Raw genomic sequence first — 54538 nt, 5'->3', positions numbered from 1 at the left:
CCATCATCGCCGTCAGCCCCGGCAGAGGCCGGATCCACATGGTGATCTCCTTGATCAGCCCGTCCTCGCCCACCTCGACCAGCGCCGCCTCGTGGATCTCCTGGCGTCCCAGCCGAGCGGTCGCGGTCAGGGTCCGCGTGCGTTCGTCGCCGATGTCCTTCTGGTAGCGCAGGTCGGACAGCACGTCGAACACGACCGAGAACAGCTCCCGTATCTGCTCCTTGCCCTGGAAGGCGGCATTGGCGCTGAGCGGCGAGCGGAAGACCACATCGTCGGCGAGCGTGGCGAGGAGGGCGTCGACGTCGTGCGCCTCGCCTGCCCGCCGGTAGGCGGCCGCAGGTGAGTCCTGAATGTGAACTGTCATGGGTTCACTTTATCAACCCACTATCCTGGATCCGTGAACAGGTTCGGTGAGATGCACTGCTCCATCGCTCAGGCCGTCGGCGTGGTGGCCGAGCCGTGGACACCGCTGATCCTGCGCGACCTGTTCCTGGGCCTGTGCAGGTTCGACGACCTGGCAGAGGATCTGGGCATTTCGCGCAACCTCCTGACTCGTCGCCTGGAGCATCTGGTGGCGGCCGGTGTGGTCGAGAAGCGGCCGTACCAGGAACGTCCTGTACGCCACGAGTACGTCCTCACCGAGGCGGGCCGCGACATCGTGCCGGCCCTGCTGACGCTGATGGCTTGGGGCGACCGCTGGTCCACGCCGCCGGGCGGCCCGCCCGCGCTCCTGGTGCACTCCTGCGGCGAGCGCTTCACCCCGGTCGTCACCTGCCCCCACTGCGGCGGCGAGGCCACCGCGGACACGGTCTCAGCCGTAGGCGGCCCAGGCGCGGCCCAGGGCCTAGGCACCATGCTCCTCGCAGCACCATCGCGACCAGACAGCCGCCGTCGACCGTAACCGGCCGCACACGGCCGCAACTGGACTGAGCCTGCGAACGTCCCGATGAGGACGCCGGCCGCACCGTCGTGCTTGAGCACATGCCTGGGCGCCGCGACCAGATCACCGGCCGCAAGGTTGCTCCCTGAGCGCACCCCTGGGTGCCGCGACAAGATCACTGGCCGCACCGGTGCGTCCGGAGGGCATGCCTGAGTCCTGCGACCGGATGCCGGCCGCACGGTTGTCCCCGGAGGGCATGCCTGGGCGCCGCGACCAGAACATCGGCCGCAGCATCGTGCCAGCAGTCTGTCCATGGCTGTCGCCATCAGAGGCGCGCGGATGGCCACGATCGAAGTGCCGCCGCTTCCGGGATGGAGGCGGCCGCCTGTTGATGAGAGACCTCTCATCCGCCGCTAACGAAGGCGCCATCGTGGGCCCGCAGGCTGAGACCCGGCAGCGTACGGGACGACCGACGGGAGACGCCGATGAGACGGGGACCACGATGGCTCCTGCTGGCCATCACCGTCGCACTCGTCCTGGTGGGCGCTATGACGGCACTGTCGGGGCGGCGGAATGCCCGGATGGCGATGCCGTTCGGCATGGTCCAGATCGCCGCTGGCTCCGCGGATGACCACGGAGGCGATGACCATGACAGGGAGGGTGACGATGGGGGCGACGGAGTGGCGCACACCGGTCCGGCGAGGGTCCGCCCAGGTGAGGGCTCAAGACCAGGCGAGGGATCGCAGGCTCCCTCCGACGGGGGACGGTCACAGGCCAGCGCGCGGGTACGACCGTCGCCCTCCAACGGTTCTGAGGGTGGCGAGGGACAGGATGCTTCACCCGGCCCCGGGCCTGCGCGCGCCGCTGACGGGACACGCACCTCCCGCGGCGCCACAGGGTCACTCACACCGCAGGCCGGCGGACAGCCGCAGATACGCGACGGAGGCTCACTGGCGCACAGCAGGCCGTATTTACAGCCCCCAGGCGGACCGGATTCACAGGCGTCGGGTGTCGCCGCTTCGCCGGCCCGGAACAACGAAAGCGGACAAGTGCCACTCGGCGACGGAGGCCCACAGACGCCGCCCAACGAGGTCCCGCCCTCCGACGCGGCGTCACAGCCTCGAGACGGTGCCATGCTTACCCGAGAGCCCGGCCATTCCGACGGCTCGACCATGCGGCCTGACAGCCCAGGCTCGCCGCCCGACGCCATGGGCCGGTCGCCTTGTGATGCCGGTTCACCGCTTGGCCCCGCGGGCTGGTCGCCTGGTGAAGCCGGTTCGTCAACTTGCGGTGCGGGTCTGCCGTCTGTTGCGGGAGGCTCGGTGTCCGGCGGTGTGGACCGCTCGCATGGTGGCGGAGGTTCGCTGTCTGGAGGTGCGGGCCGGCCGTCTGGTGGGGGAGGTTCGCTGCCCGGCGGTGTGGACCGCTCGCATGGTGGCGGAAGCTTGCCGCTTGGCGGTGCGGGCTGGTCGGCTGATGGCGCAGGCTCGCCGCCTGCGGGTGTGGGCTGGTCGCCTGACGGTGGGAAGTGGCCGTCAGATGCCGAGGGCTGGGGGGCGCTGGAGGGCCGTGGAGACTGGCCGTCGCCCGAGGGCACCCAGGGGTGGCCGCCCTCGCACGACGTTGACGACGAGGCGGCTCACCCCGGCGACGACGGCTCGTCCGTTCTGCCCGGCACCGACGGCTGGCCGGCGTCACCTGGCGACGGAGACTCGCCGACCCCGGACGGATCCCTGCCGCGCGGTACGGGCACGCCAGGCGAGGCGGGTCCCGATTCCGGGCGCACCACCGGCGACTCGTACGGGAACGGCCATCGGGGGTGGTGGGTGCTGTTCGCCATCGTGGGCACGGCCACCCTCGCAGGGGCGGCGTTCTGGATCGCCCACAAGCTCGGCCCCCGCCCCGACCCTCCGCCCGACCCGAGTTCCGAACCCCTGCCTGACTCCAGCCCCGATCCTCCACATGGCCCGAACGACTGACCCCTGCCCGACCGCCCGCTGGACGTCCGCAGCGGGCTGCTGTGATCGACACGTGCGCTTGGAGCGGCCGCGTGACCTGCTCGTCCTGGCATGAGCGCCTGGACGAGCCGCCTGGCTGCGCGTCCGAGAACGCGATGGGAGTGAAGCCGCCGAGCGCCAGGGACGATCCTGGAACCCCGTCGCCCATGGGGGCAGGAGGGCGCAGGCCGGCCCAGCGTGCGTCCGCGCGTGAGGACGCCTCGTGCTACCGCGCTCCAGGGAACGGCCGCACGGGGGTCGCCCGGCGGCTCAGGTCAGATGCGGTCGGGGACCTCGTTGCCGGCTTGGCGGATCGCCTTGGGGAGGTTGGTCAGGGCGAGGAGTACGAAGCCGATGACGAAGAAGATGATCATGGAGACGATGGCGATCCGGTAGCTGTTGCTCAGCTGGAGCGCGATCGTGACCGTCAGGGAGCCGATGAACGCCGAGCCCTTGTCGCTGATCTGCAGCAGGCTGAAATACTCGGCCTCCCGCCCCTTCGGGATCACCTGCGAGAACAGCGAGCGCGACAGCGCCTGCGTGCCCCCCAGCACGATCGCGATCGCGAACGCCATCAGGTAGAACTGCAGCGCCTGCCCCTCCCCGACGAACAGCGCCGCCGCCACGATCGCCGTCCACAGCACCAGGCTGGCCAGCACCGTGCGCTTGGTGCCGATGCTGCGAGCCAGCCGGCCCAGCAGCAGCGCGCCGAAGAACGCCACGAACTGCACCATCAGGATGGCCGTGATCTGCACCGTCTTGTCCAGCTTGAGTGCTTCGGAGGCGAAGGCCGCGCTGTTGCCGATCACCGTCTGCACGCCGTCGTTGTAGACCAGGTACGCCACCAGGAACAGCAGCGTCAGCGGATAGCGGCGCAGCTCGGCCAGGGTGCGGCCGAGCTGGCGGAAGCTGCCGCCGACCGAGCGCAGCGCCGTGGTCTCGTGGGTGGGCACGGGACGGTTGCGCAGCCGCAGCAGCGGAATGATCGTGAAGATCGCCCACCACAGACCGGCCGACATCATGCTGATGCGCACCGCCATGCCCTCGGCGACCCCCAGGCCCTCATGCTGCGTGTAGAGGACGAGGTTGAGGGCCAGCAGCAGGCCGCCGCCCAGGTAGCCGATGGCCCAGCCGCGCGAGGACACCCCGTCGCGCTCGGCGGGGGTGGAGATCTGCGGCAGGAACGAGTCGTAGACCACGACCGAGGAGCCGTACGCGAGGTTGGCCAGGATGAACAGCACCCCGCCCAGCATGTAGCGATCGCCCTCGACGAAGTACAGCGCCATCGTGGCCAGCGCGCCGACGTAGGCGAAGCCGCCGAGCATCTCCCGCTTGCGTCCGATGTGGTCGGCCAGCGCGCCCACCACGGGCAGCACCACGATCTGCAGGAACACCGCGATCGTCAGCGTCAGCCCGAAGAACGCGGCCGGCCTGATGTCGGCGCCGAGCACGTCGACGTACCCGAGGCCCGGATTGCTGTCGACCAGCTTGTCGAAGTCGGCCACGCACGTGTCGGAGGCGATGTTCGGGAAGTCCTTGGCGCAGGCCGCGGTCTTGGCGACCGGGATGAGGTACGGGCCGAGGAAGACCGAGATGATCGTGGTGTAGAAGGCGGAGTTGGCCCAGTCGTAGAAGTACCAGCCGCGCTGCTCGCGCCTGCGGGCTGCGGGGGAGTCGTCGAGGGCCGCGGGGGGTGCGGGTACGGGCATGGTGTCGAGTCGCTCCTATGCGGCCAGACTGCCGGGATGCCATTGGCCGCGGCGCTCCAGCACGGTGCGCAGGCCGGAGACGTTGTCGGTCATGATGCCGTCCACGCCCAGGTCGAGCAGGTGTTCCATGCGCACCGGGTCGTTGACGGTCCACACGTGCACCTGCATGCCGATGGCGTGCGCCGTACGTACCAGACTCCGGGTGGTCACCCGCAGCCCGCGGAAGCCCACCGGCACCTGCGCGCACGGGACCCCGGCGCGCGACAGGCGGGCCAGCAGGCGGCCGTAGCCGGAGGTGGACGCGGCGGCGCGCAGCGCGGCGACGCCGCGCGGGCCGAGCGCCGAGCACACTTCCCTGCTCATCGCCGCCCTGGCCAGCGTCAGCCGCTCGTCGGAGAAGGAGGTCAGGCAGATGCGGTCATAGGAGTTGGTACGCCGGATCGCCTCGGCCAGCGGCGCGATGGCGGCGGCCTCCTTGACGTCGATGTTGAAGCGGATCTCGGGCCAGGTGCCCAGCAGGTCCTCCAGCAGCGGGATCTCGTGAACCCCGCCGATACGGGCCTGCTGGACCGCCCGGTAGGGCAGCTCCGAGATGCGGCCCCGTTGGTCGGTCACCCGGTCGAGCGTGTGGTCGTGGAAGGCGAGCAGCACACCGTCGGAGGTGGCGTGCGCGTCGGTCTCCAGATAGGTGTAGCCGAGCCCGACCGCCCGCTCGAAGGCCGCGACGGAGTTTTCCGCGCCCTCGGCGGCGCCTCCGCGGTGCGCGAAGGCCAGCGGGCCCGGATGGTCGAGAAAGGCGAATCGACGGCTCAGCACGTCCTGAGTATGCCTTCCGTGGGTGAACGGTTCGGTTACGGTTCGAGGAGATTCTCCCACTCCTGGCGGCGAGCCTCGGCCAGCGCGATGGCGGCGGCCACCGCCACGTTGAAGGACCCGACCCGCCCGACCTGCGGGATGTAGCAGACGCCGTCCACGGCGTCGAGCAGGGCGGGGGAGCAGCCGTGGTCCTCGCTGCCGACCACCAGGCAGACGTCACGGCCCAGGCCGGCGCGGTGCAGCGGCACGGCCTCGGCGGTCAGCTCGATGGCCTGCACGGTGTAGCCCTGCGCCTTGGCGGCCTTGACCGCCTCTGTGGCCGGGATCGGCTCGTGCCAGGTGACCAGGCGTTCGGTGCCGAGCGCTGTCTTGCCCGCCTTGGGGTTGGTGGGCGGGGTGGCGTTGCCGGCGAGCCAGATCTCGTCCACGCCGAACGCGGCGGCGCTGCGGAAGATCGAGCCGATGTTGAACGGGCCGGTGACCGACTCGATGATCATGGCGAGGCGGTTCTCGGTGTTCCTGCGCCAGGTGCGGTTGAGCCGCTTGACGTCGGTGGGGCGCAGTTGCCTTCTCATCGGGTCACCTTCAGGATCCGGTAGGCGGCCCGGCTGGCCTCGCGGGAGGCCTGCCAGCCCTGCTCGCCGAGCCAGCGCTGCAGGGAGTCCGAGCCGAGGTGTTTCTGGACGACCAGATAGGCGACGCCGTCGGGTGTGAGCCGGGTCAGCCACCTGGTGAGCATTTCGTGCAGGGCCTGCTTCCCGATGCGGATCGCAGGGTTAGACCAGATCGCCCGGAATTTCACGTCATCTGGCACTTCGTCGACATGCACTGACCGTACTTTGTAAAGGCCCGCGGCCTCGGCATTCCTGCCGGTCAGCTCCAGGCTCCGCCGGTTCACATCGACGGCCCACACGGTCGCCTCAGGTGCCCGGGAGGCCATGGTCAGCGCGATCGGCCCGTAACCGCAGCCCAGGTCGAGCAGATCGCCCTCCTGTGGCGGCGACGGGACGGTCTCCAGCAAGATGCGCGTGCCCACATCGACCCGTTCCGGCGAGAACACGCCGCTGTCGGTCTCCAACCGCAGGTGCAGATCGGGCAGGACCAGGTCGACGGAGCCCGGCTTGCTCGCTGCCTTCGGCTGTTCGGAGAAGTAGTGGGCCACGTCGCAAAACGTTACCGGACCGGCCCGGATCCCCGACCCACGCGGCAGACCAGGGGCCCGGGTCATCCCCGCGCCTCGGAGCGCCCGCAGCCCACCGTTTGAGGCAGGTAGGGCAGAGGAGACTCGGGGATGGGTGGAGTGCAGTTCGGGGAGCTGGGTGCTGGTGGGGCCAAGGAGGCGATGGGAGCGGCGCATGGCTCTGAGCGAGGGGTGCCGTGCCCGGTGACGGTTCCTGCGCGGGCTCAGGGTGGAGTGCTGGACCTGGTGAGGTTCGGCGCGGCCCCGGCCCCACCTGAGGGCCAGCCCAGCCGGCCCCGCCCAGGCAAGGAGGCCCAAGGCCAGCCAGCCGAGGCCAGGCCGGCCAAGCCAGGCAGGCCAGGCCTCGCCCCAGCCCTGGTCTCCGGCCTTGACCCCTCTCAGACCCGCCGCCGGGCCCAGGGCCAGGCCCAGCCCTGTCGTCGGGGCCAGGGTCAGGCCCAGGGCTCGGCCCAGGTCGCGGCCCGGTCGCCCGGTCCCATCCAGGGTCCACGCCGCTTTTGGGTCTCGGTTCTTTGGCTGTGGGGGGTGGGGGTTCAGTGGGTGGGGGTCAGGGTGCGTTTTCTGGAGGCGTAGATGTCGTCAACCAGCCTGTACGTGCGGGCCTGCTCCGCCGTGAAGATCCGGTCCCGCTCGATGTCCTTCCTGATCTCCAGGATCCCCCGCCCCGTGTGCCGGGCGAGGATCTCCTCCTGCTGGTCGCGCATGCGCAGGATCTCCCTGGCGTGGATCTCCAGGTCGCTGCCCTGTCCGCGGCCGCCCTCCGCGTGGGGCTGGTGCAGCAGGTCGCGGGCGTGGGGCAGGGCGGCACGCTTGCCGGGCGAGCCCGCCGCCAGCAGGACCGCCGCGGCCGAGGCCGCCTCGCCGATGCAGACGGTCTGGATCTCCGGCCGGATGAACTGCATGGTGTCGTAGATGGCCGTCATGGCGGTGAACGAGCCGCCGGGGGAGTTGATGTAGAGGCTGACGTCCTGGTCCGGATCGAGCGACTCGAGCGTGAGCAACTGCGCCATCACGTCGTTGGCCACGGTGTCGTCGATGGGGGCGCCGATGAAGACGATGCGGTCCTCGAAGAGCTTGTTGTAGGGGTTCATCTCCTTGAGGCCGTACGACGTGCGCTCCGTGAACGAGGGCAGCACATAGCGGCCGCTCATATCAGTTCATCCCTTCTGCGATGTGGTCGACGATCCCGTAGTCCATCGCCTCCTGGGCGCTGAACCAGCGGTCGCGGTCGGAGTCGGCCTGGATGCGCTCCAGCGGCTGACCCGTGTGGTGGGCGATGATCTCGGCCATCCGGCGCTTGGTGTAGAGCATGTTGTCGGCCTGGATCTGGATGTCGCTGGCCGAGCCGCCGATGCCGCCGAGCGGCTGGTGCATGACGATGCGGGAGTTGGGCAGGGCGTAGCGCTTGCCCTTGGCGCCCGCCGTCAGCAGGACCTGCCCCATGGACGCGGCGAACCCCATCGCCACCGTCGCCACATCGCACGGAATGAACTGCATCATGTCGTAGAGCGCCATCCCGGCGGTCACGGACCCGCCCGGCGAATTGATGTAAAGCGTTATGTCGCGGTGTGGGTCTTCGGCCGCCAGCAATAGGAGCTCCCCGCAGAGCCGGTTGCAAATCTCGTCGTCGACCTCCTGGCCGAGGACGACGATCCGCTCTTTCAGCAGGCGCTGGCTGAGCTGGTCTGGCCAGGCCGCACGCTGGGTCTCCGTCATGGCCGGTCGCCTTTCTGCGCTGGGTATTTCCGAGAAAAACGCTAGACCCGGCGGGCGTGAATTCTGGAATTATTTCGCTGGGGGCGCATTTCTCTAAGGGCGCATTCCACCGAGAGCGAATAACCATCGACATACAATCGCGGATGTGAGAAGGAACCTGCCCCGCCGATGGGCGTGCCTCATCCTGGGCGGCGCGCTGCTGATGCCGTACATGATGGCCGGCGTCGTGATCGCGGCCCAGTGGCAGGGCCAGAACGCCAACCTGCTGCTGCCCATCCAGGTCGGCGTCTTCGTGGCGGTGCTGCCGGTGGTGGCGGTTACCGGCCTGTTCCTGCCGATCCGGGCGCTGGAGGTGAACGCGGCGCAGGGGCTGCTCGGGGCGCACGTCGAGACCCCGTCCCGGCAGGCGGGCCGCACCTGGCAGGAGCGGCGCCGGACCGCCGCCTGGTTCACCCTGCACCTGGCGATCGGCGGGCTGGTCAGCGGCTCCACGCTGGCCATCGTGCCGTTCACGCTGGTCACGCTCGCACTGCCGTTCGCGGGGCGGACGACCCCGATCATCGGCGTCATGGTGGAGCCGGGATGGTCCGCGGTGCTGTGGCCGCTGGCCGGGCTGGCGCTGCTGGGGGCGCTGGTGGCGACCGCGGCGGGCGCGGGCGAACTCCTGGCCAGGCTCGCTCCCGTCCTGCTCGGACCCACTCCGGCCGAGCGCCTGGCCGCCGCCGAAGAGCACGCCCGTACGCTCGCCGAACGCAACCGGCTGGCCCGCGAGCTGCACGACTCGGTCGGGCACGCGCTCAGCGTCGTCACCCTGCAGGCCGCCGCCGCGGGGCGGGTCCTCGACCGCGACCCGGAGACCGCCAGAAGAGCCCTGGCCGCCATCGAGCAGTCGGCCCGCACGGCCCTGGAGGACCTCGACCACGTCCTGGGCGTGCTCCGCGAAGACGGCCGAGCCGAAGACGGCCGAGCCGAAGACGGCCGAGCCGAAGACGGCCGAGCCGAAGGCGGGCGAGCTGAGGGCGGCCGAGCCGAAGGCGGGCGAGCTGTGGGCGGGCGAGCTGAGGACGGTCGAGCTGAAGGCCGAGTCGGTGTCTCTCGGGGTGGTGTCGACCGCCGTGGCGTCTACGGGAGCGGTGATGATGCGGTCGATGGCCGGGGTGGTGGTGATCGTGCCGATGCCGCGTCGTCCGGCCGGGTTCCGGGGGTGGCGCGCCTTCGTTCCGGCTCCGAAGGGGCGGCTGGTGGGAGGCGCTTCGATCGGGGCGGGCGGGTCAGGGCGCCGCAGGCCACGCTGGCCGACCTCGACGAGCTTGTCGCCGCCTCGGGTGCTCAGGTGCGGCAGGAGGTGGGCGATATGTCCGCCGTGCCCGCCGTGGTCTCCCGGGAGGCGTACCGCATCCTGCAGGAGGCGCTCACCAACGCCATCAAGCACGGCCACGGCCCCGTACGCCTGGCCGCCGCCGTACGGGACGACGACCTGAGACTCGAGGTCACCAACCAGGGACGGGGGAACGGCGGCGGCGGTTCCGGAGGCAGGGGCGTGACGGGGATGCGCGAGCGTGTCCGGCTGCTGCGCGGCGAACTGGACGCGGGGCCCACGGAGGCCGGATGGAGGGTCACGGTACGTCTGCCGCTACGGTCGAGCCCATGACGCTCAGAGTCGTGATCGCCGACGACGAGGACCTCATCCGCGCCGGACTGCGGATCATCATCGACGCCGAGCCGGACCTGACCGTGGTCGGCGAGGCCGCGGACGGTGCCGCCGTCCTGCCCGTGGTCCGCCGTGAGCGGCCCGACGTCGTCCTCATGGACGTACGCATGCCCGCGCTCGACGGCATCCAGGCCACCGAGCTCCTGCTGGCCCTGGACGCGCCGCCGAAGGTGCTCGTGGTGACCACGTTCGAGAACGACGACCACGTCTACGACGCGCTGCGGGCCGGGGCCAGCGGGTTCCTGCTCAAGCGCACCCGGCCGGACGATCTGATCAACGCGGTCAAGCTGGTGGCGGCGGGGGAGTCGCTGCTGTTCCCGGCCGCGATCCGGGCGCTGGCCGGGCGGCGGCCTCAGGGGCCGGGTCGGGTGGCCGGGATCGACCGGCTGACCGGCCGCGAGGGTGATGTGCTGCGGCTGATGACCAAGGGGCTGTCCAACAACGAGATCGCGGCCGAGCTGGTCGTCAGCCAGGAGACGGTCAAGACGCACGTGGGGAACGTGCTGGCCAAGCTGGGTGCCCGGGATAGGACGCAGGCCGTGATCGCCGCCTACGAGTCGGGCTTCGTCTCGCCGCGCTGAGACGGCGTCCCCGAAGGGCCCGGGCACCGGTCGGTGGGTGAGTGACTCTCCCACCGTGCGGGGCTGGGGTCCTTCGGGGTGAGGGGGTGCGGGGTGGGTTGGTGGCTACCTCCCGCCGTGCGGGGCTGGGGTCTTTCGGGGTGAGGGGGCGTGGGGCTGGGGTTCCTTGGGGTGGAGGTGGTGGGTCAGGGGTGGATGGCGGCGCGGAGCAGGAGCTCGGACGCCGGCAGCAGAGTCGCCTCCGTGGCCGTGAGGCCCGTGGCGGTCAGGGCCTGGTCGACCAGGTGCAGTCCCACCGCGTACCCCGCCATGTCGGGGATGCCGCGCGGCTCCTGCCCGAAGGCGCGCGCCACGCTGTCCCCCAGCACGTACGCCGGCGTGTTCCGCATCCCGGCCAGCGAGAAGTCCGCCATGATCCGCTCGTACGCCCGCTCGAACGCCTCCCCCCTCACCATGGACGACCACGGCCCCATGGCCTCGGCCCCCGACAGTTCCCGTACGAACGCCTCGGCCAGCCCCTCGGCCACCACGTGCTCGCCCACGGTCACGGTCATCGGGTTCCACTCGACGTTGGTGTAGCGGACGTTGTGGTGGAACTCGTGCACCGCCAGGTGCCCGATCCGGCCGATCACCTCGTCCGACGGCCAGGCCAGCAGGTAGAGCCAGCCGGGCGAGCCGCCCATGCCGTAGTAGCCGCCGCTCACCTTCATCAGGTGCTCGTTGTCCGGATTCCCCATCACGAACATGACCTGCAGCGACTCCCGCTGCTTGGCGTCGCGCAGCCGGTCGGAGGCGCGCTCCAGCTCCCGCCGCACCTGCCCGAGCACGTCGGCGTCGATCATGCGCTGGACGGCGGGCAGGTAGCGCGGGTCGTCGGCGTCGACGCGGAAGCCGCCGCCCTGGTGGTGGAGGTCGACGATGTCGCCGGGCGCCGGGATCGCCGAGCGCATCGGCGCCAGGAGGTCCCGCAGGGCGTCGGGCCGCCGGTCGAGGGGCTCCCGCAGCAGGGCGGCCATCGCCGTGAGGGTGTCGTGAACGATGAATTCCATGCCGCGGAAGCTAAAGCCTCCTGTTACGTCAGGCTCAAGCTAATTGAAGAGCGGGGACTCGTCGCCCATCTCGTCGCCGGGTGTCTGCCCGGGCGTGACCTGCCCGCTCTCCGACGGGGAGGGCGAGGTCGACGGCGAGGGCCGCGGTTCGGGGGTGGCCGGCGTCGGCGGCGGCGTCGGCACGAACACCGTCGGCGGCAGCTGCCGGGGCTGCGGCTCGCTGTCGCGCCGGCCCAGCAACAGCAGCAGCAGGATCGCCGTCACCAGCATCAGCAGCAGCACCAGCGCCAGGGCGGCCATCAGGACCCGCTTGCGGGTCTCGGTGAGCGGCCTGCGCTGCCGCGTCGGCCCGGGCAGCGCCGGCGCTCGGTCGGTCAGCCAGTACGGCACGAAGTCGGGCCCGTGCGCCTCGCCGATGAACGTCCCGCCCACCATGACGGGATCGAGGAAACGCTCGGCCCCGGGCCGGCCGGGCACGTACGGGACCGCCACCCAGGGCGCGTGCCCGCCGTCGAAGGCGAGCACGTCGGGCGTGTCGTCCAGCACCGCGCCCCGCGAGCGCCCGGAACGTCCGAGCCAGCCGCGCAATCCGGACCGTTCGCCCCTGGCCTCCCTGACCGCGGTCACGAACCGGTCGCGGGCGGCGGCGTCGAGCGCGGCCCCTCGGGTGAGCACGGCGAGGGACACCGCGCGCCCGTCGGGTCCCTGGCCCAGGTACACGAAGCCGGCCGGGGCAGTGTGCAGGCGGGCCTGGACCACGTAGGGTCCCAGCCGGGGTGGATCGCCGTACTGCAGGGGACTTGCCACGTTTGCCATGAAAGCACAGACGTGGCGTCGTGCACGTTTGCGGCGCGTTTGGTGGAATGGCGTCATGAGCGTCGCCGAAGAGTTGCCAGGCGGAAACGACGCGGCACTGCTGCGTCAAAGTCTCGACGAGGTCCGGCGTGTCATCGTCGGCCAGGACCACATGGTCGAAAGGCTCATCGTGGCCCTGCTGGCCCGCGGGCACTGCCTGCTCGAAGGAGTCCCAGGCGTCGCCAAGACCCTCGCCGCCTCCACCCTGGCCACTGTCGTGGGCGGCACGTTCGCCCGGATCCAGTTCACCCCCGACCTCGTGCCGAGCGACATCATCGGCACCCGCGTCTTCCACCCCTCCAACGAGAAGTTCGATGTCGAGCTCGGCCCCGTGTTCGTCAACTTCCTGCTGGCCGACGAGATCAACCGCGCCCCCGCCAAGGTCCAGTCCGCGCTGCTGGAGGTGATGGCCGAGCGGCAGGTCACCCTCGCCGGCGTCACCCACCCGCTGCCCAAGCCGTTCATCGTGCTCGCCACCCAGAACCCGATCGAGTCCGAGGGCGTCTATCCGCTGCCGGAGGTGCAGCGCGACCGGTTCCTGTTCCGGGTACGGGTGCCGCACCCCAGCGCGCACGAGGAGCTGGAGATCCTCCACCGGATGAGCGTCACGCCGCCGGTCCCCGAGCGGGTGCTCGACCCCGACAAGCTGCTGGCCCTGCAGGAGGCGGCCGAGCAGGTCTCGGTCCACCAGCTCGTCGCCGACTACGTGGTGCGGCTGGTCATGTCCACCCGCAGCCCCGCCGATTACGGCCTGCCCGACCTCATCGACACCATCGAGATCGGCGTCAGCCCCCGGGCCACGCTGGGCCTGGTCTCGGCCGGGCGGGCCCTCGCCCTGCTGCGCGGCCGCGACTACCTGCTGCCCGACGACGTACGCGACGTGGCGGTGGACGTCATGTCGCACCGGCTCATGCTCACCTTCGACGCCCTGGCCGACGGCGTCGACCCCGAGCAGGTCGTCAAGCAGATCCTGCAAGCCGTGCCCCCGCCCCTCGTCGTCTGGAACCAGAACCGGTGAGCGGCCTGTGAACACGGCCGAACAGGCGCTCAGGCGGCTGGAGCTGACGGTCACCCGGCGGCTGGACGGGCTGCTGCACGGCGCCCACCAGGGGCTGCTGCCGGGGCCGGGCAGCGAGGCCGGCGACAGCCGCGTGTACGTGCCCGGCGAGGACGACGTGCGCCGCATGGACTGGGCGGTCACCGCGCGCACGACCGTCCCGCACGTACGCGACCTGATCGCCGACCGCGAACTGGAGACCTGGGCGCTGGCCGATCTGTCGCCCAGCATGGACTTCGGCACCGCCGACACCGACAAGCGCGACCTGGTGGTGGCGGCGGTCGGCGCGATCGGGTTCCTGTCGAGCAGGATGGGCGACCGGTTCGGCGCGCTGGTGCTGCACGACGAGTACGTGCACCGCATGCCCGCGCGCACGGGCCGCCCGGCCCTCTACGGGCTGCTGCACTCGCTCATGGACGCCCCGCGCGGCAAGATCGTGCCCGACGCGCCCGACCTGGCCGAGGGCATCGAGGTGCTTTCGGCCAGCCGCAGGCGGCGCGGCGTGCGGCTGATCGTCTCCGACTTCCTCGACGCCCGCCCCAGCCTCGACCCCGACGCCGAACGCCCCTGGGAGCGCCCCATCAGGCGGCTGGCCGCCCGTCATCAGGTGCTGGCGGTGGAGGTGATCGACCCGCGCGAGCTGGAGTTGCCCGACGTGGGGCGGGTCGCGTTCACCGACCCCGAGAGCGGGAAAGTACGCGAAGTGCATCTTTCACCCAAGGTTCGGCAAGCGTACGCGGAGGCGGCCGCCCTGCAGCGCGAGGGCACCCGCGTGGCGCTGCGGCGCGCCGGCATCGCGCACCTCGTGCTGCGTACCGACCGCGACTGGGTGTTCGACATCGCGCAGTTCGTCCTCCGCCAGCGCCGCATGAGCCACCTCGCCCACAGGAGACCTAAGTGACCGAGCGAAGCGAGGGAACAATCAGACGCAGCACTTTGGTCGCAAGGCCGACAAAGGAGGCCTTGTGACTTTTCTGGCCCCCGGCTGGCTCTGGCTGTTCCTGCTGGTGGGGCTGCTGGTGGCCGGGTACATCGTCTCGATGTTCGCCCGGCGCCGCTACACCGTGCGCTTCACGAACCTGGCCCTGCTCGACCTCGTCGCCCCCGCCGGCCCCGGCTGGCGCCGCCACGTCGCCCCCGCGCTGTTCCTCCTCATGATGGCGCTCCTGGTCGTCGGCGCCGCCAAACCCGCCGACCAGGTACGCGTGCCGCGCGACCGCGCCACCATCATGATCGCGTTGGACGTGTCGCTGTCCATGGACGCCGACGACGTCCAGCCCGACCGGATCAACGCCGCCAAGGCCGCGGCGCAGGCGTTCGTCAGGGAGCTGCCGGACCGCTTCAACGTCGGCGTGGTGTCCTTCGCCCGCTCCGCCAACGTCGTCATCTCGCCCACCACCGACCACCAGGCCGTGGTCACCTCCATCGGCACCCTCACCACCCGCCCGGGCACCGCGATCGGCGAGGCCGTCTTCAACTCGCTCGACTCGCTGCGCTCGTTCGACCAGCAGGCCGCCACCGACCCGCCGCCGGCCGCGATCGTGCTGCTGTCCGACGGCGACAACACCTCGGGCAGGTCCGTGAACGAGGCCATCGACGCCGCCCAGCAGGCCCGCGTGCCGGTCTCCACGATCGCGTACGGCACCCAGGAGGGCACCGTCAACATCGACGGCCGGCCGGTGAACGTGCCGGTCAACAAGCAGACCCTGCAGTCGTTGTCCGACGGGACCAGCGGGCGGGCCTACACGGCCGAGTCCGGCAGCGAGCTGCGCGAGGTCTACGAGCAGATTGGCACCTCGCTCGGCTACAAGCTGGTCAACCAGGAGATCACCCAGTGGTTCATCGTGGCCGCGATGCTGGCCGGGCTGCTGGTGGCGGGCGCGGCGGTGCTGTTCGGCTCCCGGATCCCCTGACGCCACCCCTGCCCCAAGGCGGGTCACTGTACGACTTGTACACTCTTGGGGTTTCTTGGGGGAAATCGGGGGAGTGGCGTGCCGCTGGAGCAGGTCCTGGTGTTGCTGGTCGCGGCGGCAGGGGCGGGATGGGTCGACGCCGTCGTGGGCGGGGGCGGGCTGGTGCAGCTCCCCGCGATCTTGATGACAGGGCTGCCCACGGTCGAGGCGATGGCCACCAACAAGCTGTCGTCGGTCTTCGGCACCACCTCCGCGGCCGTCGCGTACGCCCGCTCCACCAAGATCGACCGGCAGGTGGCACTCCCCGGCGCGGGGCTGGCCGTGCTGAGCGCCGGGCTCGGGGCCTCGGCGGCGGCGGCGATCTCGGCCGAGGTGCTGCGGCCCGTCGTCATGGTGGTGCTGCTCGGGGTGGCCGCGTTCGTGACGCTGCGGCCCGCGCTCGGGGCCGTGCCGGTGCCGCATCTGCGGACCAACGGCCGGGTGCTGGCCGCGGTGGCGGTGGCCGGGGTGGGGATCGCCTTCTATGACGGCATCATGGGGCCGGGCACGGGGACGTTCCTCATCATCGCCTTCACCGCCATCCTCGGCCTGGACTTCGTCTCGGCCTCCGCGTCCGCCAAGATCATCAACGTGGGGACGAACCTCGGGGCGCTGGTCGTCTTCGGGGTCCAGGGACACCTGAACTGGGGGCTAGGGCTCGGCATGGCCGTGTGCAACGTGGCCGGCGCCCAGCTCGGCGCGCGGATGGCGCTCAAGCGGGGCACCGGCTTCGTGCGGATCGTGCTGCTGTGCGTCGTGGTGGCCCTGGTGGCCAGGCTGGCGTGGCAGCAGTTCGCCGCCTGACGGCGCCCGAGAGACACCGTCGTCCGTCCTCGCCGCAACCTGGATGAACCGCCGCACTCCGGCTGCGGTCCCTCTGGATTCCCCAAGGGGACCGTGAGGGGAAGGCGTGGCGCTGCCGGGAGGGGTCAGGCCAGGAGGGAGCGGACGTACTCGCCGATCGGCTGGGTGGGGCGGCCGATGAGCTCGCGCAGCGTGCCGGGGGTGCGGGAGAGCCAGCCGCGGGCGATGTTGACGTCCACGTCCGCCATCATCTCCGCGAACGGCGCCGGCAGGCCGGCGCCGGCCAGCACGCCCGTGTACTCGTCCTTCGGCAGGTCCTGGTAGACGACCTCCTTGCCGGTGACCGCGGCGATCTCGGCGGCCAGGTCGGCCCGGGTCCAGGTCGTGTCGCCGGACAGCTCGTACACCTTGCCGTCGTGGCCCTCGCCGGTCAGCACGGCGGCCGCGGCGGCGGCGTAGTCGGCGCGGGAGGCCGAGGCGACCCGGCCGTCACCGGCGGCGCCGTGCACGGCGCCGAGCTGCGGCGCGGCCATGATCGACGGGGCGTAGACCTCGTTGTACCAGTTGTTGCGCAGGATCGTGTACGTCACCCCGGACGCCTTGATGTACTCCTCGGTCGCCCGGTGGTCGGCGGCCAGGAGGGCCTCGGTGGTGTCGGCGCCGGGCGCGCTGGTGTAGACGAGCGTGGCCCCGGCCTCCTTGGCGGCGTCCACGACGGTGGAGTGCTGCTGCAGGCGGTTGGGGTCCACGCCGGAGATGAGCAGCACCTTGGTGGCGCCCCGCAGCGCGCTCCGGACGGTCTCGGGCCGGTCGTAGTCGGCCTGGCGCACCTCGACACCGAGGTCGGCGCCCTTCTCCGGGGTCCGCGCGGCGGCGACGATCTGCTCGGCGGGGACGCGCTTCCTGAGGTCCTCGATCACCAGCCGGCCCAGCTGTCCGGTGGCTCCGGTCACCACGATCATGATTACTCCCATTCAGTACCAGCGCTTTGGTTAGTACTTTCTATCAGAAAGTACCCACGAACGCGTACGCTGGTTTCCATGGAGGAGTTCGAAGAGCTGGTGGCCGATGTCTTCTCGCGCCGGTGCACCTCGCGCTCGGTGCTGGAGACGATCACCGGTCGCTGGGCGATCCTGGCGCTGGTGGCCCTGTACGAGGGGACCTACCGCTTCAACGCGCTGCGCCGCCGGGTCGACGGGGTGAGCGAGAAGATGTTGTCCCAGACCCTCCACGCGCTCGAACGCGACGGCATGGTGCTGCGCGTGGCCGAGCCCTCGATCCCGCCCAAGGTCGAGTACAGCCTCACCGAGCTGGGCCGGGAGGCCGCCGAGCGCCTCATCCCCCTGCTGGAGTGGGTGGAGGAGCGCATGCCCCAGGTGGTGACCTCCCGGGAGGAGTACGCCGCCCGCTGAACGGCCGCTTTCCCGCAGGCCGCTTTCCTACAATGGGGCCATGCGTGCCAGCCGCCTGCTCTCGCTGCTCCTGCTCCTGCAGTCGCGCGGCCGCATGACCGCGCCGGAGCTGGCCGAGGAGCTGGAGGTGTCGGTCCGCACGGTCTACCGCGACGTGGAGGCGCTGTCGGCGGCCGGCGTGCCGGTCTACGCCGACCGGGGGCCCGCGGGCGGCTACCAGCTGCTCGACGGCTACCGCACCAGGCTCACCGGGCTGACCGCCGAGGAGGCCTCCTCGCTGTTCCTGGCGGGGCTGCCCGGCCCGGCGGCCGAGCTGGGGCTTGCCGACGTGGCCGCCACCGCGGAGCTGAAGCTGCTGGCCGCGCTGCCGCCCGAGCCGCGCTCGCACGCCTCGCGGATGCGCGAGCGATTCCTGCTCGACGTGCCGGGCTGGTATCGCTCGGCCGACGACGTGCCGCATCTGAGCGAGGTGGCCGACGCGGTCTGGGACCAGCGGCCGCTGCACATGACCTACCGGCGCTGGGGGCAGCAGGAGGTCGATCGGGTGATCCACCCGTACGGGCTGGTGCTCAAGGGCGGCTCGTGGTACATGGTGGCCGCGCCGCCGGGCGGCAGCCCGCGCACCTACCGGGTGGCGCGGATCCTGACCGTGGAGACGCTGCCCGGCCGCTTCCCCTGGCCCGAGGGGTTCGATCTGGGCGGGTTCTGGCAGGGCTACGCCAAGGAGTTCCGCGAGCGGATGTACACCGCGGAGGCCGTCATCAGGCTCGCCCCCGGCCGGGACGATCTGCTGGCGTACACGATGGGTGCCGACGTGGTCGGCGCGGCGCTGGCCGCGGCCGGCAAGCCCGATCCGGAGGGCTGGCTGACGCTGACGGTGCCGATCGAGTCGATCACGCACGCGCGCTGGCTGCTGCTGCGGATGGGGGCCGACGTCGAGGTGCTGGGGCCGCCGGAGCTGCGGGCGCTGATGCGCGAGGCGGTCGCCGAGCTGCGCAAGGTCTACGAGTAGGCCGATAATCAGGCGACTTCCGGGCGCGGCTTCTGCGAACATGCCGCGCATGTATCTTCTCGCTTTCGTGGGCGCGTGCGTTCTGGTGGCCATGGCGCCCGGGGTCAGCACGGCCATCATCCTGCGCCAGACGCTGCGCGCGGGCCGCGGCTCCGGCATGGCCGCCACGCTGGGTAACGAGACCGGCATCCTGCTGTGGGGGCTGGCGGCCGCCTTCGGCCTGTCGGCGCTGCTGGTGGCCTCGCAGCTGGCCTATGACGTGATGCGCGTGGTCGGCGCCGTGGTGCTGGTCGTGATGGGCGCGCAGGCGCTGTGGCAGGCCCGCAAGGGCGCTGCCGCCACCGATGTGGAGGCCGGGGTGGCGGTGGTGCCGGGCCTGCGCGGGCCGTACCTGGCGGGCCTCGGGACGTGCCTGGCCAACCCGAAGGCGGCGGTGTTCGCGATGTCGTTCCTGCCGCAGTTCGTGGCGCCCGGGCAGAACGTGCCGGTCACGCTCGCGACGCTGGCCGTCGTGTGGGTGCTGGTCGACCTGGCCTGGTACGGCCTGCTCATCTGGACGGTGGCCAAGGCCAAGGCGGTGCTGGGGCGGCCCGCGGTGCGCCGGCGGCTGGAGCAGATCTCCGGCGTGGTGCTGATCGGGCTGGGCGTGCGGCTGGCGGTGGAGTCGCGATGACGATCTGGCACGCCGAGCGGGGCGCGGGCGAGCCCGTCGTGCTGCTGCATTCGTCGGCGGTCGACTCGGGCATGTGGGACGCGCAGGTGGAGGCCCTGTCCGAGCGCTTCCGGGTGATCACGGTGGACTTCCGGGGGTACGGGCGCAGCCCCTACCGGTCGGACGGCCCGTACAGCGACGCCGACGACGTGGCGCGGCTGCTGGCCGCGCTGGAGGTGAGCCGGGCGGCGCTGGTCGGCTCGTCGGGCGGGGGCCGGGTCGCGCTGGAGCTGGCGGCGGCCGGACTCGCCGGCCGGCTGGTGCTGCTGAACCCCCTCTCCGACCTGCCGCCCACGCCGGACCTGCGGGCGTACTGGGACGAGGAGGGGCGCCTGCTGGAGGCGGGCGACGTCCAGGGGGCGGCGGAGCTGAACGCGCGCACCCTGCTCGGGCCGGAGGCGTCGCGCGAGGCGTTCGGGCGCGTGGTGGAGATGCAGCGGCACGCGTTCGAGGTGCAATTGGCCGCGGATCCGGAGCCGTCGCAGGTCGAGAAGGAGTTCAAGGCCGCGGAGATCGACGTGCCGGCGCTGGTCGTGGCCGGCGGGCACGACCTGCCGTACTTCCAGGACAGCGCCCGCCGGCTGGCCGGCGAGCTGCCCCGGGCGCGGCTGGTCGAGCTGGAGTGGGCCGGGCACCTGCCCGCCCTCGAACGTCCCGAGGAGATCAACCAGCTGCTCCTGGACTACCTTTAGGGCATGACGAACGACCTGGCGACCCTCCTTCGGCAGGCGCAGGACGACGACCCGCTGCTGGCCCTGCACGCCACGACCGCCCTGCGCCGCGAGATCGAGCGCCTGGAGGCGGTCCAGGTGCGCCGGGCCAGGGTGGCGGGGCTGGCCTGGGCGCAGATCGCCGACGCGATCGGGGTGAGCAAGCAGGCCGTGCACAAGAAGTACGGCCGCCGCTAGCCCGCCCACCGGCCGGCGAACCAGCGCAGCACGATGTTCCAGGAGTAGCCGCGCCGGATGCGCCCGGCCACGTCGGCGGGCAGGGTGTCCAGGCCGCGATGCTCCAGCAGCACCTCGGTGCCGCCCTCGACAGGGCTGAAGGCCACCTCGATCTCCATCCGGCCGCCCTCGTTGAGCAGGTCGGCCCAGACGAGGCGGCGCGGCGGCTCCCAGGTGAGGATCCTGCCGGTGTCGACGTGGCCGCCGTCGGACCACAGCTCGCGCAGGAAGCCGTCCTCGAATCGGATGCCGACCGCGCGGGCCGGGTCGACCCAGCTGTGGCGGCCGCGTACGTACCAGCTGTCGATCTCGTCGGTGAAGATCCGGAACGCGGTCGCCGGGTCGACGGGCACGGTGACGCTGGCCTGGACGGAGTTCACCGGCCCCGCTCCACGTGATCCTTGAACGAGCCGAGCTGCTCGGCCCAGAACGCCTGCACCTGGTCCAGCCAGGCCTGCAGCGCCGCGAACGGCTCCTGGCGCAGCGTGTAGAGGCGCAGCCGGGCGTCGGCGCCGCCCGCCTCCGCCTGGACGAGGCCGCCCGCCCGCAGCACCCGCAGGTGCCTGCTGAGGGCCGGGGCGCTCATCTGGACGGCCTGCGCCAGCTCGCCGGCGGGCCGCGGTCCTTCGCGCAGCAGGTCGATCACCTTGCGCCGGGTGGGATCGGCGAGGGCGGCCAGCGTCGCGTCGAGTTCGTTAACGTTGGTGTTAATTATTGCCTGCTTCCGTTAGGCTTTAATCCTTAACGCTAGCGGCAATTATTGCGGAGGTGCATACATGAGTGTCGAGCTGGGTTACTACACCCTGTCCGTCGCGGACCTGGAGCGGGCGGCCGCCTTCTACGGGGCGCTGTTCGGCTGGGCGTTCAGGCGCGAGCACGAGACGTACCTGCACGTCACGAACACGGCCGTGCCGATGGGGCTCGTCGCGCGCGGGCCCTCCTCGCAGCCGAACCTCTACTACCACGTCACCGACATCGACGCGGCCGTCGAGCGGGTGCGGGAGCTGGGCGGTGACACCGGCGAGCTGTACGACAGCAAGTCGGGGCGCGGCTGCACGTGCACCGACGACCAGGGCACGGAGATCAGCCTCTGGCAGCCCGCTCCGGGTTTCGACTAGCTGCTTGATTCCAGGGGGCAGGAGATCAGTGTCGACAGGGGTGCGTTCCTGTTCCGTGCTCTACTCGGCCGCGCGGGGCGTCACCAGCACCTGAAAGAGCGCTTCGATGTGCTGGGCGAGGTGCTCCGGCGGTCCCTCGCTCAGTGCCGGCGTGCCCAGAACGCTGCGCAGCAGCCACACCCCAGCCTGAAGGGAGAGCATCAGTTCCGCCCGGACTCCGCGCCGCCCGGACTCCGCGCCGGCCGGGCGGCGCGCACATGGCGGCCCCGGCCATGGTGACCGGCGCCCGCCGCGTCCGCGGCCGTGCCTGACCGCGGGACCTGATTCTGTCGGTGACGGCGGGCATGATGGTCGCCATGGCTTCATGGCAGGAGTTCGAGCACCAGGCGCCGGAGCTGGCCGGGGTGGCGCGGCGGCTGATGGCGGCATACCGGCACAAGGTGCTGGCCACGCTGCGCCAGGACGGCTCGCCCCGGGTCAGCGGCATCGAGACCAGCTTCCGGGACGGCGAGCTGTGGACGGGGTCGATGCCGAGGGCGGTCAAGGCGTCCGACCTGCGCCGCGACCCGCGGATGGCGATCCACGTCACCTCCCGCGCCCCCGAGGGGGACGATCCGTCGTCGTGGGAGGGCGACCTGAAGCTGGCCGGGCGGGCCGTGGAGGTCACCGATCGGGAGGAGCAGGCGTCGTTCGAGCTGCCGAGCGAGGAGTCCCACCTGTTCCGGATCGAGCTGACGGAGGTGGTGTGGACGCGGGTGGAGGGCGACGAGATCGTCATGGACGCCTGGCGCGAAGGGGTGGGCACGCGCCAGATCCGCCGCAAGTAAGCCCTCCAGGTCCGGCTAGTGGACGGAGAAGCCGCCGTCCACGAAGAGCATCTGCCCGGTGACGAACGCGGAGGCGTCCCCGGCCAGGAAGACGGCCGCGCCCGCGAAGTCCCCGGGCACGCCGTTGCGGCCCACCATGTGGCGGGCGGCGAGCGCTTCGACGCGGCCCGGGATGGCCTGGGCGGGTTCGGTCAGCGGCGTCAGCACGAAACCGGGGATGATCGTGTTGACGCACACGCCGCGGGCCGACCACGCCTCGGCCTGGGAGCGGGTCAGGCCGGCGACGGCGGCCTTGGCCGTGCCGTACGCGCCGCTGTCGCCGAAGGCGCTGATGGACTGCTGGGAGCCGAGGTTGATGATGCGGCCCCAGCCGCGGGCGGCCATCCTCGGGCCGAAGTGCTGGCCGAGGAGATAGGGGGCGGTGAGGTTGACGGCGATGGTGCGCTCGTAGTCCTCGACGGTGAGGTCCGCCATGGGCTTGCGGATGTTGTTGCCGGCGTCGTTGACGAGGATGTCCACATCGCCCGCCGTGGCGCACACGCGCCGGACGTCGTCGCGGTCGGCGAGGTCGGCGCTGATCCGGGAGGCGGTGACGCCGTGCTCGCGCAGGCGGGTGACGGCCTGGTCGAGCTCGCTCTCCCTGCGGGCCACCAGCACGACCTCGGCCCCGGCCCGGCCGATCGCCTCGGCGATGGCGTACCCGATGCCGGAGCTGCCGCCGGTCACCAGGGCGCGCCGGCCGTCGAGGGAGAACAGCTCCCGCAGATAGTCAGACATGATCGGACAAGCTAGCACCCCGAGGCAGGCGGCCCATCGCCCGAGGGGCACTGCGGCCTTCGAGGAGACCTGAGCGTGGGCTCGGCACGTTCACCTCGAATGCGGTCTGCTCCTTGCCCAGCATGCACGCCGTCTGCCGGCCGCGGTGTCAAAGGGCGTCGGCGTCGGGTGCGCCCAGGACCTCGCGCAGTGCGGTGATGGACGGGGTGAAGAAGTAGCCGCCGCCGGTGGGGATGACGAAGTCGCGTACTGCGGCCAGAGTGGTTCCGCCCGCGGTGGGGACGGCACATTGGCGGAGTCGGTGCTGACCGGGCTGCCCGTTCTGGCCGACGAGCATGTCGTGGTCCCCGGGGCTGCGAGGGTTGGCGTAGTCGCCCATCCACTGACGGTTGAGAAACTCGAACTGGTCGACGATTGACGTTTGGTAGGACAAGAACAACAGCCCGCGGTCGGCGTCCGGATCTTGGTCGTAGACCGGCCCGTAGGGGAGTCCGCGGCGCAGGATCCGGCGGGTGAAGGAGGCCATACGGCCGCCCACGTCGTTGGCGGCAGTACGGGGATTGACCTTGCGGATGTGCGCGAACTGCGGGCAGATCAGGCCGATCGGGTCGGCGTCGGCGTCCGGGTGGTCGCGGTCGGTGGTCTCGCCGTTGATGAGGACAAGCGCACGGGCGTCGGAACCGAACTCGAAGTAGTCGTTGCGCAGCCGGTCCACGCCGAGTTCAGGGATGTCCTTGCCGGGGGTGCGTGCGACCGGCGCGCCGCTGGGCCAGCGGCCCACGACATCGGCGCCGATCTTCTGAGCGGTGATCTCCCAGGGAAGCAGACGGCGTGCGGATTCCTCCAGGAACGCGCGGAACGCGGGCACGTCCTGCCGCAACCGGCGGAAAGCGAGGTAGGAGCCGTTGCGGCTCCAGTGGGGGCCGGGCAGCCGCTCGTCGCCGCGCAACAGCGGGTCGCTGCCCTGGCCGGGGTAGCCGAACACGAACTCGCCCGGCCACACCAGGTGCTGGCCGGGCAGTCCGTACAGCCAGCACTCAGGCCGCTGGCCGGCCATGTCGGCCACGTACCGGGGAGTGAGGAAGTCCGCGTTCGGCCCGTATCGGCCGCGGACACCGGGCTGGGACACCCCGTCCTGGAAGCCGAAATGCTCCGAGCCGATGGCGTCGAGCTTGTGCCCCAGCTCCTCGTAGATCACGCCGAACCCGTGACGGGCCAACTCCGGCCGCAGTTCGCCGAGGTAATCGCCCAGGTCACCTTCGTCATCGGCGCCGATGACCAGCAGAATGTCCGGGTCGCGTACCTTCCACGTGCTGTGGTGGCCCTCGGCGGTGGGGTCGGCCGGATCGCCCAGGGACGTCGATCGCGCGGTCATACCCAGTTGGAACGCGGGGTCGGTGAACGCGGCGATGCTGTCACTCTGACCGTCGGGCAGCAGTGCCTGCAACGCGGGCCGGCTGAATGCGACGCTGAGCCACACATCGCGGACATCGCCCAGAACGTCACTGAGTGCCAGGGCGCCGTCCACGGTCGGGCCGCGCAGGGCGGACAATTTCGCCTCAGCACGCTGGTGTTCGAGTGCCCGTACGTGCTCCCTGGTCCTCATCACCGTGGACAGGGTGGTGACCTCCGAGGCGATCGCGTGACACCACCGCCTCATCAGGGGGATCTGGTCACGGTCGAGGCTCAGCGCGAGCACCGCCATGTGGGGTTTGAGGAATCCGGGGGCGACGTTGCCCTGGATCTCGTCCCCATCCAGCAGGGGCTCCTCGTCCGGAGTGGTCATGGTGGTCCTCTCCTAGGCTCGGCGTCGCAGACGCGGCGCGGTGTCGGCGTCCAGGCGGGCTTCGGGCACGGCGTTCTGAGCGCCGGGATAGTCGAAGGCCGGACGCGTCCCGTCCGGGCACGCGGCGTCGCGGCTCACCAGCCGCAGGAATTTCGGGTTCTCCTGTCCTTGACAGCAGCGGCCGACGCAACCCACGAGCGTGTTGCGAAATGATCCGGGTCCGGCGGCCACGCCCGTCAGCGCGACGGTGATGCGTTCGGCGATTTGAGCGCCGTACTGAATCGGAACGCCGGCGATCCGCAGGTCGCTGACGGTGAGCGGTTCGCCGTAGGCAGGCTGTTCGGAGGGCGGGACCTCGAACACCGCCCGTGCGATCAAGTGCTCGGTCAGCGAGCCCCGTTCGACCCGGAAGTACTCAGGCGTGATCGGCTTGCCGTGCGGTGTACCGTCGGGCCGGGTGATTCCCGCCAGGTCGATGTGGTTGATGTAGAGCCCGACCGGGTTGCGCAGGGTGATCCAGCAGCCCATCCGGGCCAGGGAATTGACGCCGGCCCCGATCGTTGGATCGCTGTTGCGCATCGGCCCGCCGTAGCGTGAGCAGCACACGAGCGCATCGGGGTCGTCGACGGGTCGGCCACCCCGCTGACGCAGGACGGTGGCGTCAGCGCCGAGGGCGATCTCGGCGACCAGCGTGTTGTCCGGCTGGCACAGATGCATCACTCCGTGGGTGGTGTTCCATTTGTTCCACGGGTTGTACGCACCGGCCGGGATCACCACGCGCTTGGTGGCCTCGTCGATCAGATCCTCCTGCGCCTGAAGGTCCTTCAGCTGGACGTTCTTGTCCACGTAGGTGCGATACAGCTCCAGCATCAGCGCGCGGTCACCCCGGAAGGGGTACGTGGCCGTTGAATCCGCACTCGCCCCTGGCAGCGTGTCACCGTGCAGGGCCTGCCAGTACTCCGGGGGTTCGGACGTGAAAACGATCTTGGTGATCTTGTTCGAGCCGTTCCTGATCGGCCGCCATTCGCAGTACTCGTCCTGCGGGCGATAGAACACGCCCCCCCAGACCTTGCCCTCGAAGTAGCCGCCCGCGCCGTCGGTTCGCTTGGTCAGCGGGAACATGCTGTCCGCCAACTCCACCGCCTCGGCATATCCGAACCGGCGTACCAGCGTGTTCGGCAATGCGTTCCACACGATCGACTGGAGCATCTCCGGCCCGGGCACACTCGTGGTCAGCCAGTTGTAGTACTGGCACTTGTCGCCTTGGTGCAGGTTGTGGGCTTCCTGATAGCCGATGCACTCGTCGAACCAGCCGGAGACCGCATCGCTCCACTGCTGCAACTGCCCCTCAATGTGCTTGAAGTCGGGCAGCCTGCCCGGCGGATCGTACCGCCGCGCACCGGGGCCCTCGGACATCGGCAACCGCCCCTTCCTGTCAGCAGCGCACCACGCATCTATATCCGTAAGTATGCGACTAATAACTCTAAGTAATCATCAATTGGGAGAGATTGACCATCTGCCGACAATGCGCTCGGCGGATGCCGGCACATCGTTCGGCAAAGGATCGCGTGGGGACGGTTCCGGGCGGCTCCCACGCGGAATGACCGTGCGGCCATGACTACCACCGACGCGCCCGCGACCAGGCGGCTCCCGCTGACGATGCTGACGGCCATGGTCGTCGGCTCGATGGTCGGCGCCGGGGTCTTCTCGTTGCCCCGCAACTTCGGGCAGGCCACGGGCGTGGCCGGGGCGGTGGTCGCGTGGGCTGTGGCCGGCACGGGGATGCTCATGCTGGCGTTCGTGTTCCAGACCCTGGCGGTGCGCAAGCCGGACCTCAACGCCGGCGTGTACGCCTACGCCAAGGCCGGGTTCGGGGAGTTCCCGGGCTTCTTCTCCGCCTTCGGCTACTGGGCCAGCGCGTGTGTGGGCAACGCGTCGTACTGGGTATTGATCAAGTCCACGCTGGGCGCGGTCGTGCCGGCGTTCGGCGAGGGCGGCACGCTGCCCGCGGTGGCCGTGTCGGTGGTGGGCGTGTGGGCCTTCCACCTGCTGATCCTGGGCGGCGTCAAGGAGGCGGCGGCGATCAACCGGGTCGTCACGGTGGCCAAGCTCGTGCCGCTGCTGCTGTTCGTGGTGATCGTGGCCGTCGCCCTGCGCGGAGAGGTGTTCACGGCCGGCCTCTGGGGCGACGGGCCGCTGTTCGACCAGGTCAGGGCCACGATGCTGGTGACGGTCTTCGTCTTTCTCGGCGTGGAGGGCGCCAGCGTCTACTCCCGGTACGCGCGCCGGCGCCAGGACGTGGGCCGGGCCACGGTGCTCGGCTTCCTCGGCGTGCTGGCACTGTTCGCGTCGGTCACCCTGCTCTCGTACGGGGTCCTGCCCCGGCGGGAGCTGGCCGAGTTGCGCCAGCCGTCGATGGCGGGGGTGCTGGAGGCGGCGGTGGGGCGCTGGGGAGCGGCGCTGATCGCGGTCGGTCTCGTGGTGTCGGTCCTGGGCGCGTACCTGGCCTGGACCCTGATGGCGGCCGAGGTGCTGTACGTGGCCGCCAAGGACGAGGACATGCCGGCCTTCCTCAAACGGGAGAACGCCCAGGGCGCGCCGTCGGCCGCGCTGACGGCGACGGCCTTGCTGGTCACGGCGGTGCTGCTGACGACGCTGTTCTCGCAGGATGCCTTCACCTTCACGCTCAAGCTGTGCAGCTCGCTGTCGCTGGTGCCGTACCTGCTGGCCGCGGGCTACGCGCTGATGCTGGCCGTGCGCGAAGGGGGCGGGCGCCGGGACGTCGTCGTGGCGGCGCTGGCGACGCTCTACACCGCCTTCCTGATCTTCGCGGCGGGCCTGAACCTGCTGCTGCTGTCGTTCATCATCTACGCGCTGGGCACGGTGCTGTTCGTCATCACGCGGCGCGAGCGCGGCAGGCGCGTGTTCTCCCGGTCCGAGCTGGTCCTGTTCGTCGTCGCCGTGGTCGCGGGCGTGCTGGGCGTGGCCGGCCTGGTGACCGGCCGCATCACCATCTGAAGGGGGACGGGCATGTTCGGTGTGCACTCGGAGGTCGGCCGGTTGCGGAAGGTCATCGTGCACCGGCCCGAGCTGAGCCTGCGGCGGCTCACCCCCGGCAACCGCGAGCAACTGCTCTTCGACGACATCCTCTGGGTCGAGCACGCCCAGCGGGAGCACGACGTGTTCGTGACCCTCCTGCGTGAGCGCGGAGTGGAGGTCTTCTACCACCAGGAGCTGCTGGCGCAGGCGCTGGACACCGGGCTCGAGGCCAGGCAGCACGCCGTGGAGGCGGCCGTCACCCATCTGACCGTCGGCCCGGCCCTGGTGGAGGGGGTGCGTGAGACGCTGGCCGGCTGGAGCGGCGAGAAGCTGGCCGCGCACCTCGTCGGCGGGCTGACCAAGCAGGAGTACGGCGTCGCCGGGATGGAGTCGCGCTCGCTGGTGGCCGCCTCGGCGCGGGCCGGCCAGTTCGTGCTGCCGCCGCTGCCCAACTCCCTCTACCAGCGCGATCCGGCGGCCTGGCTGTACGGCGGGGTGTCGCTCAACCCGATGTTCTTCCACGCCCGGCTGCTGGAGACCATGAACCAGAGCACGATCTACCACTATCACCCGATGTTCGCGGGCGAGGAGTTCGCCTTCTGGTATCCGTACGGGGGCGATGACAGCCGGTTCGACGAGGAGGACTACGGGACCGCCGCGATGGAGGGCGGCGACATGATGCCGATCGGCAACAGGAGCGTGGTGATCGGCCTGAGCGAGCGCACCGGCGCCCGCACGGTGGAGAACGTGGCGCTGTCGCTGTTCGCCGTGGGCGCCGCCGACCGGGTCATCGCCGTGGAGATCTCCCGGCGCCGCTCCTACATGCACCTGGACACCGTCTTCACCTTCCTCGACGCCGACAAGGCCGCGGTCTACCCGCCGTTCCTGGAGACCGCCGCCACCTACTCGCTGCGCCCGGGCGACAAGCCCGGGACGCTGGACGTGCGCAGGGACGCGGGGTTCGTGCCGGCCGTGGAGGAGGCGCTGGGGATCGGGCGGCTGGAGCTGATCCCCACCGGCGGGGACGAGTACCAGCAGGCCCGCGAGCAGTGGGACTCGGGCAACAACTTCTTCGCCCTGGAGCCCGGGGTCGTGGTGGGGTACCACAAGAACCAGTACACCAACCGGCAGCTGCGCGGGCACGGTGTCGAGGTGATCGAGATCGAGGGGTTCGAGCTGGGCAAGGGGCGCGGCGGCGCGCACTGCATGACCTGCCCCATCCAGCGCGACCCCGTCTGACTCCGCCGATTGGCGGGCGGGGCGGGATGAGGGAAAATGAGGTCGTCCACTGATCGGGAAGAGCCCTCGGGTGCGTCATGAGCCTGGATCCGACCCGCGCGTCCGCCGGCGCCCCGCTGAGCGCCGCGATCGGGGCCGCGCGATGGATCAGGACGGCGGCCGCGGGCGACGCGCGGGCGCGGCACTGGGTGGCCAACCCCGACCCGCGGGGCCGCTCCGCGCTGACGCCTGAGCCCGCCTCCCTGTACGGCGGCGCGGCCGGCATCGTGCTGTTCTTCCTGGAGCTGGCCGCCGCGACCGGGCGGGAGGAGTACCTGGAGGATGCCCGGGCGGGCGTGCGCTACCTGGTCGAGGCCGGGCCCGGGGTCGGCGACGTGACGTTCCACCACGGGCTGGGCGGGATCGCGGTCGCGTTGTGCGAGGCCGGGTGGGTGCTGGGAGACGGCGTGGCCGAGGAGGCGGCCGTGGCGGCGCTGGACCGGGTCGCGCGGGCGGCGCGGCCGATGGACAGCGGTCCCGGCTGGTCGGGGGATCCGGCGCAGCGAGGCGACGGCGGCGTCGTGCTGGCGCTGCTGCACGGCGCCTCGATGCTGGGGGTGCCGTCGTACGCGGAGCTGGCGGCCGAGGCGGGCCTGCGGGCGACCGGGCTGGCGGTGCCGGGGCACCGCTTCGGCGACTGCGAGGGCCTGCCGGCGGACGCGGTCACGCCGGGGTTCCTGGCCGGTACGGCGGGCACGGCGTTCCTGCTGGCCCGCCTGTACGGGGTGAGCGGCGACGCCCGGTTCCTGGAGGCGGCGCGCAGGGGCGCGGATTTCGTGCGCGCGGTCAGCGCGGTGAGCGGCCGGCGCGCGCTGGTGCCGCACCATCTGCCGCAGGGGCGGGGGCTGCACTACCTGGGGTTCTGCTCGGGCTCCGCCGGGGTGGCGCGGATGTTCGTCGAGCTGTACCGGGCCGGGGGCGATCCGGCCGACCTGGAGTGGGCCGAGCGGCTGGCCACGGGGATCGTGACGAGCGGCGTGCCGGGCCGGCGGGTGCCCGGGCTGTGGGACACGGCCTGCCAGTGCTGCGGGCTGGCGGGGCTGGTGGAGCTGTTCGTCGGGTTGTGGGCGGTGACGGGGCGGGAGGCGTACCTGAGCTTCGCCCGGACGCTGGGCGAGCACCTGGCGGGCCGGGCGAGCGGCGACGGCGGGGGTCTGCGGTGGTATCAGGCCTTTGAGCGGGTACGCCCCGGCGTGGTGAGTGCGGACACCGGGTACATGGCAGGCGCGGCGGGCATCGGCGCGGCGCTGCTGCATCTGGAGGCGGCGGGGCGGGGACGGCGGGTGATCCTGTTGCCGGACAACCCGTTCCCGGCGATCCCGGCGCCCTTGGGCACACTGCCGGAATAACGCCCCGGAATAACGCAACGAGGAGATTGCGCGCACGCGTGCGCGGCGTTAAGCTCGATTGCCCAATTTAGGCAAAGGCTTCACAAATCTCCAGTTAGGAGTATACCAGCGAATGGCTAATCGTCAAGATGGTCTTGCGGAAGCCCTTGACAGCGAACAGCGTACTGTGTCGTCGCTGTACGGCAGGCTCGACGTCGCCAGGGAGCGGGCCCAGGCGGCGCTGCGGGACGTGTACGCCAGGGCCGGCGGCACCCGACAGGCGATGGTCGAACGCGAGGCGCTGGCCTCGGAGCAGTCCAGGAGGCTGGCCCAGCTGAACGCGGTCGAGCGGGGCCTGTGCTTCGGCCGCATCGACGACGGCGCGGGGCACAGCACGTACGTCGGCAGGATCGGGCTGCGCGACGAGGAGCACGAGTCGGTCCTCATCGACTGGCGGGCGCCGGCCGCGCGGCCGTTCTACGTGGCCACGGCCACCGACCCGGGCGGGCTGGTGCGCCGCAGGCACCTGCACCTGAAGGACCGCACGGTGGTCGGCATCGACGACGAGGTGTTCGACCTGGAGGGTATGAGCGACGGCGACCGGCGCACGCTCGTCGGGGAGGCGGCGCTGCTGGCGGCGCTGCGCCGGGGCAGGACGGGCCGGATGGGCGACGTGGTGGCCACCATCCAGACCGAGCAGGACCGGGTGATCCGCGCGGCGCTCCAGGGCGCGCTGGTGGTGCAGGGCGGCCCGGGCACCGGCAAGACCGTGGCGGCGCTGCACCGGGCGGCGTACCTGCTCTACACCCACCGCGACACGCTGGAGCGGCGCGGCGTGCTGGTGGTGGGCCCCAACTCGATGTTCCTGCGCTACATCAGCCAGGTGCTGCCGGCCCTGGGGGAGACGCAGGTGGTGATGACCACGGTGGGGGAGATGTTCCCGGGGGTGCGGGCGAGCGCGGCCGACGCGCCGGCGACGGCGGTGGTCAAGGGCGACCCGCGGATGGCCGACGTGGTCGCCCGCGCGCTGGAGCTGCGCCAGCGCGCGCCCGAGGGCGACCTGGTGGTCGAGCTGGACGGGCTCGATCTGCGGGTGCCGCACGAGACGTGCGTGCGGCTGCGCGACCGGGCACGGGCGGTGCGGCTGCCGCACAACATGGCCCGCAAGCTGTACGTCACCGAGCTGCTCAAGGAGCTGGCCAAGGCCGAGGCGCGGGCGCTGGAGGAGTCGCTGCACATCGAGGAGCTGGTCATCGAGGGCGAACCGGAGCTGGCGCAGCCGCTCGATCTGGAGGGCGACCTGGACGAGCTCGATCTGGAGCTGGCCTCGGGGCGGCTGTGGGGCGAGCCGGAGGTGCGGCGGGCGGTGGACGACCTGTGGCCGGAGCTGACGCCGCAGCGGCTGGTCTCGGAGCTGCTGGCCTCGCCGGAGGCGCTGTGGTCGGCGGCGCCGTCGGGGCTGGACTGGCAGGAGCTGGTCCGGCCGGTGGACGCGCCGTGGACGGCCGGGGACGTGCCGCTGCTGGACGAGGCGGCCGAGCTGCTGGGCGAGGACGACTCGGAGCGCCGGGTGGCGGCCAGGCGGGCGTCCGAGGAGCAGGCGTCGGAGGAGCTGTACGCGCTGGAGGTGCTGCAGACCACGGGGGTGCTGGAGGAGGGCATCTTCGACCGGGCCGACGTACTGGCCGGGCGGCACGCCGACGACGGGCTCGGGCTGACGACGGCCGACCGGGCGGCGGCGGACCGGACGTGGGCGTACGGACACGTGATCGTGGACGAGGCGCAGGAGCTGTCGGCAATGGCCTGGCGGATGATCATGCGGCGGGTGCCGGCGAAGTCGCTGACCGTCGTGGGCGACCTGGCGCAGACGGGGTCGGCGGCCGGGGCACGGTCGTGGGGGGAGGTGCTGGACCCGTACCTCGAGGGGCGCTGGCGCGAGGAGCGGCTGCTGGTCAACTACCGCACGCCGGTGGAGATCATGGCGGTGGCGGCGGATGTGCTGCGGGCCTTCGCCCCCGAGCAGGAGCCGCCCGAGTCGGTGCGCGAGGGCGGCTCGCGGCCGCGCGCGGTGCGCCTGCCGGTGGCGGGTCTGCCGGGGCTGGTGGACGGGGAGCTGGCCTCGATCGGCGAGGGCCGGGTGGGCGTGGTGACCTCGGACGCTCGGCACGCGGAGGTGGCCGGGCTGTTCCCGGAGGGCGACCTGGACGCGCCGGTGGTGGTGCTGACGGTGGAGCAGGCCAAGGGGCTGGAGTTCGACGCGGTCGTGGTGGTGGATCCGGCGGGGATCATGGGGCAGTCGCCGATGGGGGGTCAGGACCTGTACGTGGCGGTGACGCGGGCCACCCGGCGGCTGACGGTGGCGTACGAGGGGGAGCTGCCGGAGGTGCTGTCCGGGCTGGCTCCCTAATCTACAACGTAAAGGCGTCGGCGCTGTGCCGCGGAGGACCGGTCACTCGTTGTAGAGCTTGTCGGCCACCGCGCGGATCGTACGGGTGATGTCGTCGAGCGAGCGGAGGGTCTCGGTGTCGAGGTGGTCCAGGATGCGGCGATAGTGCTCGAGCCCGGAGTTGTGGATCTCCTCGATCAGGGCGGTGCCGGCGGGGGAGAGCTCGGCGCGGCGGACCCGGCGGTCGTGGGGGTCCTCGTGGCGGGTGACGAGGCCGTGGGCGACGAGCCGGTCGACGAGGCCGGTGACGGTGCCGAGGCTGACGCCGAGGTGGTGGGCGAGCTCCTGGCCGGAGGCGGAGCCGTTGAAGGCCAGGAGCATGATGACATGGAGTTGTCGCATGGTCAGGTTGGAGGTGAACAGCGGGGACTGATGCTGGGCGAACAGTCGCCCCATGCCACGCTGTGTCTCGCTGATTCGACGGATCAGGTCTTCGCGTTCGTCGCTCACACTCACCTCTCGCTTCCTGAGAAGGTTATCAGGAAAGCTCAATCTGTCTAAATATTCGTTCAAGGCGAAGTGTTAGTCTGGGGCGAACTCTTGGAGGGGGACGCCTATGACCGCATTCGCTCGTTTGAGCCTGGTCAATCGCAGCCTTGTGATATTGGTCGCGCTCGTGCTCAGCGCGTTCGGCGCGTTCACGATTCCGCAGTTGAAGCAGCAGTTGCTGCCGTCTTTGAGTTTCCCTGGCGCGTTCGTGGTCGCGGCGTATCCGGGTGCCTCGCCCGAGATCGTCGAGGACCAGGTGACGAAGCCGATTGAGGACTCGTTCCAGGGCCTGGCCGGGATGGAGCAGATGACCTCGACGTCGAAGGAGGGCCTGGCGCAGGTCCAGGTGGCCTTCGAGTACGGCACGGACGTCGAGTCCTCGCTGAACAAGATGCAGCAGGCCGTCAGCCGGCTCTCCCTCCCGGACGGGGTGGATCCGCAGGTCGTGGCGGGCAACACCGATGACATCCCGGTGGTCGTGCTCGCGGTTGGCGACGGCGGCGACGAGCGGGCGATGGCCGACAAGCTGCGCCGGATCATGGTGCCGGAGCTGCAGAGCGTTGAGGGCGTACGGGAGGCGTCGGTCACGGGCACCCGCGACGAGGTCGTGACGATCGAGCCCGACACCAAGAAGATGGCGAAGGCCGGAGTGTCGGCCTCGCAGATCCCTGACGTGCTGAAGGCGAACGGCACGCCGATCCCGGCGGGCACGCTGACCGCTGACGGCAAGTCGCTCACGGTGCAGGTGGGTGCGCGGGTCGACTCGATTGCCAAGCTGAAGGACCTGTACCTGACCCCGACCCAGCCGGCGGCCACCCCGCAGCAGCCGAGCCAGGCTCAGGCCCGCCCGCAGACCGGGCAGGCGGGCCGGCCGGGCCAGTCCCCGGCGGCGCTCGCGCAGCAGCAGGTGGCCAAGCCCAAGCCGCTCAAGCCGGTCAAGCTCGGTGACGTCGCCGAGATCAAGCTGGGGCTCGCGGACGCGAGGACGATCACGCGTACGGACGGCAGGACGAGCCTGGGCGTGTCGGTGACGATGGTGCCCGACGGCAACGCGGTGTCGATCTCGCACGCCATCCGCGAGAAGCTGCCCGAGCTGACCAGGTCGCTGGGCGACAGCTCGGACACGGCGGTGTCGGTGGTGTTCGACCAGGCGCCGTACGTGGAGGAGTCGATCCGGAGCCTGACCACCGAGGGCCTGCTGGGCCTGGCGTTCGCGGTGCTGGTCATCCTGGTGTTCCTGCTGTCGGTGCGGTCGACGCTGGTGACGGCGGTGTCGATCCCGCTGTCGGTGGTGATCGCGCTGATCGCGTTGTGGGCCGGCGACTATTCGCTGAACATGCTGACCCTGGGCGCGCTGACGATCGCGGTGGGCCGGGTGGTCGACGACTCGATCGTGGTGCTGGAGAACATCAAACGACATCTCGGGTACGGCGAGGCCAAGCTGCAGGCGATCCTCACGGCGGTGCGCGAGGTGTCGGGCGCGGTGACGGCCTCGACGCTGACGACGGTGGCGGTGTTCGCGCCGATCGCGATCGTGGGCGGCATGGTGGGCGAGCTGTTCCGCCCGTTCGCGATCACGGTGGCGGTGGCGCTGCTAGCCTCGCTGGTGGTGTCGCTGACGGTGGTGCCGGTGCTGGCGTACTGGTTCCTGAAGGCCCCGAACCTGACGCCGGAGCAGGCGCGCAAGCAGCGCGAGGAGGCCGAGGCCAAGGAGTTGCGCTCGCCGCTGCAGCGGGCCTACCTGCCGGTGCTGCGGTTCGCGACCAGGTTCAAGCTGGTGACGATCCTGATCGGCGTGGCGGTGTTCATCGGCACGATGGGCCTGGCCGGCGGGTTGCAGACGAACTTCCTGGACTCCTCGGGCCAGAACACGATCTCGCTGTCGCAGAAGATGCCGGTCGGTACGGACCTGGCGACCACGGACAAGGCCGCCCAGCAGGTCGAGGGCGTGCTGAAGGACCTGGACGGCGTGGAGACGTACCAGGTGAACGTGGGTGGCGGCAACGCCATGCAGGGCGGCGCGGTCGGCGGCGGCGCGGACCGGGCGTCGTACTCGGTGACGGTCAAGGAAAGCGCCGACCCCGACAAGGTGCAGCAGCAGCTGCGCGAGCGGATCGGCGGCCTGTCGGGCGTCGGCGAGGTCACGGTGGGCGGCGCTGGCGGGGGTGGGTTCTCCTCCGACACGATCGACGTGATCGTGCAGGCGCCCGACGCCGAGACGCTGCGCACGGCGACCGACACGGTCAAGACCGCGATGGGCGAGGTGTCGGGGCTCACCGAGGTGTCCTCCAACATGGAGACCAGCGCGCCGCGGGTCGAGGTCGTGGTGGACCGGCAGGAGGCCGCGGAGCGGAGCCTGTCGGAGGCGCAGGTGGGGCAGGCGGTGGCGCAGGCCTTCCGCGGCGCGCCGCTGGGCCAGATCACCCTGGACGGCCGCTCCAGCGACCTGGTGCTGCGCGGCGCGGACGCGCCGGACGACATCAAGGCGATCGAGGACCTGAAGCTGCCGACGGCGGCGGGCATGGTGAAGCTGTCGACGGTCGCGGACGTCAAGGAGGTGGCCGGTCCGACGCAGGTGACGCGGATCGACGGCGAGCGTTCGGCCACGGTGTCGGCCAAGGCGGCCGACGCCGGCAACCTGGGCGCCGTGACGCAGACCCTGACGACCAAGCTGAGCGGCCTGTCGCTGTCCGCGGGGGCCTCCTACGAGATCGGCGGCGTGTCGGCCCAGCAGTCGGACGCGTTCTCCGACCTCGGGATGGCGATGCTGGCGGCGATCGCGATCGTCTTCCTGATCATGGTGGCGACGTTCCGCAGCTTCGTCCAGCCCCTGATCCTGCTGGTGTCGATCCCGTTCGCGGCCACGGGCGCGATCGGGCTGCTGGTGGCCACCGACACCGCGCTGGGCGTGCCTGCCCTGATCGGCATGCTGATGCTGATCGGCATCGTGGTGACCAACGCCATCGTGCTCATCGACCTCATCAACCAGTATCGCGAGCAGGGCATGGGCGTGGTGGAAGCGGTCATCGAGGGCGGGCGGCGCAGGCTGCGGCCGATCCTGATGACGGCGGTGGCCACGATCTGCGCGCTGACGCCGATGGCGCTGGGGGTGACCGGCTCGGGCGGGTTCATCTCGCAGCCGCTGGCGATCGTGGTGATCGGTGGTCTGATCAGCTCGACGCTGCTGACCCTGGTGCTGGTCCCGACGCTGTACACGATGGTGGAGCGGGCGAAGGAGCGGATGCGGCGCAAGCCGGCCGAGCCCAAGCACGAGGCGAAGGTCCTCACCCCGGCCTCCTGACGCAGGCGCTGTTTGCCCGGCGGGGTCATCGCACCCCGCCGGGCAAGCGGCTGGTCCGGGAGGAGCTCTCAGGGGGAGAGAGGCGCGGCCAGAGCGATCCTCGTGTGGAAGTAAGTACCCGCGCCAGTCTGCTGCCTGAGGATTCCTGGATTCGCGTGCGCGACGAGCTGCCGGCCGAGCGGGACCGGCTGCAGGGAGCCTTGGGGCCGGAACAGGCGGAGCCGAAGATGGCCGCGTGGGAGGCCGTCCCTGTGATGAGAGGGCTTGTAACGCACGAGCCGCCGATGCGGAGACGGTCGGTCCGCTGTGGCCGGAATTGACCAGAACGCCCCATTTCCCATCAGGGAATGGGGCGCTCTTTCGTGATGGTTCCCCAGTAGCCTGCGGCGCTCATCGCCACCGTGACGATGCGAGCGTCGGAGGTGGCCATGCGCCGGTAAGCGTTGATTCGCTACTCGGTTCTTTGCCGCCCTAGGCGGTCAGTGGCGGGTACTGGTCTTGCGCCAGGTGAAGCCGCCGGGCAGGTTGATCGACAGCGTACGACGGCCGTCGGCTGTGCGGGTCACCCGGAACAGCCGATTGCCCCAGCTGTGGCCGACACCGCGCCGGGACAGGTTCAGCCGGAAGGGGCCGAATTTGATCGACTTGCGGTAGCTCAAGCCCATATCGCTCTCCTCTATCAGTTTCGCATGCAGCCCTCCAGCTACCCGATCAACGCGCGATATATCGGCTTTGGTAATGGTTCGGCAAATGAGGTGGGGGAGTGGGTGTGCCTCGGCCGCCCCAGCGGAGACCTTTCTCGCTTCGGATGCGGGCGGTTCGCGGCGTTGGGCGGCCAGGACTGAAGCTTCTTTCCTCCTGATGGCTTGGCATAGCGGAACGGTGCCCCCAGTGAGTCTCGGGGGAGTCAGGCGATGGATGCTGCTCACCACGGTTCGGGGATGACTCCGCACAGGTAGGGGGACGCCTCCAGCAGTTCCGGTGTCAGCGTGATGCCGGTGAGATGCTCGGCGAGGAGGAACGCCGGCCCGTCGCTGGGGTAGAGGTGTCTGTAGTCGGCGTCGATCCGCTGCATGGTCTCCATGACCTCGTCCGGTACGTCTTCCGCGTAACCTTCGTCAGCGATGAAGCAGAACCGGATCTTTCCAGCTTCGCTCCAGTAGAAGTACTCGACGCCTTCGACGTCGCGGAAGTGGGAGACGAGGCGGGTTCCCGCCGACAACGAAGTGATGATCTTTTCATCGGTGCCGAGCCCGCCGTTGGGCTCAACGACGAACACCCAGTCGCCTATGGAGGCAGCGCCTGCCGTATGCCTGCCTACCGGGGCGAGCGGGTGATCGTTTGCGGTAGGCAAGCGCGCCGTCACTTGTTCCAGGCCACCAGGAACTCCGCCAACGAGATGCGCCCGTCCACGTCCCCATCCTGCTCGTCCGAGGCCTTGAAGATCGAGTCGAGCTCGGCGGCGGTGACCTCCTCGCCGCGCGCGTTCATGGCGAGCGCGAACTCCTCGCGCGTGATGTATCCGTCCCCGTCGCAGTCGAACTCCTGGAACGTGGCGGTCGGGTCGTCGAGATCCGGCATGGGTGACCTCTCATCGTGCGATTCATGCGACGTACTGACAAAGCAACATCGAAGCACGAGCTTGTGCCCCGCGCGAGGAATGACGGGCCGAGGGGACGAACTGCCTTGGTGAGGTCCCGAGCCTGAGCGGCCAGTGCCGAGTTGTCGCCGGTCGCGCGGACGGCGGCGAGGGAGTTCGGGCTTTCGCGTCCGGTCTTGCTCGGCGTGCGCGACCTCGGTCACCGCCTCGGTCCGGTTCGTTCGGCTTGATGGGAAAGGCACGATGTAGTACCTGAGAGACCATCTCGGATTCGCGGGGCTCGATCGGCCGGCCTACAGGCTCAGGCCGGTCTCCAGGTGTGCCAGTGCCGTGTCGATCTCGGCGGGCCCGTCCATGCGCGCGTCCTGCGCCCATTGGAGCCAGACCATGGCCACGACCCCGAAGACCGCGCCGACGGCGTTTCGGATGCGCGGGTCGTCCGTGCCGCATCCGGCTCTCTCCGCCACCGCCTCGCACACCTCATGGATCATATGAGGACTCCTGCGCAGGTTGGCGACCAGCAGTTCGGGCACGGTGGCTGCGAACACCTCCCGCGCGTGCCCCGCGGCGATCTCTTCGGCGGACAGGGCGGCGAACGCCGTGCGGAACGCGCCGCGCAGCACGGTGACCGGTGCGCCTGGCGGCTGAGTGGCCAGAGCCTCGACGAGAGGCGGGAAACGGTCGAGCGTGACCAGATGCTCCTTCGTCGGAAAGTAGCGGAAGAAGGTGGCGGGAGAGATCTCTGCGGCCTCGGCGATCTGCTCGACGGTGGTGGCGTTGTAGCCGCGCTCGCGGAAGAGCCGGAACGCCTCGCGCAGGATCGTCTCCCTGGTCCTGGCCTTCTTGCGTTCGCGTAGCCCACCGTCACCCATGCGTCGAACTTTATCGTGCCAGCAAATGATGGTGTACTCTCAATTGAGAGAGCTATCTCAAATTGTGCGGAGTAGTGGTGACGGAAGCGCACACGACATCACGTACGTCAACGGAGGTGGCCCGTCATGGGCGAAGACGTCAACGGCCTGCATCATGTGGGCCACATCGTGCTGGACATGGAGCAGGCGATGGAGCGGTATCGCCGGCTGGGCTTCACGGTGTCCCCACCTGCCTATCCCGTTCTTCCCCGGGTGGCGGGAGGCCCTGGTGAGCCGTTCGGGGTGTCCAACACCCACGTGCACTTTCCCGGCAACTTCGTCGAGTTGGTGGCCGTCATCCACGAGACCGGCCGCGTGCCCGGGGGAGCCCGTCCGATCCCGCTGCAGGTGCCCGACGACAAGCTGCCAGGGCTGGTGGCCGCCCTCGACGCCACCGCCGCGAACATCAGGTCCTTTCTCCAGCGTTTCCAGGGTCTCCACATCATGATCGCCAATGCGCCGGACATCGACAGCGTCGCCGCGCGGCTGACCGCCGGCGGCGTCGGTCACGGCGGCGTGCACGCCATCCAGCGGCCCGTGGAGACCAGCGCGGGGATCAGGATGGAGCCCGCTCGCTACCTTGAGATCTCCGATCCCGAATTGCCCGCCGGGCGCGTGCCAGAAGGCCGGATCGGGTTCGCCGAGAACGCGCCCGTCGAAGCGCCCCAGGACCAGCCGCATACCGGCCATCCCAATGGTGCGACCGGTCTGGTCGAATGCGTGCTGTGCGTCGCCGACCCGGCGCTGCCCGAGCTGGAGCGGCGCTACGGAACCTACTTCGGCCAGGCGCGGGACAGCCGGCTCGCGCCGGGCGCCGGCGCGGCGCGTTTCGACCGGGCGGACGTCACCGTCGTGTCCGCGTCGGCGCTCGCCGGCCTGCTGCCCGGTGAGCGTCCGGCGGCGCTGCCGGCGTTCGTCGCCTACACGGTGTCGGTACGCGACATCGCCGTCACCCAGCGGTTCCTGCGTGACAACGACATCCCGGTCACCCGAACCGGTCCCGGGGAGATGTTCGTGCCCGCCTCCGCTGCCCTGGGCACCGCGATCATCTTTCGCCAGGACGACTGAGACGACTTCCGCCCGACGAGCTCATGACGCTCCTACGGGAGGGCGGTCACGTAGAGTCACCCCGGTGCCGGGGTGCGGGTCCGCTCGGCGTCGGAGTAACGGCCAGGGCCTGGCGCTCCCGTCGGCGGCCTCGTCAATGCCGATGCTGTCGCGATCGACGAGGCCCTCGATGGGGCGGACGTCGCGGGGTCTCCCGCGGGCGGCGGTCAGGGTGCGCTGCGGGATTCCGCCGTGGTGATGGGTGCGTGCTCGGGGCCGCACAACGCCAGGATGAGCGGGACCGATCAGCCGGTCTCAGGCGAGCGTGACCTCGACGGGAAGCTTCTTGATGCCGTTGACGAAGTTGGAGCGCACCCGCGGCACCTCACCGGTGACGCGGATGTCGGCGAGGCGGGGGACGAGCTCCTCGAACATGATGCGGATCTCGGTTCGGGCCAGGAGGTTGCCCAGGCACAGGTGCGGGCTGCTCTTGCCGAAGGTGACGTGGTCGTTGTTCGTGCGGGTGACGTCGAAGGCGTACGGGTCGGCGAAGACCTTCTCGTCGCGGTTGCCGGAGGCGTACCACATGACGACCTTGTCGCCTTCTTTGATCTGCTTGCCGCCCAGCTCCACGTCGCGGGTGGCGGTGCGGCGGAAGTGGTAGACCGGCGAGGCCCAGCGCAGGAACTCCTCGACGGCGCCGGGAATGAGTGAGGGGTCGCGGCGCAGGAGGTCGAGCTGGTCGGGGTGCTCGATGAGGGCGAGCGTGGCGTGCGAGATGGCGTGCCGGGTGGTCTCGTTGCCGGCGACCACGAGCAGCAGGAAGTAGTTGTCGAAGTCCTGCTCCGAGAGGGGGACCCCGTCGCGCGGGGTCTCGTTGACGAGCTTGGAGACCAGGTCGGTGCCCGTGCCGCCGCGTCGCTGACGAGCGAGCTCCCGGCCGTAGACGAACACCTCCAGGGAGGCGGGGGAGCGGAAGGGCAGGTGCTTGTACTGCTCGCTCTCCGCGCTGCCCAGCGGCACGTCGGCGTAGTCGGGGTCGGTGTTGCCGATGATACGGCAGCTACCTGGAGCCCACCGTGTTCGACCGGGTCACCCCCGGCATGCGGCTGGCCCGCGAGGAGATCTTCGGCCCCGTGCTGTCCGTGCTCACCTTCGACGACCTGGACGACGCGGTCGCGCTGGCCAACGCCACCGAGTACGGCCTGGCCGCCGGCCTGTGGACCGCCGACCTGTCCACCGCCCACAAGGTCGCCCGCGCGCTGCGGGCCGGGACGGTCTGGGTGAACTGCTACGAGGAAGGCGACCTGAGCGTGCCGTTCGGCGGCATGAAGCAGTCGGGCAACGGCCGGGACAAATCAGCCCACGCCTTGGAGAAGTACACCGAACTCAAGACCACGTGGATCCAGCTGTGAGACCCCTGATCGCCATTCCCGCCCGCTTCTCCACCTCGGCCTCGGGGCTGCGCCACCGCGCGGAGGTGAACGCCCGCGCGCTGGTGGAGGCCGTATGGCTCGCCGGGGCCGAACCCGTCTCGCTGCACCCGCACGCCCCCGCGGGCGTCGCCGATCCGGTCGAGGTCGCAGGCCGCCTGGTCCGCTTCGACGCCGTCCTGCTGCCCGGCGGCGGCGACCTCGCCCCGCACCGGTACGGCGACCGTACCGCGCACGAAAGCGTCTACGACGTGGACGACGAGCAGGACGGCTCCGGCCTGGAGGTGGCCCGCCAGGCCCTTGCCGCCGGTGTGCCGCTCCTGGCCGTCTGCCGCGGCCTCCAGGTGCTCAACACGGTGCTGGGCGGAACCCTGGAGCAGGACATGGGTGGTACTGAGCCGGCGCACCGCCACGTGGTGCACCCGGTCGCGGTGCTTCCTGGGTCGCTCCGGCAGACGACCGGGGCGCAGAAGGTGAGCGCGTCCTGCTACCACCACCAGCGCGTGTTGCGGGTCGGCGAAGGGCTGGCGGTCCGGGTGTACAGCGCCACCGCCTGCCCGCCGCTGGTGGCCGTGCTCTCGTCGAAGTCGTTGGCGATGGTCAGGTTGCGGGCGGTGAAGTCGTGGCCGTGGACGAACATGGTCGAGCTGCCCGTCGTGCCGTACTCTCCGGCGAAGCGGTTGTTCACGATGACAGTGCTGTCGGGCGAGCGGCCAAGCCCGCGCAGCGTGATGTACGGCTTGTTCGACGGCACCGTGACGATCTCGCGATAGGTGCCGGGGGCGACGGTGATGGTGACCGGGCTGGGGTTGCCGCCCGGCACGGCATCGATGGCGGCCTGGACGGTCGTGTACATCCCGCTGCCGTCGGCGGCCACCGTCGGCCGCTGCGTCGCGGTGGCGGGTGACGTCGCCGTGACCACCCGCCTGCAGCACCGACGCAGTGGCGGCAAGGATGATCCAGCGGCTTGCCTTGCCGAGGTTGCGCGTTCTCATCACCTGGCCCTACCTGCCGATCGAGTCCTGCGGGCCGGAGAAGGCGGCCAGCACCTGGGGGAGAGCGGTGGCGGGGTCGACGGTGTAGGAGTAGAACCTCGTCGGGTCGAAGGCGACCCCCTGCTCCTTGATCAGGCCGTCACGCCAGGAGCTCGTGCCGGTGACGACGTTGGCCCGCTGGACCAGCTCGCCGGCGGGGTCGACGAAGTAGGGGTCGGCCACGTTGTGGAAGAGGCTGTGCTCGATCACGGCCTTGGTCTCGCCGCGCGCCCAGTTGCCGTACGACCTGATGTCCTGCAGGTAGTTGCTGTACATGTGCATGTTCAGCAGGTTGCCGCCGCTGGGGTTGCGCTGGTTGGTGCGGGCGAACCAGTTGTGGTGGAGGGTCATCTTCGTGATGAGGTTGGCCGTCCACCCGATCCCGAGGGTCTTGTTGTTCTCCAGGAACTGGTTCCACGACACCGTGATGTCGGTGGCGTCCTTGCGGCTGTCGAGCAGGCCGTCGTTCATCCGGGCGAGCCGGTTGTGGTCGATCCAGACCTTCGTCGCGGAGTCGATCTGGATGGCGTCGTAGTCGAAGTCCTTGTCATCCGGGTCGTCCTCGGGCATGAGGGTGTCGCGGATCGTCAGGTTCCGGATGATCACGTTGCTCGTGGTGGCGCCGAGGAAGAAGCCGCCGCCGACGATCTCACCTGCCGTGCCGACCCCGATGATGGTCTTGTTGGAGGCCACCTTGAGCTCGGTGCCCTTCGGGCTGATCTCGATCGCCCCGGCGACCTTGATGATGTACGGCTCGGCGGCCGTGACGTAGGTGTTCAGCTCCTCCTGGGTGGTCACGGTGACGACCTGGCCGCCCTGACCCCCGGTGGTGTCGGCGGCGAAGCCGTCGGCCTGGTCGGACCAGTGGCGCGGCCCGCCCACCGGGCGGAAGGTCCAGAGCCGGTCGGCGATCCGGTACTTGCCGTCGCCCGCGTAGGTCAGCGTGACCTCGGCGGAGCTGCGGTCGGCGCCGTTGACCAGGCGGACCTGGCCGCCCGCCGCGGCCTGCAGGCGGAGCTCGGCGGTGCGGCCGCGGCAGGGCCGTTCCCGGAGCTTGATGTCCAGGCACCGGCCGGTCTCGGCGTTGACGATGTGGTAGCCGCCGCCCACGCGGCCCGCGGCTGAGGCCGGGGTCGCGGTGGCGGCGAGCAGGATCAGGGTGGCGGCTGCCATGGCGGCATGACGCGCAGTGGTCACAGGGGGGTTCGCTTTCTGAGGAAGACCGGCCGGGGTGGTCGTCGCACGGCCGGGATTCTGGGGCGAGGTGCCCTCACTGTAGGAAGGCCGTGGAATTACCGTCAATGGCTTTCCTTAATGTTTGTTTCACCGATTGACGTAACCCGAAACCTCGCCGTAGCCTCCTGGCAACCCCCCGTGAGAAGGGCAAGACGACTCATGATTTCCAGAAGAGACATGCTGCGCACCGCCGGTCTGACCGGGCTCGGCCTGGCCGTGGCCGCCTGTGGACGTGGTTTCGGAGGCGGCGGCAGTGAGGCGGCCTCCGGCAAGATCCAGCTGAACATGGTCTGGTGGGGCGACGCCTTCCGCGCCCAGAAGACCCAGGCCGCGCTCGACCTGTTCATGAAGGCCAACCCGGGCATCACCATCAAGACCGAGTACCAGGACAGCGGCCCCTACAAGGACAAGCTGGCCACGCGCTTCGCCGCCGGCAATCCACCGGACCTGATGATGATGCGGATGGACAGCCTGCGGGAGTACGCCGACCGCAAGTCGCTGCTCAACCTCAATGACCATCCCGGCATCGTGGACACCGCCAACCTCAGCCAGGCCGCGACCGACCTCAGCAAGGTCGGCGACGCCGTCTACGGCATCCCCTCGGGGCTCAACGCGATCGGCTTCATCGTCAACAAGACGATCACCGACCAGTACGGCGTGACCATCCCCGACGGCGCCACCTGGACCTGGCAGGACCTGGCCAAGTTCGCCAAGCAGCTCACCGACAAGAGCGGCAAGAAGGTCTACGGCACCCTGGTGGACCCGGCGACCCTGGCCAACCTCGTCGTCTACGTCTCCCAGCAGGGCGAGGACCTCTTCACCGCCGACGGCAAGTTCGGCGTCAGCGAGGCCACGCTGACCACGTGGTTCCAGATGTTCGAGGACATGCGGAAGGAGGGCGGCTTCCCGCCCGCGGGATTCGTCGAGACGATCGGTTCCTCGCCCGACCAGTCCTACATCGCCAAGGGCTCCGTCGCCTCGCAGATCATCCCGAGCAACGGCTTCCTCGGCTACAACAAGGTCGCCGGCGGCAACCTGGCGCTGCTGGGCATCCCCGGCGAGGCCACCGCCAAGCGGCGCGGCACGAACATCGGCACCCCGGCGCTGTGGTCGGTCGCAGCCTCCTCCAAGCATCCGAAGGAGGCGCTGCAGCTGCTCAACTTCCTCATCAACGACGTGGAGGCCAACAAGGCCATGGGCACCACCCGCGGCGTTCCGGCCAGCACCGTCGTCGCCGACGCGATCAAGCCGACGCTGGAGAAGGACGACCAGGTGGCCACCGACTACCTGATCGGCCTGCAGAAGCAGACGCTGGTCGCCGTCCCGCCCTACCCCAAGGGCGCCAGCGGCATCCAGGACGAGCTCACCGCGGTCGCCCCCGAGGTCGAGCACGCGAGGCTGACTCCGGCCGAGGCCGCCAAGAAGGTCATCGAGGCGGCGACGAAGGCTTTGTCGCAGTGACGCTCGCGCCCGTGAAGGACCCGGCCGTGTCCGGGGCGCCGGTTGCGCCGCCCAAGGCGGCGAAACCCCCTCAGGACCGATCGGGCTACCTGTTCATCCTGCCCTGGTTCCTCGGGATGGCTTTCACGATCGTCCCGTTCTTCGCCTCGCTCTACCTGGCCTTCACCGACTACAACCTGCTGAACGTGCCGAACTGGATCGGCCTGGAGAACTTCGCCGAGATGTTCTCCGACGAGACCTGGTGGCAGTCGGTCAAGGTCACGGTGATCTACACCTTCGTCTCGGTGCCCCTCTCGCTGGCCGCCGCGCTGGGTGTCGCCATGCTCCTCAACCGGGGCGTGCGTGGCCTGCCGGTCTACCGGGCGATCTTCTACCTGCCCTCGCTGCTGGGCGGGAGCGTGGCGCTGGTGCTGCTGTGGCGCTACATCTTCGGCCTCAACGGCATCGTCAACGCCTTCCTCGGCTTCTTCGGCGTCGAGAAGATCGGATGGACCTCCGACCCGGACTACGCCCTCACCACGCTGATCATCCTGCACATCTGGACGTTCGGCTCGCCGATGGTGATCTTCCTGGCCGGCCTGAAGCAGATCCCGGCGATGTACTACGAGGCCGCCGCCATCGACGGCGCGACCAAGTGGCAGCAGTTCCGCAAGATCACGCTGCCGCTGCTCAGCCCGATCATCTTCTTCAACCTGATCCAGTCGCTGATCTCCTCCTTCCAGACCTTCACGCAGGGGTTCATCTTCAGCGGCGGCAAAGGCGGGCCCGCGAACTCCACGATGTTCTACAACCTCTACCTGTACAAGCAGGGGTTCGAGCAGTTCCACATGGGCTACGCCTCCGCGATGGCCTGGATGCTGCTGATCATCATCGCGGCGTTCACCGGGCTCAACTTCCTCCTGGCCAAGCGGTGGGTGCACTATGACAACTGACGAGACCTACATCGAGCGCCTCGGCAACACCCGCCGCAAGCGCTTCGGCAAGCACCTGCTGCTCTGTCTGTTCAGCATCGTCATGCTCTACCCGCTGGCGTGGCTGCTGTCCAGCTCGCTCAAGCCGACCGGGATCGTCTTCAAGGACCTGTCGCTCTGGCCCGCCGAGTGGGACCTGTCCAACTACACCGAGGGCTGGACGGCCCTGCAGTTCCCCTTCGACCTCTACCTGGTCAACTCGGTCGTCATCGTCGTGCTGAGCATCCTGGGCAACCTGCTGTCGTGCTCGCTGGCCGCCTACGCCTTCGCCCGGCTCAACTTCCGCGGCCGCAAGCTCTTCTTCGCGCTGACGCTCGGCACAATGATGCTCCCCGGTCACGTGCTGCTGGTGCCGCAGTACATCGTCTTCGCCAAGATGGGCTGGCTCAACACCTACTTCCCGCTGATCGTCCCCAACTTCCTGGCCACCAGCGCCTTCTACATCTTCCTCATGGTGCAGTTCATCCGCTCGCTGCCCAGGGAGCTGGACGAGGCGGCCCGCATCGACGGCGCGGGCACGTTCCGCATCTTCTGGAGCGTCATCCTGCCGCTGTGCAAGCCCGCCTTCGCGACCACGGCGATCTTCACGTTCATCTCGACGTGGAACGAGTTCTTCAGCCCGCTGCTCTATCTGACCGAGCAGGAGCTGTACACCGTCCCGCTGGCGCTGCGGCAGTTCATCGACTCCGAGGGCCAGTCGCAGTGGGGGCAGATGTTCGCCATGTCGTTCGTCTCCCTGGCCCCGGTCATCGGCTTCTTCATCGCCGGCCAGAAGTACCTGGTCAAGGGCATCGCCACCACAGGACTGAAATGAGACGCTACGCCTTCGTCGGGACCGGCTCACGCGCCCGGATGTACCTGGACGCCCTGCTCGGCCCCTACGCCGACCTCGGCCGTCCGGTGGCCTTCTGCGACACCAACGAGGTGCGCATGGCCTACTACGACCGGGTCGCGGGCGCCCCGCTGCCGCACTACGCCCCTGACGACTACGACCGGGTGCTGAAGGGGGCGGACGTGGTGGTGGTCACCTCGCCCGACGCCACGCACGCCGGCTACGTCAGCCGCGCGCTGCGCGCGGGCGTGGACGTGGTCGTGGAGAAGCCCATGACCACCGACGTGGAGGGGCTGCGCCGGATCGGCTCGGCTCTGGTCGAGGGTACGGCGGAGCTGACGGTCACCTTCAACTACCGGTATTCGCCCCGCAACAGTCTCATCAGGCAGTTGCTCGCCGACGGCGAGATCGGCGACGTCACCTCGGTCACCTTCGAGTGGTGCCTGGACACCGTGCACGGCGCCGACTACTTCCGCCGCTGGCACCGCGACAAGTCCGCCTCCGGCGGGCTGCTGGTGCACAAGGCCACCCACCACTTCGACCTGGTCAACTGGTGGCTGGACGACCGGCCCGAGGTCGTCTTCGCCCGCGGCGGGCTGCGCTTCTACGGCCGGGCCAACGCCGCGCGCCGCGGCCTGGGACCGCGGCCGGACCGGGGGCCGGTCGCGGGCGACCCGTTCGCCCTGGACCTGGCCTCCGACGAGAGGCTCCGCGAGCTGTACGGCGCCGGCGAACACCTCGACGGCTACATCCGCGACCGCGACGTCTTCTCCGACGGCATCACCATCGAGGACAACCTCAACGTCGTCGTCGGCTACCGGGGCGGGGCGTCGATGTCGTACAGCCTGCACGCGCACTGCCCGTGGGAGGGCTACCGGGTCGCGATCAACGGTACGGCGGGGCGCATCGAGCTCGACGTGGTGGAACGGCCCCACGTCTCCCCGACGGGCGTCTCGGCGACCATCGGCGCGGCCACGGCCAACCCGGATTCCGGTACGGCCCGCGGCCCGGCCGCCCGCCGCGAGGGCGAGCCCGGCTCGGTGCTCGACCCGAGTGCCGAAGCCGAGGGCTCCGGGAGCGGCCCCGCCGGCAGCGGGCACCGCACCCGCGGTTCGCGGCTGTTGCTGCAGCGGCACTGGGAGCCCGCCGTGGAGATCCCCATCCCGGACGGCGCGGGCGGCCACGGCGGCGGTGACGCGATGCTCCTGCACGACGTCTTCCGCGGACCCTCCGGTGACCCGCTGCGGCGGCAGGCCGGGTTCGCCGAGGGGGCGGCCAGCGTGCTGGTGGGGGTGGCGGGCAACGAGTCGCTGCGCACCGGCCGCGCCGTGCGGCTGGACGAGCTCGAGCCGATCCCGGTCAGGTCCGCGCGATGACGCCTGCCGTACTCGTGGCGGCACCACTCGGGGGTTACGCTCAGAACTCCCGAGTACGAGAAGGCGGCGAGATGTCTGCGGAAGTGTTGCGGCTCGACGGGCGTAAGGTCGCCACCTACGTCTGGCGGCCGGAGGCGCCCGCCTCCAGCTCGCCGCGTCCCTTCCTGCATCCGGTACGCACGCTCGCTGGCCGTACCGTCACCGACGCCGTCCCCGACTCCCACCCGCACCAGTTCGGCATCGGCGTGGCCTACCCCGACATCGACGGGGTCAACTTCTGGGGCGGGCGCACCTTCGTCGCCGGCCACGGCCCTGCCTGGCTGGACAACCACGGCTCGCAGCGGCACGAGCGCTGGGAGCGGCGCGGCGGCGACGAGCTGGCGCACAGCCTGCGCTGGCTCGGTCCGGACGAGCGGGTGCTGCTGCACGAGCGTCGCGCGATCGGCTGCGAGCCGGTGTCGGGCAGCGTGTGGGCGCTGTCGGTGCGCAGCAGGCTGGCCAATGTCACCGACCGGCCGCTGGAGGTGCGCAGCCCGGCCGCCAAGGGGCGGGTGGGCGCCGGGTACGGCGGCTTCTTCTGGCGCGGCCCGGCGGTGTCGGGCGCGACGGTGCTGAGCCCGGCGGGTCCTGGGGCGGAGCCGGTGCACGGGCGCAGCGCCGCGTGGGTGGCGGTGGCGGGGGCCGACTGGACGATGGTGTTCGTGCCAGGCGACGCGGAGACCGCCGGCGACCGGTGGTTCGTGCGGGCCCGCGACTACCTCGGGGTGTGCTCGAGCGCGGCCTGGGACGAGCCGCTGGTGCTGCAGCCGGGCGAGGAGATCGCCCGCCATGTGGTGGCCCTGGTCGCCGACGGCGTGCTGAACGCCGAGTCGGCGGCCGAACTGGTCGCCGAGAGCGAACGCGGCGCGACAGCCTACGGGCTCCCTGCGGCGGACCGCCCGGTGCTCGGCGGCGCACCGGGCTTGCCCTCGCGCCCGGTGCTCGGCGGCACGCCGGGCTTGCCCTCGCGCCCGGTGCTCGGGGGCGCACCGGGCTTACACTCGCAGCCGGTGCCATGACGGCCGCCTTCCGGCTGAGCGGGCCGCGGCCGCCCGAGGGCGCCGTCCGGCAGGAGGATCTACGCGATCTCAACCTCAAGGTGGTCTTCCAGCACATCCTCGACGCGGGCCGCCCGATCTCGCGTACGGAGCTGGCCACCGCGACCGGGCTGACCCGGCCCACGATCACCCGCATCGCCGAGGAACTGCTGGCCGGGCGGCTCATCACGGAGAAGGGCGTCACTCACAACGGCCGCGCGGGCCGTCCCCGGGTGGGCCTGACCCTCTCGGACCGGGGACCCGCCGGGCTGGGCCTGGACATCCGCGCCGACGGGCTGGCCGCCTGCGTCGTGGACCTCACCGGTACGGTCCGCCACCTGACGTTCGCGCCCATGCCGCCCACCGGACGTGACGCCGAGGCGGTGCTGGGCTCGCTGATCCGCATGGGCTGCGAGGCGATCGAGGCGGTCACGGCCAAGGAGCTGACCGTGGTCACCGCGACGCTGGCGGTGCCCGGACCGGTCGACGGCGGGGTGGTGCGCATCGCGCCCGCGCTGGGCTGGCGCGACGTCGACGCCGGAACGTTCCTGGCCGACCTGGGCGTGCCGTGCGTGGTGGACAACGAGGCCAACCTGGCCGCGCTGGGCGAGCTGTACGCCGGGGACGACCCCCTGGGGAGTTTCCTGTACGTCTCGGGAGGGCTCGGCATCGGCGCCGGGATCGTGCTGAACGGCAGCCTGATGCGCGGGGCGCGCGGCTGGAGCGGCGAGCTGGGGCACGTGACCGTCGAGCCGGAGGGCGCCGCGTGCGCCTGCGGGTCGCGCGGCTGCCTGGAAACCTACGCCAGCACCGGCGCCATCCTCGGCGCGCTGCGAGGAGCACCCGACCGGACCGACGCCCGCGACAGTGCCGTTCCCGGAGAAGCCGGTGACGCTTTCGAGAGGATCAACCCCGACTCCGTCATCACCAGCCGCGCCGAGGCCGCCGACCCTGCCGCGCTGGTCGCGCTCGACCGGGCCGGGAGCGCGCTCGGCATCGCGCTGTCCGGCGCGGTCAACGTGCTCGACATCGACTCCGTCCTGCTCGGCGGCAGTTTCGCGCTGCTGTCGTCGTGGCTGACCGACCCGGTGCGCGCCGAGATCGACCGCAGGGTGCTGACCGCCTCCTGGTCGCCGGTCACCATCCGCCCCACCCTGCTCGGCCCCGACGCGGCCGTCATCGGCGCGGCGCTCACCTCCATCGACCAGATCCGCCGCCGCCCCACCACCTGGCTGGCCCGCCAGAGCTGAGTTGGCACGTGCGAGACTGGGTCCATGGCGACCGGTGTAGGTGGCGCGCAGAAACGTCGGGCGGGCAGGGGCACAGGCCGGCTCCCGACGATGAAGGACATCGCGGACCATCTGGGGGTCTCGCGGCAGTTGGTCTCGCTCGTGATGAGGGGCGTTCCCGGGCCGAGCGAAGAGTCGAGAGAACGGATCCTGGCCGCGGCCGCTGAGCTCGGCTACCGGCCGAACCGAAGCCGCCCGCACCCCCGCCGACCCCGGCCTCACCACCGTCACCTACACCCTGGCCGACAGCTCACCCCACGCCGCCGCCTTCGCGCGACTCCAGGATCACATCCCGCCGCCATGAAGCAGGCCGCACGGCTCGCTCCCTCGCGGATGTCGTCGCGACGACGACGCCCGCGCCGCGCCCGCCACGCCGACACATCACCAGCCGCCATCAGGGAGATTCCAACGCCGAACACCGGCGCATCCGCGCCCGCATCCAGCACACCTTCGCCCGGCTGAGGAACCACAAGATCCTGCGCGGGTGCCGACGGAAGCGAGCCGGTCTCCACCACGCCGAAGAAGGCCTGGAGTGGCTTCGCCGGCAGATCTGACAAGTGACAGCAGGCTTACCGGCACGGCAGCCCTGGTGGAGGGCCTGGAACGGCCCCGGTCCGTGGAGACGCTGTTGGCGAAGTAGACCGAACAGGAAGGGCCCCGTGATCACTAACGTGATCACGGGGCCTTTCCTGTGCCAGGAGCTGTATGCCGAGCCAGCTTCACCGCTGAAAGCAACAGGATGAGGGCGGAGCTCGGGATGCTGTGACCGGTAACTTCCACCGGGTTGGTTGCACCTAGCAGCTGCGGTTGGCGGGGACTTCGAAGATGAGTCCGAGACCTTCCTCTTCGTCCCAATCTTCGCCGACCTGGACGAAGCCGAAGCCGGCGATCGTGGCCAGGGACGCCACATTGTCAGGACTGATCGTCGCCCGTACGGTCTTGACCTCCGGTTCGGCCGCGGCCCGGCGCAACAGCTCGATCAGGATGGCTCGGCCATAGCCCTGGCGGCGGAAGTCAGGAGCGACGGCGTAGCCGATCTCCACCATGCCCGCCTCATCGGGCGGTCCGTGAAATCCGGCATGACCGATGACGACACCTTCAGGCCCGGTCACCGCCTGCCGCGCCATCCACCGCGCGTGGCGGGGATCGGCGGCCATCTGGTCGAGCCGAACCTGCCACAGCGACCGCGCTCCATCTGTCACGAAGTACTCAGTCAGCGCGACCCCAGCCGTGTCACTGGCTGCGGCCAGATCCCCATCGAGCAGAGCGGACATCGCGGTGCTCGACAACTCGACAAAGCGCACTTGCTTCGAACTGGTGGGGAACGACGTCTGTTGATCAGCTTCATCTGTCACCGTGCGGATGGTCGCAGAACGTTGGGCAGACGTCCAACGAATTTTGGAGTGATTGATCAACCGCACTTGCTCACGACAGCATCCACCACCACGAGCACCAACCCGCTGAGAGTCATGTCGGGTACCGATTCTCCTGCTTTGCGGCGCTCATCGTAAAAGTGAATCGCTGCACTACTGCTACGCCGACCATTCGGTCATGCCGCAGGGCGTAAGGCTGCGAAGTGCGGGTTGGAGCCAGCGGGATTCCTGTCAGCCAGGCATCGAGCCTGGTGAGGTTCATCGCCGCGGCGATGAACAGATGCTGGAGATGGGTCTTGGCGGTCCCGCGGTAGCGGGATCTGCGCAGGCCAAAGCCTTTGACGCCTTGGGCGGTGGTGCCCTCCACGCCTGCCCTGTGGGCATAGCGTTGCTGCCACTCGTCGGTGCTTTGCCTCGCTCGTGCGCGTTGCAGAGCTTCATGCTCCTCCTGCGGACGCAGGGTGATGCGCCGGCCCTTGGCCCTACGGGTGCACAGGTCCCGGCTGGGACAGTCCTTGCAGCTACGCATGGAAAAGCGCACCCGGATGACCGGAGTTCCGCCTTGATCGATTTCGTTGGCCCAGGGCGAGCTCTTGGCTCCGGTGGGACAGGCCATGACGCGGTTGTCCCAGTCGATGGTGAAGTCGCTGACGGCGAAGCCGTTGCCTTCGGCGCTTTGCCAGGCGTTGTCGGGCATCATCGGTCCCAGCAGTTCGATGCCGCGGCGATCGGCGCGTGCGAGGTTGTGCGCGCTCATGTAGCCCTTGTCGGCCAGGTGGACCGCCGGTGTCAGTTCACGCGAAGCCAGGGCCTCCTGAACCAGGCCGGTGGCCTCGTAGTCGCTGCCGGGCGACGGAGCGGTGATCACGTTGGTGATCAGATGTGGGGCGTCGGTGTCGCAGGTCTCGGTGAGGTGCACCTTGTAGCCGTCCCAGTGCGAGTCGCGCTTGGTTCCGGCTCGGGCGTCGCTGTCGTAGGGCGAGATCTGGCGGATCGTGCCCGGCGGCTGCTCGTCCGGGGTTCGCCAGCGCAGTTGATCGTCGATGGTGACGTACTGCTGGATCCATACGTGGCGCAGCGTCTGCACTGCGGGGAGGTCGCGCAGCCATCCAGGGGCGGCCTGCGAGTAGACCGCGCGCAGGACGCCATTCCCGTCGGCGCCGATCTCGTGGCCGAGTTGGATGCGCTCGGGCTTGTTCTTGGGCAGCCGGTAGTCCTCGATGCGGGCCTCGTAGCGTTCGAACCATCCAGGTTCGGCTTGGGCCCGCAGCCAGTCGGGGGCTGCGGCGGCCAGCGCGTTGAGCGCGGCGCGCACCGTTTCATGCACCTGCTCCAGCCGGTTCATCGTGCGCATGGCCATGAGCACGTGGGTGGAGTCGGTTCGCTGCCGGCCCCCGGCTCGAAGCAGCCCGGCGGTTACGGCACGCTCCAAAATCGTGTCGAGCAGGCTCTGCTCGAGCGATCCTGCGATCAGGCGATCCCGGGACTCGCTGAGCACTGAGTAGTCAAAACCGGCATCGGTCAGCTCCAGCCCGAGCGCGTACTTCCAGTCGATCCGCGCCCGCACAGCCTCGGCCGCCTGCCGGTCGGACAATCCCTCGCCGAACTGCAGAATCGACACCAACGCCAGCCGCGCTGGGGACAGCGCCGGGCGGCCACGGACAGAGAACGCCGCAGCGAAGTCCTCATCCTGGAACAGGACACCCAACGCATCCCGGATACGGATCGCCAGGCTGCCCTTCGGAAAGGCTGCCCGGGCTACCGCCAGGGTGGCTGCCGGGATCTGACCTGGACCAGTCGAACGCAGCGACACCCACAACTCCATCCGCGAGCAAGAACGACAACAACGGCCCCATGATCACAGAGGTGATCATGGGGCCGCTTCTGTTCGATCTACTTCGCCAACGGTGTCACGTGGATGGACGGGGGCCGTTTGTCGTCACCGGGCGGTCTGCCTCTCTTCTTCGGAGGCTGCGGGTCACAGGCTGCGGGCGGTGATGTCGCCGTGGGAGGTGGTGGCGTGGATGTCGAGTTCGGCGGTGCCGTCGTTCTTGAGGGCGTTGGTGATGCGGCCGTGGGTGGTGCCGGCGTCCAGGGCG

55 protein-coding genes and 1 pseudogene (1 of these 56 cut by a window edge) are annotated in these 54538 nt (G+C 70.3%); 30 read left to right on the top strand and 26 right to left on the bottom strand.

All coding sequences use genetic code 11. The features are described from left to right. A protein-coding gene (locus ACFKCF_RS52585) for a nuclear transport factor 2 family protein (RefSeq protein WP_394503804.1) crosses the window boundary here: on the bottom strand, positions 1-364 show its 5' portion. 146 nt of this gene lie to the left of the window's left edge; the window shows 364 of its 510 coding nt (coding positions 1-364); its start codon is at positions 362-364; its stop codon lies off the left edge, out of view. A gap of 33 nt (positions 365-397) precedes the next feature. Between ACFKCF_RS52585 and ACFKCF_RS52580 the strand changes: the two genes are divergently transcribed. Next, positions 398-901, top strand: a complete 504-nt coding sequence (locus ACFKCF_RS52580) for a winged helix-turn-helix transcriptional regulator (protein WP_394503802.1) — start codon at positions 398-400, stop codon at positions 899-901. A 1481-nt stretch (positions 902-2382) separates the two neighbouring features. Beyond that, a complete protein-coding gene (locus tag ACFKCF_RS52575) occupies positions 2383-2859 on the top strand; it encodes a hypothetical protein (protein ID WP_394503800.1) in 477 nt (158 codons plus the stop codon). A gap of 293 nt (positions 2860-3152) precedes the next feature. Here the strand turns inward: ACFKCF_RS52575 and ACFKCF_RS52570 are convergent, their stop codons facing one another. The 6 genes from ACFKCF_RS52570 to ACFKCF_RS52545 all read right to left on the bottom strand — a co-directional run bounded on the left by ACFKCF_RS52570 (position 3153) and on the right by ACFKCF_RS52545 (position 8319). After that, complete coding sequence (locus ACFKCF_RS52570; RefSeq protein WP_394503798.1) at positions 3153-4586, bottom strand: MFS transporter; 1434 nt, start codon at positions 4584-4586, stop codon at positions 3153-3155. A gap of 15 nt (positions 4587-4601) precedes the next feature. Further along, complete coding sequence (locus ACFKCF_RS52565) at positions 4602-5402, bottom strand: glycerophosphodiester phosphodiesterase family protein (RefSeq protein ID WP_394503797.1); 801 nt, start codon at positions 5400-5402, stop codon at positions 4602-4604. Positions 5403-5437: 35 nt separating this feature from the next. Beyond that, a complete protein-coding gene (locus ACFKCF_RS52560) occupies positions 5438-5977 on the bottom strand; it encodes a TrmH family RNA methyltransferase (RefSeq protein WP_394503795.1) in 540 nt (179 codons plus the stop codon). Continuing rightward, positions 5974-6564 carry a class I SAM-dependent methyltransferase gene (locus ACFKCF_RS52555; RefSeq protein ID WP_394503794.1) on the bottom strand — a complete coding sequence of 197 codons (591 nt, stop codon included), beginning with the start codon at positions 6562-6564 and terminating at the stop codon, positions 5974-5976. Before ACFKCF_RS52555 ends, ACFKCF_RS52560 begins: the two co-directional genes overlap by 4 nt. 572 nt (positions 6565-7136) lie before the next feature. Continuing rightward, a complete protein-coding gene (locus tag ACFKCF_RS52550; protein WP_394503792.1) occupies positions 7137-7754 on the bottom strand; it encodes an ATP-dependent Clp protease proteolytic subunit in 618 nt (205 codons plus the stop codon). A gap of 1 nt (position 7755) precedes the next feature. Beyond that, positions 7756-8319 carry a ClpP family protease gene (locus ACFKCF_RS52545; protein WP_394503790.1) on the bottom strand — a complete coding sequence of 188 codons (564 nt, stop codon included), beginning with the start codon at positions 8317-8319 and terminating at the stop codon, positions 7756-7758. A gap of 145 nt (positions 8320-8464) precedes the next feature. On the opposite strand from ACFKCF_RS52545, the gene ACFKCF_RS52540 reads away from it, so the two are divergent. Continuing rightward, entirely contained in the window at positions 8465-9970 is a 1506-nt protein-coding gene (locus tag ACFKCF_RS52540; RefSeq protein ID WP_394503788.1) for a histidine kinase, read from the top strand. Beyond that, entirely contained in the window at positions 9967-10611 is a 645-nt protein-coding gene (locus tag ACFKCF_RS52535) for a response regulator (RefSeq protein ID WP_394503786.1), read from the top strand. The genes ACFKCF_RS52540 and ACFKCF_RS52535 overlap by 4 nt, the downstream gene beginning before the upstream one ends. Positions 10612-10796: 185 nt before the next feature. Here the strand turns inward: ACFKCF_RS52535 and ACFKCF_RS52530 are convergent, their stop codons facing one another. Both ACFKCF_RS52530 and ACFKCF_RS52525 read right to left on the bottom strand, forming a co-directional pair. After that, entirely contained in the window at positions 10797-11660 is an 864-nt protein-coding gene (locus ACFKCF_RS52530) for a DUF2268 domain-containing protein (protein ID WP_394503784.1), read from the bottom strand. 39 nt (positions 11661-11699) lie between these two features. Continuing rightward, the gene (locus ACFKCF_RS52525) at positions 11700-12476 is read right to left on the bottom strand and encodes a hypothetical protein (protein ID WP_394503782.1); all 777 of its coding nucleotides are present in this window, start codon (positions 12474-12476) and stop codon (positions 11700-11702) included. 55 nt (positions 12477-12531) lie between these two features. Between ACFKCF_RS52525 and ACFKCF_RS52520 the strand changes: the two genes are divergently transcribed. From ACFKCF_RS52520 to ACFKCF_RS52505, 4 genes are all read left to right on the top strand, one after another. Next, complete coding sequence (locus tag ACFKCF_RS52520; RefSeq protein ID WP_394503780.1) at positions 12532-13533, top strand: AAA family ATPase; 1002 nt, start codon at positions 12532-12534, stop codon at positions 13531-13533. Between the two features lie 7 nt (positions 13534-13540). Continuing rightward, positions 13541-14473, top strand: coding sequence for a DUF58 domain-containing protein (locus ACFKCF_RS52515; RefSeq protein WP_394503778.1), 933 nt, complete (start codon positions 13541-13543; stop codon positions 14471-14473). A gap of 64 nt (positions 14474-14537) precedes the next feature. Continuing rightward, entirely contained in the window at positions 14538-15485 is a 948-nt protein-coding gene (locus ACFKCF_RS52510; protein WP_394503776.1) for a VWA domain-containing protein, read from the top strand. 78 nt (positions 15486-15563) lie between these two features. After that, a complete protein-coding gene (locus ACFKCF_RS52505) occupies positions 15564-16328 on the top strand; it encodes a sulfite exporter TauE/SafE family protein (RefSeq protein WP_394503775.1) in 765 nt (254 codons plus the stop codon). A gap of 125 nt (positions 16329-16453) precedes the next feature. Here the strand turns inward: ACFKCF_RS52505 and ACFKCF_RS52500 are convergent, their stop codons facing one another. After that, positions 16454-17290 carry an SDR family oxidoreductase gene (locus ACFKCF_RS52500; RefSeq protein WP_394503773.1) on the bottom strand — a complete coding sequence of 279 codons (837 nt, stop codon included), beginning with the start codon at positions 17288-17290 and terminating at the stop codon, positions 16454-16456. Between the two features lie 78 nt (positions 17291-17368). Between ACFKCF_RS52500 and ACFKCF_RS52495 the strand changes: the two genes are divergently transcribed. The 5 genes from ACFKCF_RS52495 to ACFKCF_RS52475 are packed head-to-tail and all read left to right on the top strand — an operon-like array spanning position 17369 to position 20372. Then, complete coding sequence (locus ACFKCF_RS52495; protein WP_394503771.1) at positions 17369-17740, top strand: winged helix-turn-helix transcriptional regulator; 372 nt, start codon at positions 17369-17371, stop codon at positions 17738-17740. Between the two features lie 40 nt (positions 17741-17780). Next, positions 17781-18752: a helix-turn-helix transcriptional regulator gene (locus ACFKCF_RS52490; RefSeq protein ID WP_394503769.1), complete on the top strand. Its 972-nt coding sequence runs from the start codon at positions 17781-17783 to the stop codon at positions 18750-18752. Positions 18753-18801: 49 nt separating this feature from the next. Beyond that, positions 18802-19425 carry a LysE family translocator gene (locus ACFKCF_RS52485; protein ID WP_394503768.1) on the top strand — a complete coding sequence of 208 codons (624 nt, stop codon included), beginning with the start codon at positions 18802-18804 and terminating at the stop codon, positions 19423-19425. Further along, positions 19422-20156, top strand: coding sequence for an alpha/beta fold hydrolase (locus ACFKCF_RS52480; RefSeq protein ID WP_394503766.1), 735 nt, complete (start codon positions 19422-19424; stop codon positions 20154-20156). The genes ACFKCF_RS52485 and ACFKCF_RS52480 overlap by 4 nt, the downstream gene beginning before the upstream one ends. A 3-nt stretch (positions 20157-20159) precedes the next feature. Then, positions 20160-20372, top strand: a complete 213-nt coding sequence (locus tag ACFKCF_RS52475; protein ID WP_185074419.1) for a hypothetical protein — start codon at positions 20160-20162, stop codon at positions 20370-20372. Here the strand turns inward: ACFKCF_RS52475 and ACFKCF_RS52470 are convergent. After that, positions 20369-20791: an SRPBCC domain-containing protein gene (locus ACFKCF_RS52470; protein ID WP_394503764.1), complete on the bottom strand. Its 423-nt coding sequence runs from the start codon at positions 20789-20791 to the stop codon at positions 20369-20371. The two genes, ACFKCF_RS52475 and ACFKCF_RS52470, sit on opposite strands and share 4 nt — an antisense overlap. Then, positions 20788-21090, bottom strand: a complete 303-nt coding sequence (locus ACFKCF_RS52465; protein WP_394503843.1) for an ArsR/SmtB family transcription factor — start codon at positions 21088-21090, stop codon at positions 20788-20790. Before ACFKCF_RS52465 ends, ACFKCF_RS52470 begins: the two co-directional genes overlap by 4 nt. A gap of 97 nt (positions 21091-21187) precedes the next feature. Between ACFKCF_RS52465 and ACFKCF_RS52460 the strand changes: the two genes are divergently transcribed. Continuing rightward, positions 21188-21529, top strand: coding sequence for a VOC family protein (locus tag ACFKCF_RS52460; RefSeq protein ID WP_394503762.1), 342 nt, complete (start codon positions 21188-21190; stop codon positions 21527-21529). Positions 21530-21589: 60 nt separating this feature from the next. On the opposite strand, the gene ACFKCF_RS52455 is transcribed toward ACFKCF_RS52460, so the two are convergent. Then, positions 21590-21730, bottom strand: coding sequence for a hypothetical protein (locus ACFKCF_RS52455; protein WP_394503760.1), 141 nt, complete (start codon positions 21728-21730; stop codon positions 21590-21592). Between the two features lie 155 nt (positions 21731-21885). On the opposite strand from ACFKCF_RS52455, the gene ACFKCF_RS52450 reads away from it, so the two are divergent. After that, the gene (locus ACFKCF_RS52450) at positions 21886-22356 is read left to right on the top strand and encodes a pyridoxamine 5'-phosphate oxidase family protein (RefSeq protein WP_394503758.1); all 471 of its coding nucleotides are present in this window, start codon (positions 21886-21888) and stop codon (positions 22354-22356) included. A 15-nt stretch (positions 22357-22371) separates the two neighbouring features. On the opposite strand, the gene ACFKCF_RS52445 is transcribed toward ACFKCF_RS52450, so the two are convergent. The 3 genes from ACFKCF_RS52445 to ACFKCF_RS52435 form a co-directional block, all read right to left on the bottom strand. Next, entirely contained in the window at positions 22372-23133 is a 762-nt protein-coding gene (locus ACFKCF_RS52445) for an SDR family NAD(P)-dependent oxidoreductase (protein ID WP_394503756.1), read from the bottom strand. A 148-nt stretch (positions 23134-23281) separates the two neighbouring features. Then, positions 23282-24919, bottom strand: a complete 1638-nt coding sequence (locus tag ACFKCF_RS52440) for a Dyp-type peroxidase (protein WP_394503755.1) — start codon at positions 24917-24919, stop codon at positions 23282-23284. A gap of 12 nt (positions 24920-24931) precedes the next feature. Beyond that, the gene (locus ACFKCF_RS52435) at positions 24932-26335 is read right to left on the bottom strand and encodes a hypothetical protein (RefSeq protein WP_394503753.1); all 1404 of its coding nucleotides are present in this window, start codon (positions 26333-26335) and stop codon (positions 24932-24934) included. A 198-nt stretch (positions 26336-26533) separates the two neighbouring features. Here ACFKCF_RS52435 and ACFKCF_RS52430 point away from each other — a divergent pair, with 198 nt between their 5' ends. From ACFKCF_RS52430 to ACFKCF_RS52415, 4 genes are all read left to right on the top strand, one after another. Next, positions 26534-27937 carry a basic amino acid/polyamine antiporter gene (locus ACFKCF_RS52430; protein ID WP_394503751.1) on the top strand — a complete coding sequence of 468 codons (1404 nt, stop codon included), beginning with the start codon at positions 26534-26536 and terminating at the stop codon, positions 27935-27937. Between the two features lie 12 nt (positions 27938-27949). Then, complete coding sequence (locus ACFKCF_RS52425; RefSeq protein ID WP_394503750.1) at positions 27950-29197, top strand: arginine deiminase; 1248 nt, start codon at positions 27950-27952, stop codon at positions 29195-29197. A gap of 77 nt (positions 29198-29274) precedes the next feature. Next, positions 29275-30585: a lanthionine synthetase LanC family protein gene (locus ACFKCF_RS52420; protein WP_394503748.1), complete on the top strand. Its 1311-nt coding sequence runs from the start codon at positions 29275-29277 to the stop codon at positions 30583-30585. Positions 30586-30751: 166 nt separating this feature from the next. Beyond that, positions 30752-32971, top strand: coding sequence for a HelD family protein (locus tag ACFKCF_RS52415; RefSeq protein ID WP_394503746.1), 2220 nt, complete (start codon positions 30752-30754; stop codon positions 32969-32971). Positions 32972-33013: 42 nt separating this feature from the next. Here the strand turns inward: ACFKCF_RS52415 and ACFKCF_RS52410 are convergent, their stop codons facing one another. Then, positions 33014-33406 carry a MarR family winged helix-turn-helix transcriptional regulator gene (locus ACFKCF_RS52410; RefSeq protein WP_394503744.1) on the bottom strand — a complete coding sequence of 131 codons (393 nt, stop codon included), beginning with the start codon at positions 33404-33406 and terminating at the stop codon, positions 33014-33016. A 160-nt stretch (positions 33407-33566) separates the two neighbouring features. On the opposite strand from ACFKCF_RS52410, the gene ACFKCF_RS52405 reads away from it, so the two are divergent. Next, entirely contained in the window at positions 33567-36800 is a 3234-nt protein-coding gene (locus ACFKCF_RS52405; RefSeq protein ID WP_394503742.1) for an efflux RND transporter permease subunit, read from the top strand. A gap of 479 nt (positions 36801-37279) precedes the next feature. Here ACFKCF_RS52405 and ACFKCF_RS52400 read toward each other — a convergent pair whose 3' ends face one another. The 4 genes from ACFKCF_RS52400 to ACFKCF_RS52385 all read right to left on the bottom strand — a co-directional run bounded on the left by ACFKCF_RS52400 (position 37280) and on the right by ACFKCF_RS52385 (position 39272). Continuing rightward, positions 37280-37465 (bottom strand): DUF4236 domain-containing protein, encoded by a 186-nt coding sequence (locus ACFKCF_RS52400; protein WP_394503740.1) that lies wholly within the window; start codon positions 37463-37465, stop codon positions 37280-37282. A 260-nt stretch (positions 37466-37725) separates the two neighbouring features. Continuing rightward, positions 37726-38166 (bottom strand): DUF6461 domain-containing protein, encoded by a 441-nt coding sequence (locus ACFKCF_RS52395; RefSeq protein ID WP_394503738.1) that lies wholly within the window; start codon positions 38164-38166, stop codon positions 37726-37728. Continuing rightward, a complete protein-coding gene (locus ACFKCF_RS52390; protein WP_394503736.1) occupies positions 38163-38381 on the bottom strand; it encodes an EF-hand domain-containing protein in 219 nt (72 codons plus the stop codon). The genes ACFKCF_RS52395 and ACFKCF_RS52390 overlap by 4 nt, the downstream gene beginning before the upstream one ends. 312 nt (positions 38382-38693) lie before the next feature. After that, entirely contained in the window at positions 38694-39272 is a 579-nt protein-coding gene (locus ACFKCF_RS52385) for a TetR family transcriptional regulator (RefSeq protein WP_394503734.1), read from the bottom strand. Positions 39273-39398: 126 nt separating this feature from the next. Here ACFKCF_RS52385 and ACFKCF_RS52380 point away from each other — a divergent pair, with 126 nt between their 5' ends. Continuing rightward, complete coding sequence (locus tag ACFKCF_RS52380) at positions 39399-40379, top strand: VOC family protein (protein ID WP_394503732.1); 981 nt, start codon at positions 39399-39401, stop codon at positions 40377-40379. A 294-nt stretch (positions 40380-40673) separates the two neighbouring features. On the opposite strand, the gene ACFKCF_RS52375 is transcribed toward ACFKCF_RS52380, so the two are convergent. Further along, a complete protein-coding gene (locus ACFKCF_RS52375) occupies positions 40674-41381 on the bottom strand; it encodes a cytochrome P450 (RefSeq protein WP_394503730.1) in 708 nt (235 codons plus the stop codon). Between the two features lie 56 nt (positions 41382-41437). Here ACFKCF_RS52375 and ACFKCF_RS52370 point away from each other — a divergent pair, with 56 nt between their 5' ends. Beyond that, a complete protein-coding gene (locus tag ACFKCF_RS52370) occupies positions 41438-41773 on the top strand; it encodes an aldehyde dehydrogenase family protein (RefSeq protein WP_394503728.1) in 336 nt (111 codons plus the stop codon). Continuing rightward, positions 41758-42318 (top strand): annotated as a pseudogene (locus ACFKCF_RS52365) (gamma-glutamyl-gamma-aminobutyrate hydrolase family protein); the annotation flags it as partial. The gene ACFKCF_RS52370 and the pseudogene ACFKCF_RS52365, both read left to right, overlap by 16 nt. Here ACFKCF_RS52365 and ACFKCF_RS52360 read toward each other — a convergent pair. Together ACFKCF_RS52360 and ACFKCF_RS52355 are read right to left on the bottom strand one after the other, a co-directional pair. After that, a complete protein-coding gene (locus ACFKCF_RS52360; RefSeq protein WP_394503841.1) occupies positions 42279-42647 on the bottom strand; it encodes a pectinesterase family protein in 369 nt (122 codons plus the stop codon). The pseudogene ACFKCF_RS52365 and the gene ACFKCF_RS52360 sit on opposite strands and share 40 nt — an antisense overlap. A gap of 148 nt (positions 42648-42795) precedes the next feature. Then, positions 42796-43998 (bottom strand): polysaccharide lyase family 1 protein, encoded by a 1203-nt coding sequence (locus ACFKCF_RS52355; protein WP_394503726.1) that lies wholly within the window; start codon positions 43996-43998, stop codon positions 42796-42798. A gap of 222 nt (positions 43999-44220) precedes the next feature. Between ACFKCF_RS52355 and ACFKCF_RS52350 the strand changes: the two genes are divergently transcribed. The 7 genes from ACFKCF_RS52350 to ACFKCF_RS52320 all read left to right on the top strand — a co-directional run bounded on the left by ACFKCF_RS52350 (position 44221) and on the right by ACFKCF_RS52320 (position 51528). Next, entirely contained in the window at positions 44221-45522 is a 1302-nt protein-coding gene (locus tag ACFKCF_RS52350; RefSeq protein WP_394503724.1) for an ABC transporter substrate-binding protein, read from the top strand. An 11-nt stretch (positions 45523-45533) separates the two neighbouring features. Then, positions 45534-46454: a carbohydrate ABC transporter permease gene (locus tag ACFKCF_RS52345; RefSeq protein ID WP_394503722.1), complete on the top strand. Its 921-nt coding sequence runs from the start codon at positions 45534-45536 to the stop codon at positions 46452-46454. Next, positions 46444-47307 (top strand): carbohydrate ABC transporter permease, encoded by an 864-nt coding sequence (locus tag ACFKCF_RS52340; RefSeq protein ID WP_394503720.1) that lies wholly within the window; start codon positions 46444-46446, stop codon positions 47305-47307. Before ACFKCF_RS52345 ends, ACFKCF_RS52340 begins: the two co-directional genes overlap by 11 nt. Then, complete coding sequence (locus ACFKCF_RS52335; RefSeq protein ID WP_394503718.1) at positions 47304-48701, top strand: Gfo/Idh/MocA family protein; 1398 nt, start codon at positions 47304-47306, stop codon at positions 48699-48701. The genes ACFKCF_RS52340 and ACFKCF_RS52335 overlap by 4 nt, the downstream gene beginning before the upstream one ends. A gap of 71 nt (positions 48702-48772) precedes the next feature. Then, a complete protein-coding gene (locus ACFKCF_RS52330) occupies positions 48773-49759 on the top strand; it encodes a PmoA family protein (RefSeq protein WP_394503716.1) in 987 nt (328 codons plus the stop codon). Next, on the top strand, positions 49756-51027 hold the full coding sequence (locus tag ACFKCF_RS52325; protein WP_394503714.1) for an ROK family protein: 1272 nt from the start codon (positions 49756-49758) through the stop codon (positions 51025-51027). The genes ACFKCF_RS52330 and ACFKCF_RS52325 overlap by 4 nt, the downstream gene beginning before the upstream one ends. Before the next feature lie 24 nt (positions 51028-51051). Next, a complete protein-coding gene (locus ACFKCF_RS52320; RefSeq protein ID WP_394503712.1) occupies positions 51052-51528 on the top strand; it encodes a LacI family DNA-binding transcriptional regulator in 477 nt (158 codons plus the stop codon). A 332-nt stretch (positions 51529-51860) separates the two neighbouring features. Here ACFKCF_RS52320 and ACFKCF_RS52315 read toward each other — a convergent pair whose 3' ends face one another. Next, positions 51861-52421: a GNAT family N-acetyltransferase gene (locus ACFKCF_RS52315; protein ID WP_394503710.1), complete on the bottom strand. Its 561-nt coding sequence runs from the start codon at positions 52419-52421 to the stop codon at positions 51861-51863. A 112-nt stretch (positions 52422-52533) separates the two neighbouring features. Further along, complete coding sequence (locus tag ACFKCF_RS52310) at positions 52534-54252, bottom strand: IS1182 family transposase (RefSeq protein WP_394503708.1); 1719 nt, start codon at positions 54250-54252, stop codon at positions 52534-52536. Positions 54253-54538: the final 286 nt, after the last annotated feature.

The organism is Nonomuraea sp. JJY05 (assembly GCF_043496855.1).
Taxonomy (GTDB): domain Bacteria; phylum Actinomycetota; class Actinomycetes; order Streptosporangiales; family Streptosporangiaceae; genus Nonomuraea.
Note: the sequence above shows the minus strand (reverse complement) of the source record. Positions and strands in the feature narration are given on the sequence as shown.

Coding starts and splice junctions, on each gene's coding strand:
- ACFKCF_RS52570 (WP_394503798.1), bottom strand. CDS start 4,586: ATGCCCGTACCCGCACCCCCCGCGGCCCTCGACGACTCCCCCGCAGCC.
- ACFKCF_RS52560 (WP_394503795.1), bottom strand. CDS start 5,977: ATGAGAAGGCAACTGCGCCCCACCGACGTCAAGCGGCTCAACCGCACC.
- ACFKCF_RS52550 (WP_394503792.1), bottom strand. CDS start 7,754: ATGAGCGGCCGCTATGTGCTGCCCTCGTTCACGGAGCGCACGTCGTAC.
- ACFKCF_RS52545 (WP_394503790.1), bottom strand. CDS start 8,319: ATGACGGAGACCCAGCGTGCGGCCTGGCCAGACCAGCTCAGCCAGCGC.
- ACFKCF_RS52535 (WP_394503786.1), top strand. CDS start 9,967: ATGACGCTCAGAGTCGTGATCGCCGACGACGAGGACCTCATCCGCGCC.
- ACFKCF_RS52530 (WP_394503784.1), bottom strand. CDS start 11,660: ATGGAATTCATCGTTCACGACACCCTCACGGCGATGGCCGCCCTGCTG.
- ACFKCF_RS52525 (WP_394503782.1), bottom strand. CDS start 12,476: ATGGCAAACGTGGCAAGTCCCCTGCAGTACGGCGATCCACCCCGGCTG.
- ACFKCF_RS52520 (WP_394503780.1), top strand. CDS start 12,532: ATGAGCGTCGCCGAAGAGTTGCCAGGCGGAAACGACGCGGCACTGCTG.
- ACFKCF_RS52500 (WP_394503773.1), bottom strand. CDS start 17,290: ATGATCGTGGTGACCGGAGCCACCGGACAGCTGGGCCGGCTGGTGATC.
- ACFKCF_RS52495 (WP_394503771.1), top strand. CDS start 17,369: ATGGAGGAGTTCGAAGAGCTGGTGGCCGATGTCTTCTCGCGCCGGTGC.
- ACFKCF_RS52490 (WP_394503769.1), top strand. CDS start 17,781: ATGCGTGCCAGCCGCCTGCTCTCGCTGCTCCTGCTCCTGCAGTCGCGC.
- ACFKCF_RS52485 (WP_394503768.1), top strand. CDS start 18,802: ATGTATCTTCTCGCTTTCGTGGGCGCGTGCGTTCTGGTGGCCATGGCG.
- ACFKCF_RS52480 (WP_394503766.1), top strand. CDS start 19,422: ATGACGATCTGGCACGCCGAGCGGGGCGCGGGCGAGCCCGTCGTGCTG.
- ACFKCF_RS52475 (WP_185074419.1), top strand. CDS start 20,160: ATGACGAACGACCTGGCGACCCTCCTTCGGCAGGCGCAGGACGACGAC.
- ACFKCF_RS52460 (WP_394503762.1), top strand. CDS start 21,188: ATGAGTGTCGAGCTGGGTTACTACACCCTGTCCGTCGCGGACCTGGAG.
- ACFKCF_RS52455 (WP_394503760.1), bottom strand. CDS start 21,730: ATGCTCTCCCTTCAGGCTGGGGTGTGGCTGCTGCGCAGCGTTCTGGGC.
- ACFKCF_RS52450 (WP_394503758.1), top strand. CDS start 21,886: ATGGCTTCATGGCAGGAGTTCGAGCACCAGGCGCCGGAGCTGGCCGGG.
- ACFKCF_RS52445 (WP_394503756.1), bottom strand. CDS start 23,133: ATGTCTGACTATCTGCGGGAGCTGTTCTCCCTCGACGGCCGGCGCGCC.
- ACFKCF_RS52440 (WP_394503755.1), bottom strand. CDS start 24,919: ATGACCACTCCGGACGAGGAGCCCCTGCTGGATGGGGACGAGATCCAG.
- ACFKCF_RS52435 (WP_394503753.1), bottom strand. CDS start 26,335: ATGTCCGAGGGCCCCGGTGCGCGGCGGTACGATCCGCCGGGCAGGCTG.
- ACFKCF_RS52430 (WP_394503751.1), top strand. CDS start 26,534: ATGACTACCACCGACGCGCCCGCGACCAGGCGGCTCCCGCTGACGATG.
- ACFKCF_RS52425 (WP_394503750.1), top strand. CDS start 27,950: ATGTTCGGTGTGCACTCGGAGGTCGGCCGGTTGCGGAAGGTCATCGTG.
- ACFKCF_RS52420 (WP_394503748.1), top strand. CDS start 29,275: ATGAGCCTGGATCCGACCCGCGCGTCCGCCGGCGCCCCGCTGAGCGCC.
- ACFKCF_RS52410 (WP_394503744.1), bottom strand. CDS start 33,406: ATGGGGCGACTGTTCGCCCAGCATCAGTCCCCGCTGTTCACCTCCAAC.
- ACFKCF_RS52405 (WP_394503742.1), top strand. CDS start 33,567: ATGACCGCATTCGCTCGTTTGAGCCTGGTCAATCGCAGCCTTGTGATA.
- ACFKCF_RS52400 (WP_394503740.1), bottom strand. CDS start 37,465: ATGGGCTTGAGCTACCGCAAGTCGATCAAATTCGGCCCCTTCCGGCTG.
- ACFKCF_RS52390 (WP_394503736.1), bottom strand. CDS start 38,381: ATGCCGGATCTCGACGACCCGACCGCCACGTTCCAGGAGTTCGACTGC.
- ACFKCF_RS52385 (WP_394503734.1), bottom strand. CDS start 39,272: ATGGGTGACGGTGGGCTACGCGAACGCAAGAAGGCCAGGACCAGGGAG.
- ACFKCF_RS52380 (WP_394503732.1), top strand. CDS start 39,399: ATGGGCGAAGACGTCAACGGCCTGCATCATGTGGGCCACATCGTGCTG.
- ACFKCF_RS52360 (WP_394503841.1), bottom strand. CDS start 42,647: ATGTACACGACCGTCCAGGCCGCCATCGATGCCGTGCCGGGCGGCAAC.
- ACFKCF_RS52355 (WP_394503726.1), bottom strand. CDS start 43,998: ATGGCAGCCGCCACCCTGATCCTGCTCGCCGCCACCGCGACCCCGGCC.
- ACFKCF_RS52350 (WP_394503724.1), top strand. CDS start 44,221: ATGATTTCCAGAAGAGACATGCTGCGCACCGCCGGTCTGACCGGGCTC.
- ACFKCF_RS52340 (WP_394503720.1), top strand. CDS start 46,444: ATGACAACTGACGAGACCTACATCGAGCGCCTCGGCAACACCCGCCGC.
- ACFKCF_RS52335 (WP_394503718.1), top strand. CDS start 47,304: ATGAGACGCTACGCCTTCGTCGGGACCGGCTCACGCGCCCGGATGTAC.
- ACFKCF_RS52330 (WP_394503716.1), top strand. CDS start 48,773: ATGTCTGCGGAAGTGTTGCGGCTCGACGGGCGTAAGGTCGCCACCTAC.
- ACFKCF_RS52325 (WP_394503714.1), top strand. CDS start 49,756: ATGACGGCCGCCTTCCGGCTGAGCGGGCCGCGGCCGCCCGAGGGCGCC.
- ACFKCF_RS52320 (WP_394503712.1), top strand. CDS start 51,052: ATGGCGACCGGTGTAGGTGGCGCGCAGAAACGTCGGGCGGGCAGGGGC.